The organism is uncultured Phycicoccus sp. (assembly GCF_947495705.1).
In the GTDB taxonomy this organism is placed as follows: Bacteria; Actinomycetota; Actinomycetes; order Actinomycetales; family Dermatophilaceae; genus Phycicoccus.
This window is the reverse complement of the sequence record NZ_CANLZR010000010.1, coordinates 112,040-158,453: the sequence shown is the minus strand read 5'-3', so window position 1 is coordinate 158,453 and position 46,414 is coordinate 112,040. Positions and strand designations below refer to the sequence as shown.

Here is a 46,414-nt window from a genome sequence, read left to right as displayed (position 1 = left end):
GGGGGGTGTTTTTTGGGGGGGGGGGGGGGGGTGGGGGGGTGGGGGGGGGGGGGGCGGGGGGGGGGGGGGGGCCGGCCCGGGGGGGGGGGGGGGGGGGGGGGGGGGGGGGGGGGGCGGCCCCCCCCCACGCCGAGGGTGTCAGTAGCTGATGCCCCGGAAGGTCTCCCACGTGCAGTCGTCCGGGTCGTACCACGGCTGCTTCTCACAGATCATGATGCCCGCGCGTGCCGAGTCGGCGGTGCCACTCAGGGCCTTGGCGACCCAGACCGACCCGTAGTCCACGGTCGTGGGGCTCGAGGTGCTTCCGGCGCCGTACCACCCCGACCCGCACCCGACCGATCCTTCCCCCGACGGGTAGCAGTACGTCCCGTTGAAGTACCAGTTGGCCTTCGTGTAGATCGGGTTGCCGTTGGCCTTGAGGTCCTTCTGGGTCGAGGTGACCTTGAGGGCGTCACCGCCGTTGACGACCGCCTTGTACGCCGAGCCGTAACCCGACCCCAGGTTGGTCGACCCGTTCTTGAGGTAGACCGTGCCCCAGGAGATGGCCTGGGCCGCCTGGCCCATGAGCCCGAGGGCGAGTGTGAGGACCACGGTCCCCACCAGTCGCGTTCTGCGCATTGCCTGTCCTTCCACCGTCGCCAGCCCGGGCTGTCACCCGGACCCGCTAGGCTCGCGCCGGATGTCTCCTGACCGGGATCGATGTCCCGCCCGGAGCCCCACGACGGGGCTCCGGGCGACTTCCGGGACGGGCGGGTCCGTCGCTCACGCTAGGGCGCGCGGGCACGGTCCGATGCGGCCTCGGCCGTCACCAACTCACGCTGACCGGTTGCGGACAGCCTTCCCGCGACATCGCGCTCGGACGGGGAGACGCTCGGGCGGGCTCAGGCGGAGTGCTTGGCGACCGGCACGAGCTCGAGGTCGCGGGCCGCGACCTCGTCGCCCTCGGCGTAGTCGAGGGCGCCGGTGAGCCGGCCCGCGGCCCGCAGGTCGGCCTCGCCGGCCCGCACGTGCTCCAGGGTCGCGGCGGGCCCCACGATCGTCGCGGTGGGCACCTCGGCCCGCATGCCGACCTTGGCCTCGGACTTCGCCTTCCGGACGACGGCGAGGGCGGCCCCGACGGCCGCCAGGACGGCCGGGTCGCCGCCCTCGGGCAGCTCGCTGACGGTCGGCCACGCGGCGCGGTGGACGGACCCCTCGTGGGTCCAGCTCCAGACCTCCTCGGTGACGTACGGGAGCACCGGGGCGAACAGCCGCAGGACCACGTCGAGGGCGAGCCGGAGCGTCGCCCGGGCCGAGGCGGCGGCCTCGTCACCGCGGGAGCCGTAGGCCCGGTCCTTGACGAGCTCGAGGTAGTCGTCGCAGAAGGTCCAGAAGAAGGACTCGGTGGCCTCGAGGCTGCGGGTGTAGTCCCAGGCCTCGAACCCGGACGTCGCCTTCTCGACGACCTCGCGCAGCGCCGCGAGCACCGACCGGTCGAGCGGGTCGGTGATCTGGGGCGCGAGCTCGCCCTCGACCGCGCCGAAGGACAGCGCGAACTTGCTCGCGTTGAGGACCTTGATCGCGAGGCGTCGCCCGACCTTGATCTGGCCGACGTCGTACGCGGCGTCGGCGCCGAGCCGGCCACTGGCGGCCCAGTAGCGCACCGCGTCGGCCGAGTGCTCCTTGAGCAGGTCCTCGGGAGTCACGACGTTGCCGCGGGACTTGCTCATCTTCTTGCGGTCGGGGTCGAGGATCCAGCCCGAGATGGCGGCGTTGGTCCACGGGACGGAGCCGTGCTCGAAGTGCGCCCGCACGACCGTGGAGAAGAGCCAGGTCCGGATGATGTCGTGGCCCTGCGGCCGCACGTCCATCGGGAACACCTTCTCGAACAGCGGGTCCGGTGCGGCACCGCCGGCCCCCCGCCACCCGCCGGCGATCTGCGGGCTCAGGGACGACGTGGCCCAGGTGTCGAGGATGTCCGGGTCCCCGACGAAGCCGCCCGGCACGCCCCGCTGGTCCTCGGTGTACCCGGCCGGGGGGTTCGCCGCGGGGTCGACCGGCAGCTCGGACTCGTCGGGGAGGATCGGGTGGTCGTGGTCGGGCTCGCCGTCGGCGTCGACCGGGTACCAGACCGGGATCGGGACGCCGAAGAAGCGCTGCCGGGAGACGAGCCAGTCGCCGTTGAGGCCCTGGACCCAGTTGGCGTAGCGGCTGCGCATGAACGAGGGATGGAAGTCGACCTCCTCGCCGCGGGCGACGAGGGCGGCGTTGAGGTCGGCCTCGCGACCGCCGTTGCGGATGTACCACTGCCGGGTGGTGACGATCTCGAGCGGCTTCTCGCCCCGCTCGTAGAAGTTGGCCTTGCGCTGGGTCGGGGTCGGCTCGCCGTCGAGGTCGCCGGACTCGCGCAGCGCCGCGACGACCGCCTCGCGCGCGCTGAAGGCCGTCCGGCCGCCCAGGTGCTCGGCGTACAGGTCGGCGCCCGGGGTGCCCTCGAGCCACGCCGGGACCTCGGTCTGGAGCCGGCCGGTGCGGGTGACCACCGAGCGGGTGGGCAGGCGCAGCTCGCGCCACCACACGACGTCGGTGAGGTCGCCGAAGGTGCAGCACATGGCGATGCCGGCGCCCTTGTCCATCTCGGCCAGCGGGTGCGCGACGACAGGGACCTCGACGTCGAACAGGGGGGTCCGCACGGTCGTCCCGAACAGCGGCTGGTAGCGCTCGTCGTCGGGGTGGGCGATGAGGGCCACACAGCTGGGGATGAGCTCGGGGCGGGTCGTCTCGATGTGGACGTCCCCCGCGGCGCCGTGGAAGGCCACCCGGTGGTAGGCGCCGGGGTAGTCCCGGGCCTCGAGCTCGGCCTGGGCCACCGCGGTCTGGAACGTCACGTCCCACAGCCCGGGCGCCTCGGACTGGTACGCCTCGCCCCGGCGGACGTTGCGCAGGAACGCCTGCTGGGATGTCGCGCGGGAGTGGTCGTCGATGGTCCGGTAGCCGATGGACCAGTCGTAGCTGTGCCCGATCCGGCGGAAGAGGGACTCGAACGCCTCCTCGTCCTTGACCGTCAGCTCGTCGCAGAGCTCGATGAAGTTCTGCCGCGAGATCGGCATCTCGTCGGCGGCCTTCATGCTCTTGGCGTCACCGCGGAACGGCGGCTGGAACTGCGGGTCGTAGGGCAGGGAGGCGTCGCCGCGCACCCCGTAGTAGTTCTGCACCCGCTTCTCGGTCGGCAGGCCGTTGTCGTCCCAGCCGATCGGGTAGAAGACGTTGAACCCGGCCATCCGCTTGTAGCGCGCCATGCAGTCGGTGTGGGTGTAGCTGAAGACGTGCCCCATGTGCAGCGACCCGCTGGCCGTGGGCGGCGGGGTGTCGATCGAGAAGACGTCCGCCCGGGACCCGGCGAGGGCGGCCTCCCGGTCGAACGCGTAGGTGTCCTGCTCGCGCCATACCTCGCCCCACTTGTCCTCCAGACCGTCCAGGGACGGCCGGTCCGGGATGGAGGCAGCGAGGGATGGGGAGAGGTGCTCGGTCATGCGGGCCATTCTCACAGACCGCACGCGCCCGGATCACCCGGGTTCAGGCGGTCCCCCGGCGTCGGGCGAGCCGGACCAGGGCGAGGGCGAGCAGCAGGCTCGCCGTCGCGACGGCCACCCACAGCACCTGCCGCCGGTCCGCGGCGCGCGGGTCGGCGACGGCCGCGATCTCCAGCCGGCGCTCCGGCACCGACGCGGTGGGGCGGGGGGTCGCCCCGGGCGGCAGCGGGCCGGCGAGGCCGGCGTCCAGGACCGAGGTCAGCGCCTCGACGGGCTGGACGACGCCCCAGCCGAGGGCGTCGCCCCGGGCGTCGCGCCGCTCGCGGGCGGCCGTCGCCTCGAGGCGGTGGGCCCACCCGGCCGGGCCCTCGTCGGGGAAGCGCTGGGCGACCAGGGCCGCGGCGGCCGAGACGTAGGCCGTCGCGTAGCTCGTGGACCCGTCGGGGCTCAGGTAGCAGTCGCCCCAGGCGCCGAACGTCGTGAGCACCTCGACCCCAGGGGCGGCGAGGTCCACGTGGTCCCCGCGCACCGAGGTGTCGGTGACGACGTCCTCGGCGTCGGTGGCCGCCACCCCGAGCACCCCGGGGTAGGCGGCGGGGTACCGCAGTCCGGTGCGCGGGTCGTCCTCGGCGCGGGTCCCGGCCGAGGCGACGACGAGGGCGCCGCGCCGCCGGGCCTCGGCCACGGCCGCCTCCAGCCGGGGGTCGTCCCGCGGCGTGCTGAGCGAGACGTTGATGACGCTCGCCCCCTGCCGGGCCGCCCACTCGATGCCCTCGGCGAGCGTCCCGGCGTCGGCGTCCGGGCCCTGCCCGGGGTCGTCCGGGACGACCTTGACGGGCAGGATGCGGGCGCCCCGGGCGAGCCCCTGCACGCCCGAGCGGGGTGCGAGCGGGCGGGCGGCGATGATGCCCGCGATCGCGGTGCCGTGGAGGCGACGGTCGACGGACGCCGAGCCCCCGACGAAGCTGCGGCCCTCGAGGACCACGCCGTCGGGGAAGTGCGCGTTGGTCGAGGCGACCCCGCTGTCGACGACCGCGACCGTCACCCCGGAGCCGGTCGCGAGGGGCCAGGCCCGGGTGGCGGCGAGCCGGATGAGGCCGGCGGGGGTGTCGGGGACGTACTGGGTCCGGCCCTCCTCGCAGTCGGCGGCCGCGGCGGCGGGGGCCGCCGTCAGGGCGAGGAGCACCCCGGGCAGGCAGGCGAGGAGCAGCCGACGGCCCCGGCTCATGACCCGCCCGAGACGACCGTCCGGGCCGCCGCCGTCCCGAGCGAGGGCCCGGAGCGAAACAGCTCGGTCCAGGCCTGCGGCACCGGGACGACGTCGTCGGGCTCGTAGCCGAGGCGCGCGAGGACCTCGGTGTCGGCACCGTCGACGGCGTACGCGGTGGCGGTCTGGTCGACGGCGAGCACGGGGCCCTTGCCGAGGACCTGCCCGCTGACGGCACGCACGAGCGCCCCGTAGCCGGTGTCGACGGTCGTGCGGCCCCGCTCGGCCGCCGGGGGGTCGTCGGTGACGGTGGTCAGGCCGACCTCCGGCGGGGCGCCGGCAGCCGCCGTGAGCGTCGCGCAGGGCGTGGTCTCGAGCCCGGTGGGCAGGCGGTCGGGCCACTCGGGGGGAGCGATCCGCTGGGGGCGGACCTCGAGCCGGGCGATCTGGGCCGCCTCGACGGGGATCTCGCTCGAGGACGCGCCCGAGCCGAGGCGGTACATCGACAACGCCACGTCGGGGAGCGGCTCGAGGTCACCGCGCGGGGTGACGAGGTAGTGGCGCCCGTCGGACTCCAGGCGCAGGACCGACCCGACCGTCGCCCCGGCGGGCAGGCCCGCGGCGGGCGTGCCGAGGTCGTCGACGACCAGCGGGGCGAGCGCCGGGCCCTCGGGGAACAGGTTCAGCCACGAGGCGGGGGCCGGGAGGGCGGGGCGGCCGTCGAGACGCAGCGCCACCGAGACGGCCGAGAGGTCGCGCGCCGCCACCGGGTAGCGCAGCCCGCCGGCGACGACGAAGGTGGCGTCGCCGCTGCGGACGAGGACCGCGGACCCGTCGGCGGGCCGGCCGGTGCGGCCCGGGCCGATGGCGGTGGAGACCTGCTCCCCGGCGGACAGGCACGACAGCCACCCGGTGTCGACGAGCCGGTCGCGAGGCGCGAGCGAGTCCGGGGCACCGACGATGCCCAGGGTCGGGCCCCGGTCGATGTCGGTGAGCTCGTCGTCGGGGACCGCGACGACCTTGAACTGGGCCGAGGGGATGAGCAGACGGGCGCTCACCGTGTTGACGACGGGGTGCAGGACCCCCTCGACCGACACGTACCGGGCCCCGCTGTCTTCGGCGATGACGAGCCGCTCGTTCTGCCAGTCGTCCGGCAGCGCCGAGCGGAGCCAGCCGAAGGCCAGGCTGCCGAGGACGAGGACGACCGACAGGGCCAGGCCCCCCACCACGGCCCGCAGCGGACGGTCCGGCTCGACCTCGCGGCCGCCGGGTGCGCCGCTGACGAACGCGGTGGTGAGGCGCCGGCGGCTGAACGACTGCGCCTCGACGAGGTCCTTCTTGGTCGCCACGGTCAGAGGATCCCGACGGTGGCCGCGACGAGCGGGACGAGCGCGACGAGCGCCACGCCGTCGAGGGTGTCGGCGACCCGTCCGAGGCGCACCCGGGTGCGCGGCGCGAGGACGGCGAGCGCGACGACGACCGCCCCGGTGGTGCCGAGCAGGACGGCGAGCGCCGGACGCCAGTCGGGGTGGACGACGGCGGCGACGACGGCGGCGAGCGCGAGCCCGACGATGCCCGTGCCCATCGCGAGGACGACCGCGGTGCGGGTCCGGCTGTGCCGGGTGCGGAGCAGCGTCGCGACGCACCCGGCGGCGACGAGGAGGGTGCCCCAGAGCCCGGAGGCGGCGAGCTGCGGGGTGGCGAGGAGCGCCGCGCCGCCGGTGGCCAGGGCGGTGGCGACCATGACGTCGTGGCCACGGGCGACCTGATGGCGGACGCGCCCGCGGTCGACCTCAGGGACGGTGCCCTCGATCTCGGCCTCGGTGCGCGGTGCGTGGCCCGACAGGCGGCTCGTCGCGAGCCCGAGCCGGGGGAGGACGTTGCCGACGACGACCGCGACGCCGAACAGCAGGGCCGCGGCGGTCGTCATCGCGACCCCCAGCACGCCGCCGGCGACACCGAGGACCGCCACGGCGAGCCCGACGACCGACCCGGCGGCCAGGACGAGCCGGTGCCGGGCGACGGCGAGCGCGCCGGCGAGACCGGCGACGGCGACGAACAGGCCGACCCAGACGAGACCGCGGCCCCAGAGGTCGTCGTCGGGGGCGACGGCGCTGCCGGCGGTCGCCGCGAAGGGGAGCGAGGTGAGGGCCAGGGCCAGGGCTCCGGCGGGCTGGGCGCGGGTGTGCAGGACGGCCGCGGCCCCGACGAGCAGCAGTGCCGCGGAGCCGGCGACGGCGGTGACGAGCAGCCCGGCGTCGCGGGCCGTGAACAGGGCCCAGGCGGCGCAGAGGAAGAAGACGACCGCCGCGCCGACCGCGGTGCCGGCGCTGTGCCGGGCCGTCCAGGGCGGGAAGGCCGTCTCGACGACGTCCGAGACCGCCTCGACGACGTCGTCGTACACCTTCTCGGTGCTCGGGTCGACGACCTCGAGCGCGAGCATCGTGCCGTCGGCGATGCCCTGGGCGGCGAGGCTGCGGTCGGGGTCGAGGACGGTGCCGCCGCCGACGACGAGCCGGAAGCCGTGCGAGACGTGCTCGGGGTCGAGCACGCCGAGCTCGCGGGCGAGCTCGGGGACGATCTCGACGACCGGGATGCCTCCGGGCACGCCGAGGTCGGCGCGCCGGGTCCCCGACGAGACCGAGACGCGCACGAGTGACGCGGCGGTCGCGCTGGTCTGGCTCACCCTTCAGCTCCCCTCCGACGGCACCACCGAACGGCGGTGCGGGTCCGACGGCCCCCGAGCATAGACGCGCGTCCTTCGGGGAGTTCTCCCCATCGACCCGATTCGCATGGGACCGTAGGGTCGAGGGCAGGACCAGGGGGCCACCCGGCCGGGGTCCACAGCACGTCGCCCTCCAGGGGGTCAGTGATCACGGCGGCGGCCCGAGCGGGGCGTCGCACCAGGGAAGGACACATCATGGGTGACCAGTTCAGGGCAGGCGCAGGGGTCGTCAAGGCCAGTGCCGACATCGTCTCGCAGGCGCGGGGGGACCTGCGCAAGCAGGTGAACGACCTCCGGACCCAGATGGAGGCGGTCAAGGCGCACTGGGAGGGCCAGGGGGCGCAGAGCTTCCACCAGGTCAGCGAGGCGTGGAAGGTCCAGACCCAGGACATCGTCCAGGTGCTCGACACCTTCGAGGCCAACCTCACCGGCACGCAGCGGCAGTACGACGCCGACGACGCGGCCGCCGCCTCCAAGCTCGGCAAGTACACCAGCATGCTCGGCAACGGCTGAGCGGAAGGACTGAACACTCATGGGTGACGGAATCAAGGTCGGCGGCGCCGGCATCGACAACCTGGTCCAGGACATGAAGACCGGGCTCGGTGCTCTCGAGCAGCGGCTGGCCGACATGAAGAAGGACCTCGGCCCGTACGTCGAGCAGTGGGACGGCTCGGCGCGGGCGGCGTACCGCCAGGCCCAGCTCGACTGGGACAAGCAGATCGACGAGTGCCGTGCGCTCCTGGAGGACGTCCGCCTCGCGGTCGTGCAGTCCAAGGAGGACTACCTCGCAGGGGAGCAGCGCAACACCAGCATGTGGGGCTGACCGCCCCACGCGTCGACGCCGCGTGCCGGCACCCGGGGGTCGGGTGCCGGCACGAGCGGCGTCGCCCGGGGAGCGGCGTGCTCCCCTCGACCGACGACGTGAGTGAGGACGTGTCATGGCCCGTGCCGACGGCGCCGGTGGCGGACAGCCCATCCGCTACCCCTCGATCCTGAGCACGCTCGGGGCCGACTACCAGCAGCAGTGGGCGGACTCCACGCACGACGAGATCAAGCGCGTGCAGGGGTCGATCGCCCAGCCCCGGCACTTCGGCGAGATCCCGGCAGCGCAGCAGTTCGCGGCGGTCTACCAGGCCGCCGTCCACGTCTACGAAGCCACCCTCAAGGGGATCAAGACCGACCTCGAGGCGGCCGGCGAGGCCCTCGCCCGGGCCGGCCAGGAGATCCGCGCGCGCGACGAGGTCAGCGCGGACGCCTTCCAGCAGCTGCGCTCGCAGTGGAGCACCGAGGGCGGGTTCACCAGTACCCAGCAGCACGAGGCGGCCTCGCAGCACCAGCAGGTGCGCGATGGGGTGCAGGCGAAGGTCACCCTGGAGCAGGCCGCGGCCCGGGCCGAGCAGGGCGGCGCCGCGGACGACGCGCAGGCCGGCCCCGACGACGCCGCCGACGGCGGGATGGACACCGGCGGTGAGACGCCCGCCCATGGCTGAGCCCTGCCGAGGACGGGCCGTCGTGGCCGGGGTGCTGTGCGCCGTCGGCCTCGCCGCCCTGTCCGGCGGGGGTGCCGCCGCCTCGGCGCCCGGCTCCGTCCCGCCCCTGCCGGGGGAGTGGTGGTGGGATGCCATGGGCGTCGACGAGCTGCACGACCTGGGCCGGGGGGAGGGCGTGACCGTGGCCGTCGTCGACGGGCCGATCGAGTCCGACGTCCCCGACCTGCAGGGCGTCGTCGTCTCGAGCGAGACGATGTGCCTCGACCCGGCCCGCACGTCCGACCCGCGCCCCCGGTCGCCGCGGGGGACCGGCACCGAGGCCGAGCACGCGACGTCGATGGCCGCGCTCATCGCCGGCACCGGCCGGGGCACCGGCCCCGGCGGGCGCGGCATCCGGGGGATCGCCCCGGAGGCCACGGTCCGGCACTACGCGGTGCTCTACGACGACCCGCAGCACCCCGACGACCTCACCTGCGGCATCGACTTCCCCGACGGGGACGACGTCGACCGTGCGGTCGGTCTCGCCATCGCCGAGGCCGCGCGGGACGGCGCCGACGTCATCAACCTCAGCCTCGTCACCGGCTACAGCCGGGAGATCGAGGACGGCCTGCTCACGGCGTACCGCGAGGGCGCCGTCGTCGTCGCGGGCACCGGCAACGCCGCGAGCCGGGTCGAGTGGCCGGGCCTGGGCAACGGCGTCGTCCTCGTCAACCCGGTCGGCCAGGACGGCCGCACGACGGACTTCGCGGTCACGGGCTCGGACGCCATCGGGCTCGCCGCTCCCGGCGAGGACGTGATGGCGGGCCGGGACGACGGGTCGGGATGGCGCTCCACGACCCTCGGCTCCGGTGCGTCCATCGCGACGGCCCTGGTGAGCGGCGGCATCGCCGCCCTGTGGTCCGCCCACCCCGATGCAACGGCCGGCCAGGTGCTCCAGGCCGCGCGGCAGAACGTGGGGCTCCGGGCGAAGGACGACGGGTCCGGGTACCGCACCTGGTTCCGGCGCGTCGGCGCCGACCTGCCGCAGGTCCAATCCAGGAACGCCGCCTACGGCTGGGGCATCTTCGCCCCCGCCGACGCCGTCCGGGTCGACCCCACCGCCCTCGAGCGCACCAACCCCTTCGTCCGCGACGACGACACGATCAACGGGCCGGACCCGGCCGCGATCGCCGCCGCCACCGCTGCCGGGGGTACCCCCGAGCCGGCCGCGTCGCCCTCCGCCGCCGGCTCCGGCGAGCCGGCGGGCGAGGCCGCCGCCTCGGCATCCCCGCCCGAGGGCACGGCCCGGCCCTGGTGGCCTCTCGGGGCCGCCGCCCTCGCCCTCACCGCCGTGGCGGGAGCCGTCGGGTACGCCCGCCGCCACGCCACCACCGACCAGGCCCGTACGACGACGGACGGGACGCGCCACGGCGCGGCCCCCGCCGAGGGGAGGAACCACGAATGCTGATCCGGGACGAGGGTGCGGGAGTTCCGCCGTTGCCGGGTGACGCCGGCCCGTTCGAGCGGATGCTCCACGACATCTACGGCTTCTCGACGCCGCTGGTGCGCATGTCCGCCGAGGACTGGCGCAAGGTGTCCGACGCCGTGACGACCCTGTCGGCCGAGGTCCGCTCCGTCGTCGCGGCGCTGCAGGGTGCGGACGAGCCGTGGGAGGGGCCGGCCGCCGACAGCGCCTACGCCACCCTGCACGCCCTGGCCACCGCCCTCGACGCGCGGGCCACCGAGATCGCGGATGTGCGCACGGGGCTCGAGCACGCCGCCGCCGCCGCCGACTCCGCGCGGCTGCGGTACGCGACCGACGTGCGGAGCGTCTCCACCGACGTCGACCCCGAGGCGTACCGGCCCGCGGGTGGGGGCCCGTTCAACGTCACCGGCTACGAGGCCGCGATCGAGGGCCGACGCGAGCAGCGCGAGGCCAAGGCCAAGGCCGTCCTCGACGACTTCAGCACCGACATGGGGCAGGCCGCCAAGCAGCTGCCCGTCGAGGCCCGGGACGACAGCGTGACGATCACCCCGACGTCGGGTCGCCCGCGGTCCGGCGGCGGGCACACCCCCGGGTCGGCGAACGGCGCTGCGTACCAGCCGCCCTCGGGCGGCGTCCGGTACAGCGGGAGCCAGACCGGGTTCGCCCTCGGACCCGGTGCCGACGGTGGCTCGGGAGGCGGGGCGGGCGGCGGCCCAGGCGGTGGCGGGACGACGGGCGGCGACGGCTCCGACCCCGGCCACGGCGTCCAGCTCGACGGACCCACCGGTGGGACCACCGCGCCGACGACCGGCGGGAGCACGGGCTGGGCCGGGACCTCGGCGCAGGGTCCGGCGACCGGGGGGTCCGGGCTCGGCGGTGCCGGTGCGGCGGGAGCCGGGGGACTCCTCTCCGGTGGCGCGGCCATGCTCGGCCGCGGCGCGTTCGGGCGCGGGGGTCCGCTCGGCGGGGCGGGCCGGCCGGGGCCGGTCATCGCCGGCAGCACCGGCGCCGCGGCGCGGGGCTCGGCCGCCGGGGGCGGTGCCCGATCGGGCACCGCAGGCGCCGCCCGCCCGGTCGTCGCCCCGGGCAGCCAGGGGGCCGTGCGCGGCGGCCAGGGCGCCGGCGGGGTCAAGGGCGCCCGCACCGGCGGCCGCTACGGCGTTCCCCGGCTCGGCGAGTCCGGGTCGGGCCGCGGCGCGGTGGTGGCCGGGTCGGCGGCCGGTGGCCGGGGCCGTGGTGCCAAGGACACGGACGCCGCCCGGGACGTCGACTCGCTCACCCACGAGGACGAGGAGACCTGGTTCGAGGGCGAGGACGACGCCACGCCGCCGGTCTGGGGCTGAGGCGCCCGCGGCGTCGTCAGCCGGAGGTGAGTCGCCGCAGGGCCTCCACGGCCCCGGCAGCGAGCACCCCGAAGGGCAGCGCCGTGACGACGGCGAGCGACTCGAGCCGGTCGGCCATCCGCGACATCCGGGTCGAGGCCCAGCCGCCGGCCAGCGCGACCGCCGCGAGCACGGCGACGACGCCGAGCACCAGCGCCGAGCCGACGAGGAGCCAGAACCATCCGGCGTCCCAGCCCACGACGGCCACGCTCGCGCTCGCCGTGAGCGACGCGGCCGCCGCGAGCATCGAGAACCGGGCGAGCCGGTCGCGGACGTGCCGCGACTGGTAGCCGAGCGCCAGCGCCGCCACGAGCAGCACCACCCACCGGGACCACGGAGCCAGGCTGGAACGCGCCGGGCTGAGGGCCAGGAGCCAGCCCGCACCGGAGGCGAGCACGGCGAGGTAGGCGGTCCCGACCGACACGACGGAACGGGCCTGCGCGACCCGCTCACGCACGTCGAGCCCGGTGACGCGGCGCCGCCGGCTGGCGTGCCGCTCCCGAACGGACCACACCGTGCTCGAGAGCCGGTCGGTGTCGAGGAGCTGGGTCGGGTCGACGTCCAGGCTCGCGCTGGGCAGGGCCCGGACGAGGACCGGGGCGAGCCCCACGACGACCGCCGCGGCGGCCGCCAGCGGCTGGCCCCACAGGATCGACGCCGCGACGACGACGGCCAGCCCGCCGAGGCACGCGGTGGCCGTGCGCTCGGCCCGGTCGGCGGCGGAGCCGTCGGACCACGCGAGAGCGGTCACCACCGCGGCGAGCGCCGCACCGAGCACGAGGTTGACGCCGACCCGGGCCGGGGACGCGGCGAGCGGGACGACGAGGCCCGCGGTCGCCGCCAGCACCGGAGCGCCGACGAGGCGGACCACCGCCGAGCCCGGGACGTGCCGCGGGGTGAGCAGGGTCGCGACAACGGCTGCGGCGAGCAGGACCACGGCGGCGCCCCAGCGGGCGGCGGCCGACCCGAGCGTCCCCCCGTCGGCGGCCGGGGGCGTCAGGACGGCGAGCGCACCGGCGACGACGCTGACGGCCGCGAACCCCACGACCAGGGCCGGCAGCGTGTCGAGACCGGCGGCCCGCGGCCGGGCCCGCGGCACCCGACCGCCCGGCCGGCGCCGCCCGGCGTGCAGGGCGGCCCGGCTCACCGTCGCGTCGTCGTCGACGTCGTCGACGTCGTCACGGCGACGGGTCGCGTCGTCGACGAGGGAGACCCCGGCGTCGGCGGAGGCGGCCGGCGAGCGCGATCCCCCCGCCCACGAGGGCCCGGCCACCCGGGCTCCCGGAGCCGCCGAGGAGCGGTCGAGGCTCACGACGCCCCGGTGCAGCCGGTGGGTCGTCGTGCGCACCACGGTGAGGACACTGCCGGCCGGCAGGGCCTCGTCGATCCGGTCCTGTGGGCCGTACACGAACCCCGCCGCCGTGGCGACCGAGCTCGGGGTGGCGCTGGAGGAGATGCCGAGCACGGCGAGCATCTCGGTGACGCGGGTGCCCACGGGGACGACGAGGTCGTAGCGGCGCTCGTCGGCCACCAGCGTGAGCTGCTGCGTCGGTCCGTCCATCGTCCCTCCCTCGGTCGGGCCGGGGCACACCTCGACCACCGTCCGCGGTGAACAGTATCCACGGGATACCGTGGCCCCGACCGCCAGCAGGACACGGGAGGGGACCGACGATGACGGTGGCTGCGCGAGCCGGCGCCCGGGAGCAGGCACCCGAGGTGCCCACCGGGCGGCTGGTGCTCCAGCCGCCTCCGGAGATCACCCCCTCCGAGGGGGCCAGCGGCCTGCTCATGCAGGCCGTGCCGATGCTCGGCTCGCTCGGGTCCATCGGGTTCGTGGCGCTGTCCCAGACCGGTCCCCGCGCGTGGTTCACCGCGGGCATGTTCCTCGTCGCCAGCGTCGGCTTCGTCCTCGCCAGCGGGGTACGGCAGCGCCAGCAGCACGCCGCCGGGGTCCTGGCCGCCCGTCGCGAGTACCTGGCCTACCTCGCGGAGGTCCGGGGGACGATCCGCGACGCCGCGGCCCGCCAGCGCCGGGCCGCGCTGTGGGACTACCCCGACCCCGCCGCGCTCCCGGTCATCGCGGCCGAGGGCAGCAGGGTCTGGGAACGCACACCCTCCGACCCCGACTTCCTCCAGGTGCGGATGGGGACGACGGCCCAGCCGCTGTGCCTCGAGCTCGAGCCGCCCGAGACCCCGCCCCTGGCCCAGCTCGACCCCGTCGCCGCGTCCGCGCTGCACCGGCTGCTCTCCACGCACCGGGTCCAGCCCGGGCTGCCGGCCTCCGCGGCGCTTCGGGCCTGGCCGCACATCGAGGTCACCGGCGACGCCGAGCCGGCCCGCGCCCTGGCCCGTTCGGTGGTCCTGGCCGCGGCGATGCAGCACGCCCCCGAGGACCTGGTCGTCGCCGCCCTCGTCTCGCGGGAGTCGCGCGCCGAGTGGGAGTGGCTCAAGTGGCTGCCGCACGCCCTGAGCCCGCGCGAGCGCGACGCCGTCGGGCCGGTGCGCCTCGTCGGCGAGTCCGTCCACGACCTCCTCCCGCTCCTGCCCCAGGAGATCGTCGAGCGCCCGCGGTTCGGGCCCTCCGACCGGCCGGCGCTGCCGCACGTGCTGCTCGTCGTCGACGGGGGGCACGTGCCGCCCGGCAACCCGGTGGTCACCGACGACGGCGTGCTCGGGGTCACCGTTCTCGACCTGCCGGAGCAGTGGGGCGAGCTCGCGTCGCCCACGACCCTGCGCCTGGCCGTGGGTCCGGCGACCCGCAGCGGGCCCCGGGCCGGCAGCGCGCCCCTCGAGATCATCAGCCTCGCGCGCGGGGTGGCGCACGGGGTCGCCGACCAGGTCTCGACCACCCGCGCCGAGGCCGCGGCGCGGCGCCTCGCGCCCCGCTACACGGCCGACGAGCCCGAGGCGCGCGACGCGCTGTCCGCGTCCACCGAGCTCGTCGACCTGCTCGGCACCGGCGACGTGCGCGACTTCGACGTCGCCACGGCCTGGCGTCCCCGGCTCCAGCGCGACCGGCTCCGCGTCCCGATCGGGGTCGACGAGGCGGGCCGGCCCGTGGCGCTCGACATCAAGGAGTCCGCCCAGCAGGGCATGGGCCCGCACGGCCTCGTCATCGGCGCCACCGGGTCCGGCAAGTCCGAGCTGCTCCGCACCCTCGTCCTCGCGCTGGCGATGACCCACTCGTCCGAGGCGCTCAACTTCGTCCTCGTCGACTTCAAGGGCGGTGCCACCTTCGCGGGGATGGCCGAGATGCCGCACGTGTCGGCCGTCATCACCAACCTCGGCCAGGAGCTGAGCCTCGTCGAGCGCATGCAGGACGCGCTGCAGGGCGAGATGACCCGCCGCCAGGAGCTGCTGCGTGCGGCCGGCAACTTCGCGAACGTCACCGACTACGAGCGGGCCCGGGCCGGGGGCGCCGACCTCGAGCCGCTGCCGGCGCTACTCATCGTCGCCGACGAGTTCTCCGAGCTGTTGTCCGCCAAGCCGGAGTTCGCCGACCTGTTCGTCGCCATCGGGCGCCTCGGCCGGTCCCTGTCGATGCACCTGCTCCTGTCGTCCCAGCGCCTCGAGGAAGGCCGGCTGCGCGGGCTCGAGTCGCACCTGTCGTACCGGATCGGCCTGCGGACGTTCTCGGCCGGGGAGTCGCGCACCGTCATCGGCGTGCCGGACGCCTACGAGCTGCCGCCGGTGCCCGGGCTGGGCTACCTCAAGCCGGACCAGACGACGCTGACGAAGTTCAAGGCCGCGTACGTGTCCGGTCCGCCGAAGGGCCGCCGACGTCGCGGTGGGGTCGGCGACGCGGGCCCGTCGACCGGCGGCGAGATCCTGCCGTACACGCTCGCCCCGGTGAGCGCCGGCCGGCGCCCGGCCGACACCCCGGCCGCTGTCAGCGCGCCCGAGCCCGTCGAGGAGCGGGCCGTCTTCGACATCGCCGTGTCGCGGATGCGCGGCCACGGCCGGCCGGCCCACCAGGTCTGGCTCCCGCCGCTCGACGTCCCGAGCTCAATGGACCAGCTCCTCGGCGACCTCGCGCCCGACCCCGGGCTGGGGCTCGTGAGCCGGGCCTGGCGCGAGCGCGGCGACTACGTCCTGCCGGTCGGCATCGTCGACCGGCCGCTCGAGCAGCGCCGCGAGCTCATGGTGCTGACGCTCGGCGGCGCGGCCGGGCACGTCGGCATCGTCGGCGGCCCCCGCTCGGGCCGCAGCACCTTCGCCCGCACCGTCGTCGCGGCGATCGCGCTCACGACGACGCCGTTGGAGAGCCAGGTCTACGTCCTGGACTTCGGCGGCGGCACGTTCACCCCGCTGGCGGGCCTCGCGCACGTCGCCGGCGTCGCCAACCGCAGCGAGCCGGAGGTCGTGCGGCGCCTCGTCGCCGAGATCCGCGGCATCGTCGACGCGCGTGAGACGTACTTCCGCTCCCACGGCGTCGACTCCATCGAGACCTACCGCCGGTGGCGCGCCGCGGGCCGGGTCGACGACGGCTACGGCGACGTGTTCCTCGTCGTCGACGGCTGGCCCACCGTGCGGGCCGAGTTCGACGAGCTCGAGCAGCAGATCATGGAGCTCGCCGGGCGCGGGCTCACCTTCGGCGTCCACGTCGTCATCACCTCCTCGCGCTGGATGGACTTCCGCAACCAGGTCCGCGACGTCCTCGGCACCCGCGTCGAGCTCCGCCTCGGTGACCCCACCGACTCCGAGGTCGACCGCCGGGTCGCCGCGAACGTGCCCAAGGGCCGGCCCGGCCGGGGCCTGTCGATGACCAAGCACCACGTGCTCGGCGCGGTGCCGCGCATCGACGGCAGCGGCGCGGTCGAGGACCTCGGCGACGGCGTCGAGGACCTCGTCGCGAAGGTCAACGCGGCCTGGACCGGCCCGCGCGGCCCCAAGCTGCGCCTGCTGCCCGATCAGATCACCCTCGAGGCGGTGCGGGCGCAGGCCGGGACCGACGACCGGCGCCTGCTGCTCGGGGTCGACGAGGCGAACCTCGCGCCGCTGGGGCTCGACCTCGCGGAGGAGCCGCACGTCTACCTCCTCGGTGACGGCGACAGCGGCAAGACCGGGTTCCTGCGCACCGTCGCCCACGAGGTGGCGCGCCTGCACACCCCCGACGAGGCCAAGCTGTTCGTCGTCGACTACCGGCGCGGGCTGCTCGGTGAGCTGCCCGACGAGCACGTCGGCGAGTACCTCACCACCGAGGACCAGACCGTCGAGGCCGTCGAGGGCATCGCCGCGTTCCTCCGCACCCGGCTCCCGGGCCCCGACGTGACGCCCGAGCAGCTCCGGGCCCGCTCGTGGTGGTCCGGCGCCGAGGTGTTCTTCCTCGTCGACGACTACGACCTCGTCGTCACCTCCGCCGGCTCACCGCTGCGGCCGCTCGTGCCGCTGCTCGCACAGGCCGGCGACGTCGGGCTGCACCTCGTCCTCACCCGTCGCGTCGGGGGCGCCTCCCGCGGGATGTTCGAGCCGGTCATGCAGACGATCCGGGACCTCGGCGCGCCGGGCATCCTGCTGTCCGGCAGCCCCGACGAGGGGATGCTCATCGGGCGGGTCAAGCCGTCGGTCCAGCCGCCCGGCCGGGCGCGCATCGTCTCACGTGAGCTCGGGGACCAGGTCTTCCAGACGGCGTGGCACCCCCCGCGCCTCGCCTAGGGTGTGCTCATGGAGCTCGTGTACCGGCCCGTCATCGCCGCGGTCAAGACGCTGTTCTTCCTCGAGGGCACCCGCTTCACCATCACCGGTCAGGAGCACGTCCCGCGCGAGGGTGGGGCCATCATGGCCATCAACCACACGTCGTACTTCGACTTCATGTACGCCGGGCTGCCGGCGTGGCCGCACCGCCGCTACGTGCGGTTCATGGCGAAGAAGTCGATCTTCCAGCACCGGCTGTCGGGGCCGCTCATGCGCGGCATGAAGCACATCCCGGTCGACCGGGCCAGCGGCGGGCAGGCCTTCAAGGACGCGATCGCCGCCCTGAAGTCCGGGGAGATCGTCGGGGTCTTCCCCGAGGCGACGATGTCGCGCTCCTTCGAGCTCAAGGACTTCAAGCCGGGCACCGTCAAGATGGCCCAGCTCGCGGGCGTGCCGATCCTGCCCACGACGATCTGGGGCGGGCACCGGGTGTGGACCAAGGAGCTGCCGAAGAACCGCGGGTTCGCGCGCATCCCGGTCTTCATCTCGGTGGGGGAGCCGATCACCGTCGAGCGCCGGGAGGACGTGATGGCGGCGACCGCCCGGGTCAAGGCCGCGATGCAGGCCCTGCTCGACGAGCAGCAGGCCGCCTACCCCGAGCTCACCGGCGACGACCTGCGCTGGCAGCCCGCGCGCCTCGGCGGGCTCGCCCCCACCCTCGAACAGGCCCACGCCAAGGACGAGCACGACATGCACCGCACCCGCGACGAGTTCACCGGCTGACCCGGGTCAGACGGGGTGGCCGAGGTGGGCGAGGGCCTGCCGGAGCAGGACGCCGTGGCCGCGCTCCATCTCGGCCTGCACTCCGGGGTCGAGTGCCTGGGCCGGGGTGAGCCAGGTGAGGTCGAGGGCGTCGTTCTGGGGGGCGCAGTCACCGGCGACCGGCACGACGAAGGCCAGCGACACGGCGTGCTGCCGGGGGTCGTGGAACGGGGTGACGCCCGGGGTCGGGAAGTACTCGGCCACGGTGAAGGGCTGCGGCGCGACGGGGACCCGCGGCAGGGCGACCGGCCCCAGGTCCTTCTCGATGTGCCGCAGCAGGGCGTCACGGATCCGCTCGTGGTGCAGCACCCGCCCCGACACGAGCTCGCGGCACACCCGGCCGTCGCCGTCGAGCCGGAGCAGCACCCCGAGCGCCAGCACCTCGCCGCGCTCGTCGACCCGCACCGGCACGGCGTCGACGTAGAGGATGGGCAGCTTCTCGCGGGCCGAGTCCAGCTCCTCACGGCTCAGCCAGGCGGGGTCGCGGTCCAGCTCGATGGGGCTCATGGGGGCGATTGTGCCAAGGGCGGCCGGAGCCGGTCCCGGGGGCTCGCCGCATCCCCTGCCACGGTCTCGGCCCCGACGGCGTGCTCGAAGCGGACCGGGGCGTCGAAGGCCGCCCGGCGGGCCGCGCGCCGCAGCGCGCCGAGGACCGGCCGGGCGGTGACCGAGATGAGGACGACGTTGGTCAGGGCGCGGCCGAGGTCCCAGCCGAGGCTCGTCGCCAGGCTGAAGACGACGAACCGGTGCAGGTTCTCGGTCAGCGGCGCCCCGGCGACGAACGACAGCCCGGTCGCCCCGCCCGTCGAGAACGGCCAGAACGAGAGGTTGAGGAGCATCCCGTAGGCGAGCCCGGCGAGCGCGCCGTAGCCGGCGAGCAGCGCCACCTCGCGCCGGCCCCGCGCCCGCGGCAGGAGCCCGGCGCCCCATCCGACCCAGGCGGCACCGAGCATCTGGAAGGGCAGCCACGGCCCGACGCCGCCGGTGATGAGCGCCGACGCGAACAGGGTCACCGCGCCCTGGACGAACCCGAAGCCGGGGCCGAACACCCGCCCGCCCAGCACGAGGAGGAAGAACACCGTCTCGAGCCCGGCGGTACCGGCCCCCAGCGGGCGCAGCGCCGCCCCGACCGCCGAGAGCACGCCGAGCATCGCGACGGCCTTGACGTCGAGGCCGCCCTCGGCGATCTCGGCGAGGACGACCGCCAGCAGCAGCGGCAGGACCAGCGCGAAGACGAGCGGCGCATCGGTGCTGTGGGCCAGGCCCGACTCGGGGCTGACGAGCAGCGGCCAGCCGAACGCGACAACTCCCGCGAGGCTCACGAGCGCGACGGCGACCGTGGACCGCGGCCGCAGCCGGATCGCGGCGACCCGGCGCCCGGCGTCCTCGGTGGCGGTCATCGCGGGGCCTCCGCGAGCGCGGCGACCGCGGCGCGCACGTCGGCCACGGTGAGCCACGGCCCCGGGGCGAGCACCTTGGCCACCTGGGGAGCGAACGCGGGGGACGAGACGACGACGTCGGCCGTCGTGCCGTCGGCCACCACCTCGCCGGTCGCCAGGACGACGACCCGGTCGGCGCACTCGGCGACGAACTCCACGTCGTGCGTCGACACGACGACCGACCGCCCGCGGGCCGCGAGGTCGCGCAGGGTCGCCGCCAGCGTGGCCTTGGCGGAGGGGTCGAGGCCGCGGGTCGGCTCGTCCAGGAGCAGCACCGGGGGGTCGGCGGTCAGCTGCACGGCGAGGACGAGCGCGAGCCGCTGCCCCTCGGACAGGTCCCGGGGGTGGCGCGGGCCGGGGATGCCGGGGGCCAGGCGCGCGAGGGTCCGGGCGCACGTCCCCTCGGGCGCCCCGCTCTCCTTGTCGGCCTGGGCGCACTCGCCGGCCACGGTGTCGAGGTACAGCAGGTCGGTCGCGGTCTGGGGCACGAGCCCGACCCGGCGCCGTCGAGGGCCCGGAGCCAGGGCGGCGGGGTCGACCGGCGCCCCGTCGGCCCCGGTGACCTCGACCGTCCCGGCGGCGAGCCGGCCGCTGCCCTGCAGGACCCACAGCAGGGACGACTTGCCCGAGCCGTTGCGCCCCATGAGCGCCGTCACCTGGCCGGGCCGCAGCTCGAGGTCGACCCCGGCCACCGCGAGGACGTCGCCCGGGTGACGGACCACCGCGCTGCGGGCGCGCAGCACGGGCGCGGCGCCCGCGGCCGTGGCACGCGGCACGGGTCGGTTCGCGTCCGGGCGGAGGTGCGCCCGCAGGGGACCGGCGGCCCGGCGGGCGTCACGCACCGACAGCGGCAGCGGCGACCAGCCGGCCCAGCGGCCGAGCTCGACGACCGGGGAGGCGATGTCGCTCGTCCGCATCACCTCGGCCGGCAGCCCCGCGTGGACGGTGCCGCCCGGGGCGACGTGCACGACGCGGTCGGCGTGGTGCAGGACCCGCTCGACCCGGTGCTCGGCGACGACGACGGTGACCCCCAGGTCGTGGACGAGGCGGGTGATCGTCGCGAGGACCTCCTCGGCCCCGGTGGGGTCCAGAGCCGACGTCGGCTCGTCGAGGAGGATGACGCTGGGGTGGGCCGTGAGCACCGACCCGATGGCGACCCGCTGCTGCTGCCCCCCCGACAGCTCACGCAGGGGGACCCCGCGCAGCTCCGGGATGCCGAGCAGGTCGAGGGTCTCCTCGACCCGCTTGCGCATCGTCGCGGCCGGCAGCCCGAGCTGCTCCATCGCGTAGGCGAGCTCCTCCTCGACGGTGTCGGTGACGAAGCCCGCGAGGGGGTCCTGGCCGACGACCCCGACGACGTCGGCGAGGTCGCGCGGGCGGTGCGTGCGGGTGTCGCGGCCGTGGACGAGCACCCGCCCGTGCAGCGTGCCCCCGGTGAAGTGCGGGACCCGCCCGCACATCGCGCCGAGCAGCGTCGACTTGCCCGAGCCGGTGCGCCCGACGACGAGCGCCAGCTCACCCTCCTCGACGACGAGGTCGACGTCGCGCAGGACCGGCTCGGCCCCCTCGGGCGGGACGACGCTGACGTGCTCCAGGACGATCGCCGGCTCAGCCATGGGCGACCACCTCCCGCGCGCCCCGGACCGGCCGGCGGGACACCGGGCGCGGCGGCTCCGGGGTGAGCACCGCGGGCAGCCCGGCGACGAGCAGCCCGGCGACGGCCGGCAACGGCAGCGCGGGCACGCCGAGCGGGAAGGCCGGCATCGCCAGCGCCTCGGGGGCGGTGCGGGCCAGGACGAGGAAGGCCGCGGCGGCCAGCACTCCGCTGCCGGCCGTGACCCACTCGGCGGTGCGCCACGGGTCCGGCCGGTACGTCGACCGGGTGACGTGCCGGCCGCCGAGCCACAGCCCGGCACCGGCCAGCGCCAGCCCGAGCACGAGGGTCGGGGAGCCCATGACCGCCGGGGTCGTGGCGTCGAGCACCCCGTACAGCCCGACGGCGCAGGCGAGGAGACCGCCGAGGGTCAGCAGCCCGGTGCCGAGCCGGTGCCCCGGCGGCACCTGCGGGGTGCGGCCGTACCCGCGGGAGTCCATCGCGGAGGCGAGCAGCAGCGAGTGCTCGAGGGTGTCCTCGAGCACCGGGAGCGCGACGGCCGGGACCGCCCGCAGGCCCCGTGTGGCGTCCCCCCGCAGCTGCCGGGCACGCCGCACCCGCTGGACGGACTCCGCGAGCTGCGGGGCGACCGAGACCGAGACGACGACGGCCGCCCCGATCTCGTGGAGCGCGTTCGGCAGGGTCCGCAGCAGTCGCTTGGGGTTGGCGAGGGCGTTGGCGGCGCCGACGCAGGCGATGATGACGGCGAGCCGCAGCCCGAGCACGGCCGCCGCGAGCAGCCCCTCGAGGTACAGGTCGCCCCCGAGCTGGATGCCGGCCGCCCAGGCGGGCAGGGTCGCCTCCGGCAGCCGCACGAGCAGGATCGTCCCGATCTTGAGACCGACGAGGACGTGCAGCACGACGCGCAGGACGATGATCGCGAGCCCGAGGTACAGGTACAGCCGGAACGCCCGCGCCCACGGCGAGGAGCCCCGACGGGACGCGACGACGAACGCGGCGACGGCCAGGGCGAGCAGCAGCAGCACCGGGTTGCTCGTCGTGCTCACGGCCACGGCGAGCCCGAGCGCCCACACCCACCACGCCGCCGGATGGACGGCGCGGGGGACGGCGCGGCTCACCGTGTCACCATCTCAGGCCGCTCGTCGCCGCCAGGCGGCCCAGGCCGCCCCCGCCCCGACGAGGGCGACGAGCCCGCCGCCGGCGACGAGGGTGCCGACGCCGCCACCGGAGTCGTCACGGGTGACGGGTTGCAGTGCTGACGTCGTCGGGCCGTCGGACGGGTCCGGGGTGCCGGACGGCAGTCCGGTCGCCGACGGGTCCGGGGTCGGCGTGGCAGACCCGCTCGGGTCCGCCGAGGGCGACCCGCTCGGCGTGGTCCCGGGCGAGCCGGCCGCTGCCGTCGGGCTCGTCCGCGGTGTCGAGCCCGGGGAGGTCGTGCGCGGAGCCGCGGTCGTGGCCTTCGGCGCCGTCGTCGTCCGTGGCTTGGACGTGGTCTTCGGCGTGGTCTTCGGCGTGGAGGTCGTCGTCTTCGGGGTCGAGGTCGCGGTGGGGGCCGGGGGAGCGGTGCCGGGCTGACCGCCCGAGCCGAACGACCAGCCCTCGACGGTGCCCGGCTTCGGGTTGCGGCTGCCCGCGCCGACGCTGCTGTAGGTCCACGACCCGCCCCGCTCGGCATGCCAGTACGACCAGTAGGCGCTGCTCGGCGGGGTGTTGCGGCACGGGTCGCTGCCGGGGAAGCCGTCGATGCGGCACACGAAGCCGGGCTGGGTCTGGACGTAGGTGATGGCGAAGCCCGCCTTGCCGAGCGCGTCGAGCCCGGACGACGGGTCGCCCGGTGCGCAGCGCACCTGCGTCGACCCACCGAAGTCGACGACGACGGTGACGCCCGAGGTGCCGGAGCACGCCGCGGCCTGGGCGGGGACCGCCGCCGCGACGAGCCCGGCACCTGCCAGGCCCGCCGCTGCGGCGGCTCCCGTGATCCGCTGGACGAGACGCCGCATCAGGCGTGCGCTCCCCGGCGCCGGGACGCGTACACGGCGAGCGCGCCGGCCGCGAGCAGCACCAGCCCGACGAGGACGGGGAGCAGCGGCGACGCGCCCGTCTGGGCCAACGCGCCGGCGGGCGCCGCTGCGGCGACGACCGGGGCGACCGTGCTGCCGGTGCCGGACCCGGCGCCGGTCGTCGCCCCGCCGGTGCTCGTCGGGGTCCCGGTGCTCGTCGGGGTGGACGTGGGCGTCCGCGTGGCGCACGCCAGCGCGGGGGCCTCGGCAGCCGACCCCGAGGCGGTCACCGCGCCGAGCGGCACCCCGGCCAGGGCCAGCAGGGCCTGCGAGGTCGAGCGCCGGTCCTGGTCGCTCGGCGCCGCCGCATCGCCCGCAGTCACCTGCGCGTCGTAGGCCGCCCGGTCGTAGGCGATGCCGCCGCGGAGTGCGGCCGGGAGGTCACAGCCGTACTGGAGGCTCCCGAGGTACTGCTGGGCGGCCCGCGCCTGGGCGGTGCGCCCGCCGGCGAGGAAGGCCTGGCCGGCGAGGCCGGTGCTGTTCGCGTTGGGAGAGGCCGTGGGGCCCGCACCGCCGACGGCGCCGTCGCTGTTCTGGAGCGCGGCGAGGTAGTCGAGGCCGGCGCCGGCCTCGGTCGCGGCCCCGCCGACGGCGAGGAGGGCCTGGACGGCCATCGCGGTGGCGTCGGGGTCGGCGTTGGCGTCGTCGGAGCAGCCCGCATCGCTCATCTCGAGGGCGAACCCGCCGCCCGGGCACTGCTGGGCGAGCAGGTAGGCGCGGGCGTTCGCGCTGACCGGGGCACCGGCGCGCTGCAGGCCGAGAAGGGCGAAGGACTGCCCGAAGGTGTTCGAGTAGTCGGCCCACGTCGTCTGGTCGACGAAGCGGCCCTGCGGGTTCTCGCGGTCCTGCAGCGTCGCGACGAGGTCCCAGCCGCCGAACGCCGTGGGGTCGACCCCCTGGGCGGTCGCGACGGTGAGCAGCTTGGCGACCGAGCCGGCGTAGATGTCGTCGACGGTCGTGGGGTCGCCGTCGTCGTAGCTCGCGTAGCTGCCGACGTTGTCGGCGAGGAAGGCGGTGGCCAGCGTCGCCTCGTCCTGCCCGGTCCCGGCGGCCGCCAGGGCGAGCACGGCGTCGGCGGTGACGCCGTAGTCGGGGTAGGCGACCCCGCCGAACTCGACGGAGAAGTGGTGGCCACCGGCCCGCAGCTGCTCCTCGAGGTAGTCGGCGCCGACGAGGACCGGGTCGCTCGAGGTGGCGGGGCCGGCGGCGGCCGCGACGCCGTAGGCGCGAGCGTCGCCACCGCGCACGAACGGCTGCGCGTCGGCTGCCGGCTCGGACGGGGTGGGGTCCGCGGTGGCCGTCGGGGACGGGTCGGCCGTGGCCGTGGCCGAGGCGGTCGGCGTCGGCTCCTCGGTCGTCGCGGTCGGCGACGGCTCCTCGGTCGTCGTGGGCGTCGCCGTGGCCGTGGCCGTGGCGGTCGCCGACGGCTCGGGGGTCGGGTCGGCGGACGCGACGGACGGTGCGCCCACGAGGGCGGCGGAGACGAGCAGGGCACCGAGCGCGCGAGCGCCCGGGCGGATCAGGGTGGTGGGCATTGGGGCCTTCCTCAGCGGTTCAAGACGTGATGCCCGAAACCGCCGGAGGCCCGGCCTGCTCGGGCTCCGTCCCGCATTCCTCGACGGTGTTGTGGAGCCGCTCGCACCCGGCGGGCATTCCGACTCACCACGACGAGCGTGGCCTACGGCTGCGGGACAGTGCCGGACTTCGACCGGCTTCCCCCGACAGGTGCGTGTGGGTGTCACCCTCTCGGGCAACGCCGCGATGCTACTCCTTCGGGAGCGCGGTCGGAACCACGCGCCCACCGGCGCTAGACTCCGGGGCACAGGCGTTCGAGCCGTCATCAGCGGTGAGCCTCCGGAAGAACGGGACCCGGCCCTCGGTCGAGTCCTCACTAGACCCGGACGTCGGGGTCACGTCACGACCTGGCACAAGAGCGGCCGCCCCCCGGCGGCAAGCGAGGTGGTACCGCGGTGGTGCCCGGCGAGCGAGCCGGCCCGTCGTCCTCGTCCCGACGAGTCGACGACCCGCAGGAGCAGCACCGCCATGACCTACCCCAAGGTGTCCACCACCGGCGAGCACACCGGCGCCGCCTTCGGCGTGCCCGCCAGCCCGCGCCTGCCGCAGGTGGAGGAGGCCGTCCTCGCGCACTGGGAGGCCGACGGCACCTTCGAGGCGTCGGTGCAGAACCGGCCCGCCGGCGAGCGCGGCGAGAACGAGTTCGTCTTCTACGACGGCCCGCCCTTCGCCAACGGGCTGCCGCACTACGGGCACCTGCTCACCGGCTACGTCAAGGACGTCGTGCCGCGCTACCAGACGATGCGCGGGCGCCGGGTCGAGCGGCGCTTCGGCTGGGACACCCACGGCCTGCCCGCCGAGCTCGAGGCCATGCGGCTGAACGGGATCAAGACGACCGACGAGATCCTCGAGCTGGGCATCGAGAAGTTCAACGAGGCGTGCCGCGACTCGGTGATGAAGTACACCGGCGAGTGGCGCGAGTACGTGACCCGCCAGGCGCGCTGGGTCGACTTCGACCACGACTACCGGACGATGAACGCCGACTACATGGAGTCGGTCATGTGGGCGTTCAAGTCCCTCTTCGACAAGGGCTACGTCTACGAGGGCTTCCGCGTCCTGCCGTACTGCTGGAACGACGAGACGCCGCTGTCGAACCACGAGCTGCGGATGGACGACGAGGTCTACCAGAACCGGCAGGACCCGGCCGTCACCGTCGGGTACCTCCTCGACGACGCCGGCACCGACCCCGTCCTCGACGGTGCGCACGTCCTGGTCTGGACGACGACGCCGTGGACGCTGCCGGCGAACCTCGCCGTCATGGTGGGCTCGGACATCGACTACGTCGTCGTCGAGGCTCCGGTGCCGGGTACGGACCGCACCGCCCGCTACCTGCTGGCCGAGGCGCGGCTGCCCGCCTACGCGCGCGAGCTCGCGGGGGAGGACGGCGAGTTCGCGGTCGTGGGTCGCTACCGCGGCGCCGACCTGGTGGGCCGCGGCTACACCCCGCCGTTCTCGTACTACCTCGGCCACCCGGGTGCCTTCCGGGTCGTCGCGGCCGACGACGCCGTGACGACCACCGACGGCACGGGCGTGGTCCACACCGCCGGCGCGTTCGGCGAGGTCGACAAGGAGGTCGTCGACCGTGAGGGGATCGAGGCGGTCATGCCGGTCGGCAAGGACGGCCGCTTCACCGCGCCCGTCGGCGACTACGAGGGTGTCCAGGTCTTCGACGCCAACCCGCTCGTCATCGACCACCTCAAGGCCACGACGCGGGGTGAGGGCCCGACCGGGTCGGTGACGCCCGGCACGGTCCTGCTCCGCCGCGAGTCCTACGACCACGCGTACCCGCACTGCTGGCGCTGCCGCGAGCCCCTCATCTACAAGGGCGTCGAGTCCTGGTTCGTCGAGGTCACGGCGATCAAGCAGCGGATGCTCGAGCTCAACGAGCAGATCACCTGGGTGCCCGAGCACGTCAAGCACGGCCAGTTCGGCAAGTGGCTCGAGAACGCCCGCGACTGGTCGATCACCCGGAACCGGTTCTGGGGCAGCCCGGTCCCGGTGTGGAAGTCCGACGACCCGGCGTACCCCCGCGTCGACGTCTACGGCTCGTTCGAGCAGATGCAGCGCGACTTCGGCGACCTGCCGCGCGACCGGGCCGGCAACCCCGACCTGCACCGCCCGTTCGTCGACGAGCTGACCCGCCCCAACCCCGACGACCCCACCGGCCGCTCGACGATGCGCCGGGTCGAGGACGTCCTCGACGTGTGGTTCGACTCCGGCTCGATGTCGTACGCCCAGGTGCACTACCCGTTCGAGAACGCCGAGTGGTTCAGCGGCACCGACAGCCAGGACGCGCACTTCCCGGCCGACTTCATCGTCGAGTACATCGGGCAGACCCGGGGCTGGTTCTACACCCTGCACATCCTTGCCACGGCGCTCTTCGACCGGCCGGCGTTCGAGAACTGCATGAGCCACGGCATCGTCCTCGGCAACGACGGCCAGAAGATGAGCAAGTCGCTGCGCAACTACCCCGACGTCAGCGACGTCTTCGACCGGGACGGCGCCGACGCGATGCGCTGGTTCCTCATGGCCTCACCCATCCTGCGCGGCGGCAACCTCGTCGTCACCGAGGAGGGCATCCGCGAGGGCGTGCGCCAGGTGCTGCTGCCGCTGTGGTCGTCCTGGTACTTCTTCTCCCTGTACGCCAACGCGATGCACGACGGCGCCGGCTACGAGGCACGCTGGTCGACGGCGTCCCGGGACCCGCTGGACCGCTACCTCCTCGCCAAGCTGCGCGACCTCGTCGCGGCGACCACCACCCAGATGGACGCGTACGACGTGCCCGGCGCCTGCGAGTCGGTGCGCGGCTTCGCCGACGTGCTCACCAACTGGTACATCCGGCGCTCGCGGGAGCGGTTCTGGGACACCGGGTCCGGCGACTCGTCCGCGGCGGAGGCGGCCTTCGACACGCTGTACACGACGCTCGAGGTGCTGACGCGGCTCGCCGCCCCGCTGCTGCCGCTCGTCACCGAGGAGGTGTGGCGCGGGCTCACCGGCGGTCGGTCGGTGCACCTGACCGACTGGCCGGTGGCCGAGGACCTGCCCGCCGACGAGGCGCTCGTCGCGGCGATGGACCAGGTGCGCGCCGTGTGCTCCACCGGGTCCTCGCTGCGCAAGGCCGAGGGGCTCCGGGTCCGGCTGCCGCTGCGGGAGCTGACCGTCGTGACGACCGACCCCGAGGCGCTGCGGCCGTTCACCGGGATCGTCCGCGACGAGCTCAACGTCAAGACGGTGTCGGTCCTGGACGTGTCCGAGAGCGCGGAGTCCGACTTCGGCATCAGCCAGCGCCTCACCGTCAACGCCCGCGCCGCGGGTCCGCGGCTCGGCCGTGACGTGCAGACCGCCATCAAGGGCTCCAAGACCGGCGACTGGTCGGTGGCCGACGACGGCACCGTCACCTCCGGTGGCCTGGCGCTCGTCGAGGGCGAGTACACCCTCGAGGCGGTCGTCGAGACGACGCACGGGTCGCACGCCACGGCGATGCTCCCCGGCGGCGGGTTCGTCGTCCTCGACACCGGCGTCACGCCCGAGCTCGCGCGCGAGGGCCTGGCGCGTGACCTCGTCCGGGCCGTGCAGCAGGCGCGCAAGGACGGCGGGCTCGAGGTCTCGGACCGGATCACCCTGGCCGTCGGCGGTGACGACGAGGTGGCCGCCGCCGTCGAGGCGCACCGCGACCTCGTGGCCGGCGAGACCCTGGCCGAGGAGGTCGAGGCGCTGGAGTCGCCCGACGGCAACGGCGTGGCGGTGGTCACGGTCGGCGACGGGCACAAGGCGCACCTGCGCGTCACCCGCCGCTGACGACACCCGCAGGACCCGGGGTGGGTGCGTCGACCCGACCGGCGGCGGTGCGGGAGGATGGGCCCATGCCTGCCCCCGATGCCGCCCAGCGCGAGGCCGCGCACGCCCTCGAGGTCCGCAAGCGGATGCGCGAGGTCGAGGAGTCGATCCTCTCCCGGGCCCCCGAGCACGACCTCCAGCCCTCGCTCGACCGGATCCGCGCCGTCATGGTGCTGATGGGCGACCCGCAGCGCACCTTCCCCGTCATCCACGTCACCGGCACCAACGGCAAGACGAGCACCGCACGCATCATCGAGTCGGTCCTGCGCGAGATGGGCCTGAAGACCGGCCGGTTCACGAGCCCGCACCTGCACTCGATGCTCGAGCGCATCGCGGTCGGCGGGCGGCCCGTCGACGCCGAACGGTTCCTCGCCGCCTACGACGACGTGATCCCGTTCATCGAGATCGTCGACGCCCGCTCCACCGCCGAGGGCGGGCCGCGGATGACGTACTTCGAGGTCCTCGTCGCCGTCGCCTACGCCGCCTTCGCCGACCTGCCCGTCGACGTGGCCGTCGTCGAGGTGGGGATGGGCGGCTCGTGGGACGCGACGAACGTCGTCGACGCCCCGGTGTCGGTGGTCACCCCGATCGACGTCGACCACCGGCACTTCCTCGGCGACACCCCCGCGGAGATCGCCGAGGAGAAGGCCGGGATCATCAAGGCCGACGCCATCACCATCGCGGCGGTGCAGGGCGACCGCGACGCCGCCGAGGTGCTGGCGGACCGCGCCACGGAGGTCGGCGCGCGGATCCTGTTCGAGAGCAACGACTTCGGCGTCACCGCCCACGACGTCGCGCTGGGCGGCCAGCAGATCTCGCTGCGCGGGCTCGCCTCCGGCTACGAGGACCTGTTCCTGCCGCTGCACGGTGCCCACCAGGCCCAGAACGCGGCCGTGGCCGTCGCCGCGGTCGAGGCCTTCGTCGGTGGTGGGGCGCAGCCTCTCGACCTCGACGTGCTGCGCGCCGGGCTCGCCGCGGTCGAGTCGCCCGGGCGGCTCGAGATCGTCCGCCGCAGCCCCACCGTGCTCGTCGACGCGGCGCACAACCCGGCCGGGGCGCGGGTCCTGCGCGACGCGCTGGGCGAGGCCTTCACCTTCGTCAAGCTCGTCGGCGTCGTCGCCGTCATGAAGGACAAGGACGCCGTCGAGATCCTCGAGATCCTCGAGTCCGCGCTCGACGAGATCGTCGTCACCCGCAACTCCTCGCCCCGCTCGATGCGCGCCCCCGAGCTCGGCCAGATCGCGGCCGACATCTTCGGGGAGCACCGCGTCACGATCGTGCCGGACCTGCCCGATGCGCTCGACCGGGCGGCGGGCATGGCCGACGAGGGCGGGGTCGGCGGGGGAGTGCTGGCCACCGGGTCGGTCGTCACCGCGGCCGACGTGCGGCTGCTGTTGGGCACCACCGACGTCTGACTGTCGACGACGTACTCGGCCTGGTCGAGGCCCGGTCGTCCGGTGTGGGGCCCGCGCTAGCGTTGTCCTTCGTGGTGGCACAACGCGTTCGGGTCGACTCCGGCACCTCCTACGAGATGCTCCTCGAGCTCATGTGCGTCGCCGACCGGCGGTTCCGCTCCGTGATCACCGGGGCCCCGCACATCGAGCACTCGTTGGAGGCCGCCGGAGCCGGCGACGTGGTCGCGGATGCCCGCACGGCCGGGCGGTACGCATGGGCGAACCTCCTGCCGCTCGCCGGCGTCGGACGGCGGGCCCGGACGAGCGAGGCCCTCCGCGACGCCGTCGCCGCGACGAGCGCGCAGGAGCTGCATCGCTGGGTGCTCGGGGGCCGGCGGCGACAGCTGCTGGAGCTCGTGGGTGACGACATCCTCGACGGCGTGCTCACCGGGGACCGCGCCGCCCGTTCGGTCCTGCGTCGGACCCTCGGCTCCGACACGACGGTTCTGGAGGCCACTCCTTGGCTGCTCTCCGCCCCCTCGGAAGAGGTTCACGCTCTGGTACTGCGCGCGCTCGAGGGGTGGGCGGTGGCGCGGGGTCCGGTGGGTGAGGCCACCCTGCGCCAGGAGCTTCGCGGATCCGCGAGGCGGCTTCGGGCAGTGGTCACCGGCCTCGATCCGCGCGAGGCCATCGCCGTGGCCGCGCCGGGGCTGGACTACACCTCGGAGCGGATGCCCGCCGAGGTGGTGCTCGTGTCCTCGGCGGCCGTGGCACCCATCGTCGTGTTCGTCGACGACGTCCGTCGGACGGTGCTGGCGACGCCGGCGGGAATGGCCCCGCGCCCTGAGTCGACGGAGCATGACCGGCTGATCGCCGGGGCCCGGGCGGTGGGCGACGTCGTGCGCGTGCGGGTGCTCGACGTGCTCCGCGACGGCCCGGCGGCCGCCCGGGAGCTGTCCGAGGCACTCGGCCAGCCGCGGACCTCGCTCCTGCATCACCTGGCGCTCCTGCGGTCAGCCGGTCTCGTGACGACCGCCGTGGGCCCCGACGAGCGGACCGTGTACCGGCTCGACGCGTCGGCCGTCGACGCGCTCGCCTCGACCATGCGACGGCGGTACGGCACGATGCGGTGACAGGTTGTCGATATATCTCGACACCGCGGTCCTGAGGGGGGTACCGTCCGACCATGCTCAGGGTCAGCCGGCTCCTCGTCGTGACGGGCACCATCGGGGTCCTGGCCGTGGGCGGCTGCGGCGGGGGAGCCGAGGTCGGCGCGCCGCCCGGTGGCGAGAGCGCGATGTCGACGGCCACCCCGTCGTCCGACGCGGCTCCCCGGGGCGAGCTGCCGGCCGCCGACGGCCGGACGACCACAGCCGTCCACCGGGTCGAGGTCGGCGGGTCTCCGTGCGGCGTGGCCGTCGGGTTCGGCGCGGTGTGGGTGAGCGTCACCGACGATGCCGAGCTGGTGCGGCTCGACCCGGCGACCGGCGGCGAGACCGGCCGGTTGGCGCTGAGCGCCAAGCCGTGTGAGATCACGGTCACTGCGGACTCGCTGTGGGTCGTGACGCAGAGTGGCGTCGTCGACCGGGTCGATCCCGAGACGCTGCGGCTGCGGTCGTCGGTCGAGACCGGGTTCGCGTCGTACCAGGCGGCCGAGGCGTTCGGCGCCGTGTGGGTGAGCAACCGCGGAAGCCAGAGCCTGACCCGGATCGACCCCGACACCGAGCAGGCGACCACCGTGGAGCTCCCCGGGATCAATGCCGGAGGCCTCGTCGCGGCCGGCGGCGCCCTGTGGGTCGGCGACGACACCACCGGGTCCGGCGTCGTCGTGCGCGTCGACCCGGAGTCGTCGCAGATCCGCGAGATCGAGGTGGGGGGCGACCGGCCGGCCTACCTCACGGCCACCGGGGACACGGTGTGGGTGTCACGAGTCCGGTCGGGGACCGTGAGCGCGCTCGATGCCAGGACCGGTCAGCCGGTGGGGGAGCCGGTGCCGGCCGGGAGCTCCCCGGTCAACCTCCACGCGAGCCCGGACGGTCGTTGGGTCTGGGTGCCCGACGACCGGGGCGACCTGCTGACCCGTATCGACGCCGAGACCGGAGCCGCCGTGGAGCGACTGCGGGTGGGGTCCGGGCCCGCCGTCGTCGCCCCGACCGACGACGGGGTGTGGGTGACGAACTTCGGCGACGGCACGGTCTGGTACCTGCGCACCGACCCCGCCTGATCGTCGGCCTGCGCGATCGGTACCTCGGGCTGACCTAGGCTGCAGGCATGTGGCTGGTGCGACTTCTCCTCATCGTGGCCGTCATCGTCGCCGTCTGGTACGTCGTGCGGGCGGTGCGGGCCGGTGGGATGCCGACGTTGGGGTCCCACGTCCGCTTCGTCCCGGTCGAGGAGCTGCCCGAGGCGCACCGTCAGGCGATCGAGGTCCAGCTCGCGCAGGACCAGACGATCTCGGCGATCAAGCTGTACCGCGAGGCGACGGGCGCCGGGCTCAAGGAGGCCAAGACGGCCGTCGAGACCTACCGCTGGAAGCACGGCGGGGACTCCCGGTGACCCGGCTGCCGCTCTACGGGCGGCAGGGCCGGCTGACGTTCCGCCTGCTCGCGCTCGCCCTGGTCGGGCAGGCCGTGCTCCTGTCCTTCTTCGCCCTCGTGGCCCGGGCCCTGGCTATCGCCGACGGTCGGGCCGCCGACGGCACCCGCCTGCTCTGGGTGGGCCTCGGACTCGCCCTGCTCGCACTCGTGGGGTCCGGGCTCATGCGGAGCCCGCTCGGCATCACCGTCGGCTGGGTGGTCCAGGTGCTGACCTGGCTCAGCGCGTTGCTCGTGCCCGCCATGGTGGGGGTCGCCGTCGTCTTCACGGCGTTGTGGGTGCTGCTCCTCATCCAGGGCCTCAAGGCGGACGCCCTCGTCGCCCGGCGCGAGTCGGAGGAGGCCGCCGGTGCCGACTAGGGTGGCCGGGTGACCATCGAACGCTCGCTCGTCCTCGTCAAGCCCGACGGCTACGCCCGCGGCCTCACCGGCGAGGTGCTGCGCCGGATCGAGTCCAAGGGGTACCGCCTCGTCGCCCTCAAGGTGACGAGCGCCGACACCGACATGCTGCACCGGCACTACGCCGAGCACGAGGGCAAGCCGTTCTTCGAGCCGCTCGTCGCCTTCATGTCCTCGGGGCCGGTGGCCGCGGTCGTCATCGAGGGGGAGCGGTGCATCGAGGGCTTCCGGGCTCTGGCGGGCGCCACCGACCCGACGGCCGCTGCCCCCGGGTCCATACGCGGCGACCTCGGCCGCGACTGGGGCGAGAAGGTCCAGAAGAACATCGTCCACGGCTCGGACTCCCCGGAGTCGGCCGCGCGCGAGATCGCGATCTGGTTCCCCGAGCTCTGACCGGGCCGCGACCCCTGGCCGGCATTGCGGCCGGCCGGCCAAGAAGTATTGTCGCGCGTCCTCTCATCTGACCCACCATCCGGGGCAACCGACAGCCGTTCGCCCCGCCACGTGGGGCAACCGACAGTCGTTCGCCCCCGGGCTGTCGTTCGCCCCGCCACGTGGGGCAACCGACAGCCGTTCGCCCCAGGACTGTCGTTCGCCCCGGGATCGGGGGCGAATGACAGCAGCGGGGTGATGGTGTGTGGGGCGGCTCGGGACCCGGGACGGGCCGGGCGGACCGGCCACCTCATGCGTCCCGGGAGTCGCAGGGGTATCAGGAGTCACAGATGTTTCACCGCGGCCGTACCGATGCCCGCGGCACCCGGAGTGGCACCACGACCGGCCCCCCGCACCGGCCTAGCCTGCGGGGCATGAGCGGCTGGTCAGCGGGATGGGTCCGCGGCAGGGACCTCGCCATCGACCTCGGGACCGCCAACACCGTCGTCTACGAACGGGGCCGCGGCGTCGTCCTCGACGAGCCCTCCGTCGTCGCCGTCCGCACCGGGACGAGCCAGCTCGTCGCCGCCGGCCGCCGCGCCAAGGACATGGTCGGCCGCACCCCCGAGACCGTCACCGCCGTCCGGCCGCTGCGCGACGGCGTCATCTCCGACGCCGACGTGACGGAGCGGATGATCCGGTGGTTCGTCGACCAGGTGGCGCCGTCCCGGCTCGTCCGCCCCCGCGTCGTCGTCTGCGTCCCGAGCGACATCACGAGCGTCGAGCGCCGCGCCCTCGAGGACGCCACCCTGCGCTCCGGCGCCCGCCGGGTGTTCGTCGTCGAGGAGACGATGGCCGCCGCCATCGGGGCCGGCCTGCCCGTCGAGGAGACCCAGGCCTCGATGGTCGTCGACGTCGGGGGCGGGACCACCGATGTCGGGGTCATCAGCCTCGGCGGGCTCGTCACGTCGCGCACGGTGCGGATCGGCGGCGACGAGATCGACGAGGCCATCGTCAGCCACGTGAAGGCCGAGTACTCGCTGCTGCTCGGCGAGTCCAGCGCCGAGCAGCTGAAGATCGCCGCCGGCTCGGCCTTCCCCCTCACCGAGGAGATCTCCGAACGGGTCCGCGGGCGTGACCTCGTCACCGGTCTGCCGAAGACCGTGACGATCGGCTCGGCCGAGGTCCGACGCGCCATCGAGGCCCCCGTCGTCCAGATCGTCGAGCTCGTCCGCGCCGTCCTCGACGTCTGCCCGCCCGAGCTGGCCGGCGACATCGTCGACCGGGGCATCGCGCTCACCGGGGGCGGTGCCCTGCTCCGCGGCCTCGACGAGCGCCTCTCGCACGAGCTCGGGGTCCCCGTCCGCGCCGCCGAGGACCCGCTGCGGGCCGTCGTCCGGGGAGCCGGGCGATGCGTCGAGGAGTTCCGCACGCTGGAGCGCGTCCTCGTCGACACCCGCCGGTCATGAGGCGGCGGCTGCTGCTCACCGCGCTCGCGGTCACCAGCCTCGTCGTCCTCGTCGACCTCTCCGGCGCCGTCGACCTCGGGCCGGTCCGGGCGTCCGCCGCCACCGTCCTCGGGCCCCTCGAGCGCCTCGTCGGCCCCGCCCGCGACGAGGGCCGCGCCGCCGAGCTGTCCGCGACCGTCGACGCGATGCTCGGCGAGCGGGGAGACGGCGGGCAGCTCGACGCCCTGCTCGCCGCCCCGGGCCTGGACGGCACCCCCGTCGTCATCGCCCAGGTCGTCGCCGTCGGCCGCTCCGGCCCGGCCGGGCCCGAGCGGGTGACCATCGACGCCGGCTCCCGCGACGGGATCGAGGTCGACCGCGCCGTCGTCGCCGCCGAGGGCCTCGTCGGCCGGGTCGTCAGCGTCGCCCCGTGGACGAGCGACGTGCTCCTCCTCGGCGGCCCGGACGTCGCGGTCGGGGTGCGCGTCGGGGCCGACGGGGTGCTCGGCGAGGTGTCCGGTTCGGCCGCCGCCGGCGCGCCCGCCCCCGAGCCGGGCAGCGTGTCCCTGGCTCTCGTCGAGCGCGGCGCGATGGCGCCCGGCGACGACGTCGTGACCCTCGGCAGCGTCGACGGCCGCCCCTACGTGCCCGGGGTCCGGATCGGGACGGTGAGCGACGTCGACCCCGGCGTGGGACGCCTCGCCGCGACGGGCCGGGTCGTGCCCGCCGTCGACCCGACCTCGCTCGACGTCGTCGCGGTCGTCCTGCCGCCGGCCCGGACCACACCACGGCCCGCGGTCACCCCCTCGGGGGCCGGCTGATGGGTGGGGTGGTGCTCGCCGCGCGCGGCCTCGCCCTCGTCGCGGCCGTGCTGCTCGCCGTCACCCTCGGGGCGCGGCACCTGGCGCCGGTGCCCGACCTCGTCGTCGTGCTCGTCGTCGCCTGGGCGCTGCTGCGGGGACCGTCGGCCGGGATGGTCGCGGGCCTCGCGGGCGGGTGGGTGGTCGACCTCGTCCCGCCCGGGGCCGAGCCGCTCGGGGCGCACGCCCTCACCTACGCCGCGGCGGGGCTGCTCGCCGGCCGGTTCCGACACGCGGGCCCGGTCGCCGCGCCCCGGGTGGCCGTCGTGACCCTCGGGGCCACCCTCGTCGTCCAGGGCGTCGACGTCGTGCGGGCCCTGGCGGTGTCGGCGCCCGTCGACCTCGTCGACGTCGCCGTGCGCTCGCTGCTCACGGCCACCGTCGGGGCCGTCGTCGTCCCGCTGGTCGTCGGCGCCGAGCGGGCGGTCGTCCGGAGGCGGTACGGGTGAGGCGCCGCCCCGGCCACCACGGCCGGATGCTGGCCGTCCTCGTCGCGGTGGTCCTCGCGTTCGGGGGGCTCGTCGGGCGGCTCGGACAGGTCCAGCTCGCCGGCGCTTCCGGGTTCGGCGACCGCGCGACGGCTGCCCTCGACACCCGCACCATCGTCGTGCCGGCCCTCCGTGGTCGCATCCTCGACCGGCACGGCCGCGCCCTGGCCGACAACCGGGTGAGCACCGTCGTCACCCTCGAGCGCCGGGTCATCGCCGACGACCGGGCGGCTGCCGAGGCCGAGGTCCGCGACGTCGCCGCCGTCCTCGGGCTCGACCCCGACGACCTGCTCGGGCGGACCTGGCTCTGCGGCGAGGACGGGGCGCCCGCCGCTCCGGCGTGCTGGGCCGGCTCGCCCCAGGTGCCGGTGCCCCTGGCCGACGACGTCGACGCCGCGACGGCTCTCACCCTCGTCGAGCAGCCTGCCCGGTTCCCCGGGATCGCCGTCGGCTCCCGCGCGGTCCGCGTCTACCCCCGGCCGAAGGGCGCCAGCGCGGCCCAGGTCGTGGGCTACCTGGGCCCCGTCACGGCCGAGGAGCTGACCGCCCCCGGCGACCTCGTCGCGGACGACCTCGTGGGACGCGCCGGCCTCGAGCAGCAGTACGACGCGGCCCTGCGAGGCACTCCCGGCCGGACGGTGGTCGCGGTCGACGCCCGCGGGCTCGTCACCGGGGTCGTCTCGCGGACCGACCCGGTGCCCGGCCAGGACCTCGTCACCTCCCTCGACGCCGCCGTCCAGGTTTCGGCCGAGAAGGCGCTGACCGCCGAGATCCGCAAGGCCCGCGCCCGCGGCCGGGCGGCCGATGCGGGCGCCGTCGTCGTCCTCGACCCCCGTGACGGCGCCGTCGCCGCGCTGGCGAGTGTCCCGACGTACGACCTCGACCTGTGGACCGGGGGTATCTCGAGCGCGGAGTACGCCACCCTGACCTCGCCTCGGGCGAACACCCCGCTGCTGTCGCGGGCGACGGATGCGGGCTTCGCCCCCGCGAGCACGTTCAAGCCGGCGTCGGTGGCGGCCGCGGTGCGCGCCGGCCGATCGCTCGACGGCCGCTACGACTGCCCGGCGAGCTACCGGATCGGCGACCGCGACTTCAAGAACCACGAGACCGTCCCGCGCGGACGCATCAGCCTGTCGCGGGCTCTGGAGATCTCCTGCGACACGGTCTTCTACGAGCTCGCGTACACGCAGTGGCAGCGGGAGGGCGGCCTCGACGTCCGCCCCGGCACGCCGGAGCCGTTCGCCGCGACGGCGCGCGGGTTCGGCCTCGGCAGCCGCACCGGCATCGACCTGCCCCAGGAGTCGCCGGGCCGCGTGCCCGACCGCACGTGGCGATGGGACACGTGGGAGCAGCAGAAGGGCGAGCTGTGCCGGCGCGCGCGCACCGGCTATCCCGAGGTGGCCGACGCCGACCGCCGGTCGTTCCTCGAGGCCGTCGCCGCGGAGAACTGCGAGTCGGGGTACCAGCTGCGCGGCGGCGACGCGGCGAACTTCTCCATCGGGCAGGGCGACCTGCTCGCGACCCCGCTGCAGATGGCCGTCATGTACGCGGCGATCGCGGACGACCGGACCGTGCGCACGCCGCGCGTCGGCGCGGCGCTCGTCGACCCGGTCACCGAGGTGCGGACGGCGATCGCGCCGGGCCGGACGCGCCGCGCCCCGGTGAGCGCGGCGACGAACCGGTACCTGCAGCGGGCGCTGCGCGCGGTCGTCACCTCCGGCACGGGCGCCGAGACGTTCCGGTCGATGCCCGCGGACTGGCCCGTGGCCGGCAAGACCGGGACCGGCGAGGTCACCGGGAGCCGGGACACCTCGTGGTTCGTCTCCTACGCGCCGTCCGACCGTCCGCGCTGGGTCGTGGCGGCCGTCGTGAGCCAGGGCGGGCACGGCAGCGAGACCGCGGCGCCCGTGGCCGAGGCCGTGCACCGCACGTTGCGGGCCCTGGGCTGATCCTGGCCGGCCGGGCCACGGCGGTCGGCGTGGATCTCCGCGAGCAGGACGGGGGAATCACCCCATCGGGGGCCCGATAGGGTGCCAGCATGACTGATTTCGACCTCGTGGTGCTCGGTGCTGGTCCTGGTGGGTACGTCGCGGCGATCCGCGCCTCCCAGCTCGGGAAGAAGGTCGCGGTCGTCGAGAAGCAGTACTGGGGCGGCGTCTGTCTCAACGTCGGGTGCATCCCCTCCAAGGCGCTCATCAAGAACGCCGAGCTCGCCCACACCCTCCAGCACGACAAGGAGCTGTTCGGGATCGAGGGCGAGGCGACGATGAAGTACGGCGTCACCCACGCCCGCTCGCGCAAGGTCTCGGCCGGCATCGTCAAGGGCGTCCACTTCCTCATGAAGAAGAACAAGATCGAGGAGATCGACGGCTGGGGCACGCTCACCGGCCCGAGCTCGATGGACGTCGCCCTCAACGACGGCGAGACGCGCACGCTCACCTTCGACAAGCTGATCATCGCCACCGGCGCCGTTACCCGGATGCTGCCGGGCGTCGAGGTGAGCGAGAACGTCGTCACCTACGAGGAGCAGATCCTCGACGAGAACCTCCCCGGCTCGATCATCATCGCCGGGTCCGGTGCCATCGGCGTCGAGTTCGCCTACGTCATGAAGAACTTCGGCGTCGACGTCACGATCGTGGAGTTCCTCGACCGGATGGTCCCGACCGAGGACGAGGAGGTCTCCAAGGAGCTCCTCAAGCACTACAAGAAGCTCGGCGTCACGGTCATGCTCGGCACCAAGGTCGAGGCGGTCGAGGACACCGGCTCGGGCGTCAAGGTCACGGTGGCTCCGGCCGCCGGCGGCGACCAGCAGGTGCTCGAGGCCGACAAGCTGCTCTCGGCCATCGGCTTCGCACCGCGCACCGAGGGGTACGGGCTCGAGAGCACCGGGGTCGAGCTCACCGAGCGCGGCGCCATCGCCATCGACGAGTACTGCCGCACGAACGTCGAGAACGTCTACGCCATCGGCGACGTCACCGCCAAGCTGATGCTCGCGCACGTCGCCGAGGCCATGGGCGTCGTCGCCGCCGAGCACATGTCCGGCGCCGACACGATGCCCGTCGAGTACGACTTCGTGCCGCGGGCCACCTACTGCCACCCGCAGATCGGCTCCTTCGGCTACTCCGAGGCCCAGGCCAAGGAGAAGGGGTACGACGTCAAGACCGCCAAGTTCCCGTTCAGCGCGAACGGCAAGGCGATGGGTCTGGGCGACCCCGTGGGCTTCGTCAAGGTCGTCGCCGACGCCGAGCACAACGAGATCCTCGGCGCGCACATGATCGGCCCCGACGTCACCGAGCTGCTGCCCGTGCTGACCCTGGCCCAGAAGTGGGACCTCACCGCCGACGAGGTGTCCCGCAACGTGTTCGCGCACCCGACGCTGTCGGAGTCGGTCAAGGAGGCCGTCGAGGGCATCGCCGGCCACATGATCAACCTCTGAGCACCGGGCCGGTCCTGGCGACGAGGGCCCGCGCGGGCACAATGACCGGCATGACCCCCGAGGAGTTCCGCGTCGCCGGCCATGCCCTCATCGACTGGATCGCCGACCACCGGGCCCGGGTCCCCGAGCTGCCCGTCGCTGCCCAGGTCCGCCCGGGCGAGGTCCGGGACGCGCTGCCGCGCGAGGCCCCGTCGGCCCCCGAGCCGTTCGCCGACGTCCTCGCCGACCTCGACCGCGTCGTCGTGCCGGGGGTCACCCAGACCCAGCACCCCGGCTTCTACGGGTGGTTCCCCAGCAACGCGAGCCTCGCCTCGGTTCTCGGGGACATCGCGTCCGGGGGAGTGGGCGCGCTCGGCATCACCTGGCAGTCGGCGCCGGCGCTCACCGAGGTCGAGCAGGTCGTCACCGACTGGCTGCGCGACCTGTGCGGGCTGTCCCCAGAGTGGCGGGGCGCCATCCAGGACACGGCGTCCACGTCCTGCCTCGTCGCGATGCTCGCGGCGCGCGAACGGGCCAGTGACGGCTCCGAGCACCGGGGTGGCCTGCAGTCCCTCGACGCGCCGCTCGTCGCGTACACCTCGCCGCACGCGCACTCCTCGGTGCCGAAGTCGGTCCTGCTCGCGGGCTACGGCGCCGACAACCTCCGGTCCGTCGACGTCGACCCGGTCACCTACGCGATGGACCCCGAGGCGCTGCGCCGCGAGATGGCCGCGGACGTCGCCGCCGGCCGGGTCCCCGCCGTCGTCGTCGCCGCCGTGGGCACGACCGGGACGACGGCCATGGACCCGGTCCGCGCCATCGTCGAGGTGGCCCGGGAGTACGGCGCCTGGGTGCACGTCGACGCCGCGATGGCCGGGTCGGCGATGCTGCTGCCCGAGTGCCGCCACCTCTTCGACGGCGTCGACGGCGCCGACTCGCTCTCGTGGAACCCGCACAAGTGGATGGGCACCATCCTCGACACCTCGCTGCTGTACGTCCGCGACGTCGACCACCTCGTGTCGGTGATGTCGACGACGCCCAGCTACCTTCGGGCGGCCACCGACGCCGAGGTCGTGCAGTACAAGGACTGGGGCATCCCCCTCGGCCGGCGCTTCCGCGCCCTCAAGCTGTGGTTCCACCTCCGGCTCGACGGGGTCGAGGCGATCCGGGCGCGGCTGCGCCGGGACCTCGAGAACGCCCGGTGGCTGGCGGCCCAGGTCGAGGCCGAGCCGGACTGGCGGGTGGTCGCACCGGTCGACCTCCAGACCGTGTGTCTCGTCCACGAGCCGGCGGGGCTCCGGGGCGACGCGCTGGACGCCCACACCCTCGCCTGGGTCGCCGCGGTCAACGCCACCGGGCGGGCCTTCCTCGGGGCCAGCGAGCTCGACGGCCGCTGGATGGTGCGCGTCTCCATCGGCGCCGAGGCCACCGAGCGCGCGGATGTCGAGGCGCTCTGGGCGCTGATCCGCGAGGTCGCCGCCGACGCCGCCACCGTCTGACATCGCGGCGGAGGTCCGCAGCCCCAGGGCACGCGGGCCGGGTAGTTTCGCCACGGACGTGTCCCCGATCCGGAGGAGAAGACCGTGACCCACGACGCCACCACCGACCGGACGAGCCACGGGTCCGACGACGTCCGGAAGTACCTGAGGTTCGGCGCGATGATCCTCACGTCGTCGGCCGTGATGTACGTCGTCATGTACCTCAACACCTACGAGCTCGCGCACGTGCGCTGGAGCTGGACGCGCTTCTTCGTGACGATGATGTCGGCCGCGACGATGACGGCGATCATGCTCGCGTTCATGCTGGGGATGTACCGCAACCGCCGGGTCAACGTGGCGATCGTCGCCGCGGCCGCCCTGGTGTTCACCAGCGGCCTGTGGCTGGTCCGGAGCCAGCAGACGGTCGGCGACGTGGCGTGGATGAAGGCGATGATCCCGCACCACTCCATCGCCATCCTCACCAGCGAGCGCGCCCAGATCGAGGACCCGCGCGTCCGCCGGCTCGCCGACGAGATCATCGAGGCCCAGCGCGCGGAGATCGCCGAGATGGAGGCCTACATCGAGGACCTCGAGGGCGGGTCCTGAGCCGCCCGGGGGTCCGCCGTTCGGACCCGATCCGCCCGCCGGAGGAGCGCGCCGCCCGGCCCAGCGGTTAGCGTGCGGCCATGGCCCACCCCACCATGTCTGTTCGTCGTGCCCTGCCGGCTCTCGCCGGAGTCGTCGCCGTCGGGCTCGGCGGCTGTTCGGGTGCCGGCGGCGGCCCCGTGGCCACCTACGACTCCGGTGGTGCCGGGATGGACGCGATGCTCAGCGGCACCCTGTCGATCACCGAGGACTGCGTCACCGTCGACGGTGGCGACCAGGTGACCGTGCCCGCGTTCGACGGTGGCGTCGAGCTGGCCGACGGGGTGCTGCGCTTCCGCGGGGTCGACTACACGGACGGCGCGAAGATCGAGCTCGGCGGCGGGGAGACGACCGCCCTCGGCGGGGTCCGGCTGCCCTCCGGCTGCCCCACGGACCACGTCTTCCTCGTCGCGCCTGGCTGACCCGCGGGCGCTGCTCAGGCGGCGAGGGGCCCCGGCAGGGGCTCGGCGTGGACGACCGTGAGCCCGGACACCGCGCGGGTCAGGACGACGTAGAGCCGCCGCAGCCCGGTGCGCTCGTCCGGCTCGGCGGCCGCGATGGCGGCCGGCTCGACGACCACCACCCGGTCGAACTCCAGTCCCTTGGCGATCGTCGCGGGGACGAGCTCGACCTGGCGGTCCTCGTCGTCGCCGTGGTCGGCGTCGAGCCGGCCGTGGGCGATCCCGGCCGCCGTGAGGGCGCCGCTCACGGCGTCGACGAAGGCGTCCGGCGCGATGACGCCGACCGACCCGGGCTCGGTGGTGGCGCGACGCACGGCGTCGACGACGGCCGCGGAGCGCCGCGCCGGGTCGGCCGCGACGACGTCGAGGTGCCCGGGGTCGTCCCGGACCGACCGGGGCGCGCCGAGCCCGGGAGCCATGTGCGGCAGCAGCCGTGCGGCGAACTCGAGAACGAGCCCCGGCACCCGGAATCCGCGGTCGAGGGTGACGAGCTCGTGGTCGGGCCGGCCCAGGTGGCCCATGGCGTCCTGCCACGACGAGGTCGCCCACGGCGTCGTCCCCTGGGCGATGTCGCCGAGCACGGTGAGAGACCCGGTGGAGGCGCGCCGCCCGACCGCCCGCAGCTGCATCGGGGAGAGGTCCTGGGCCTCGTCGAGGACGACGTGGCCCAGGCTCGGCGTCCGCTCGAGCAGGTCGGTGAGCTCGTCGAGGAGGGCCAGGTCGGCCCGGGTCCACCGGGCGGCGCCCTTGGTGCGGGGCGGGCTCGGCCAGCTCAGCCGCTGCTGCTCGTCCTCGGTCAGCACGCCGTCCGCGGCTGCCGCGAGCGCGGCGGGATCCGAGAAGAGGCGGAACAGGACGGCGGGGGCGTCGACCGGGGGCCAGATGTCCCTGGCGTACCGCGTGACGGGGGTCGACCTCGCGATCGCGTCCTGGGCGCGGTCGCCGGGGAAGTCCCCGGACCGCTCGATGCGGAGCATCACGAGGTGGGCGAGGCGCTGCGGCAGCAGGTCGCGTGCCGCGGAGTACCGGACCCCGCGCCGGACGAGCGCGTCGACCTCGTCCTGGATCTCGTCGGCAGGCACCCGCCACCTGCGCGACCCGCGGGGGACGACCATGGCCTCCTCGGCCCGCCTCGGGTGTGACCAGACGGCGGCCCGCAGCACGTGGGCAATCCGGGCGTCGCCCTTGAGGACGGCGACGTCGGGAGGGTCGGCGGCCCGCACCCGGCCGCCGTGCTCGAGGAGGGTGTCGATCGTCGCGTGCCGCACCCGGACCTCCCCGAGCGAGGGGAGCACGGCGCCGATGTGGTCGAGGAACGCGCGGTTGGGCCCGACGACGAGGACCCCGGAGCGCTCGAGGCGGCTGCGGAACGAGTAGAGCAGCCAGGCGGCCCGGTGCAGGCCGACCGCCGTCTTGCCGGTGCCGGGGGCACCCTGGACGCAGATGCTCGTCGCGAGGTCGGAGCGCACGATCTCGTCCTGCTCGGGCTGGATCGTCGAGACGATGTCGCGCATCGGGCCGGAGCGGGGGCGCTCGATCTCGGCCGCGAGGATGGCGCTGTGGTCGCTGGTGTCGCCGCTCGTGAGCCGCTCGTCCTCGTACGCCGTGAGGCGGCCGTGGTCGACGCCGAACCGGCGCCGCAGCTCGACCCCCATCGGCTCGGCGGGGGAGGCCCGGTAGAACGCCGTCGAGATGGGCGCCCGCCAGTCGACGACGACGGGGTCGCCACGGTCGTCCGAGACGTGCCGGCGCCCGACGTGGAAGGTCTCCGCGCCGTGCTCGGTCCGGCAGTCGATCCGGCCGAAGAACAGCGTCGTGCGGGGGTCGTCCTGCAACGAGGCGACGCGGCGGGCCAGGACGAGGTCGAGGTAGGCGGCGTTGAAGGCGTCCGTGGCCGTCGACGCGTCGAGGTTCTCGGCCGTCTCGCGCATCCGGCGAAGCTCCAGCCGGGCCGTGTCGAGGTGGGCCTGCTCTTGGGCCAGGACGTCGTCGGTCGCGGCGGCCGGGAGGGCGGCGGTCGACGTGGGCATGACGGGACCGCCTCCCTCCTCGTGTGGGTCGCATGCGCGCGGACCGGCGAGGCTACACCGCGCGCGCCGCCCTGCTCACCCGGTGGGCATCCCGCACTCGATGTTGAGGATGTTGCCGTCGGGGTCGGTGAACCAGGCGCTGCGGAGCTGGCCGCCGTCCATGCTCGCGACGCCGTCGGCCCACTCCAGACCCGGGGCGTCGAAGGTCTGGAAGGTGACCCCCTTCTCGCGCAGGGCGGCGACCTCGGCGTCGAAGGCCTCGTCGGGGAGCATGAAGGACATCGCGGTCGCCTTGTTGCTGCCCGCGTACTCCGAGCGGTAGACGAAGAAGTCGCCCGACCCGGCGGTGTAGAGGATGCCCTCGTCGTTCTCGGTCTTCGGGGTCGCGCCGAGCGTGGTCTCGTAGAAGGCGCGGGCGGTCTCGAGGTCCTTGACGGCGATGGTCGCTGTGGGGGAGTGGTCGCTGAGCATGGTATCTCCACGGCGGACCGGGCGACCGTCGTCCGGTCGGCCGCCTTCGAGCGTAGAACCGTCGCGGCGGCACGGTCCATGAGCCGATGGGGCTAGGCGGCCGCGAGGAAGGCGTCGATCTGGTCGATGGCCGCCCGCGAGCCCTCCTCGACCCCCATGTCGAGCACCTGCTGGAGCGCCTCGGCGCTCGCGTAGGTGGAGGTGAAGACCGCGCGGGTGCCACCGTCGGTGCGCTCGAAGGTGAAGTCGTTGCTCGACACGGGCAGGTCGGTGTTGGGCGTCAGGTCCTCGTGGGCGAACCCGTCCTCGAAGGTGAACCGGTGCGGCGCCTCGACCCCGGTGATGTCCCAGAAGCCGGCGAACTTCTCGCCCTCCGGGCCGGTCATGTAGTACGTGGACCGCGTCCCCGGCCGCAGTTCGTGGTCGACGAAGGTCGCCGGGTAGTCCGGCGGTCCCCACACCTGCTCGAGCTGGCGCGGGTCCTCGTACAGGGCCCAGACGCGCTCGACCGGCGCGGCGAAGTCCGCGGTGATGGTCAGGGTCCGGGCGTCGACGTCCTTGGTGATGTCGGTGACGGGCATGTCAGTTCTCCTCCGTGAGTAGGTGGTCGATCCGGGCGACGCGCCCGCGCCAGATGCCCTCGAGCTCGTCGAGCATCGAGGCCACCGACCGGACGGCCTCCACGTCGCCGCTGGCCAGCTGCTCGCGGCCGGAGCGCCGCTTCGTCAGCAGGCCGGCCCTCTCGAGGACGGCGACGTGCTTCTGGACGGCGGCGAAGCTCATGTCGTAGCTCGCCGCCAGGGCCGTGACCGAGTGCTCCCCGGCGAGGACGCGGCGCAGGATGTCGCGCCGGGTCCGGTCCGAGAGCGCGTGGAACAGCGCATCGGTCCGGTCCTCGTCGGGCTCGCTCACAGGGACAACATACAACCAACTGGTTGTATGTTGTCAAGCGTGGGCCGTCAGGAGGAGTCGCCGGTCGCCCGGTCCTCCTCGCGGAGGCGGGGCTCGGTGCGGCGCTCGGGGTGGATGCCCCGCTTGTCCCGGTAGAAGGCGCGGACGAGGTCCATGTCCGCGACGACGTCGGGGGTCGCCGTGATGGTGGGGCCGAACCCGGTGGTGCGGCTCGGGCCGTCGATGAACGCGAGGGCGATCGGCAGCTTCGCCGACCGGGCGATGCGCCAGAAGCCCGACTTCCAGTACTCGCCCTGGGTGCGGGTGCCCTCGGCGGCGAGGATGAGGAGGAAGGGCTCGCCACTGCGGGCCTCGCGGACCAGCTCGCGGACGACCTGGCCCGGGTTGTTCCGGTCGAGCGGGATGCCGCCGAGCCGCCGCAGCAGCCAGCCGAGGGGGCCCCGGAACAGCTCCTTCTTGATGAGCACCCGGGGCGTCACGTCGCCCCGCCACATGACGAGGAGCATCATCACGAAGTCCCAGTTGGACGTGTGCGGAGCGCCGACGAGGATGCCGGTGCGCGGCACGTCGCCGACCGCCGTCCACCCGGAGGCACGGAGCACGGCATTGGCGAGGGCGACCCTCATGGCAGTTCCTCTCCGCGATGTGGGCCCAGGGTCCCGCCGCGGGGAGCCACGCTACGGG

Annotated in this window: 39 protein-coding genes and 1 riboswitch; of the genes, 22 read left to right on the top strand and 17 right to left on the bottom strand. The window is 74.8% G+C overall.

The features are described 5' to 3' along the window. Nucleotides 1-138: 138 nt before the first annotated feature. The 5 genes from Q0963_RS14135 to eccD form a co-directional block, all read right to left on the bottom strand. The gene (locus tag Q0963_RS14135) at nucleotides 139-618 is read right to left on the bottom strand and encodes a hypothetical protein (RefSeq protein WP_299447188.1); all 480 of its coding nucleotides are present in this window, start codon (nucleotides 616-618) and stop codon (nucleotides 139-141) included. A gap of 263 nt (nucleotides 619-881) precedes the next feature. Next, nucleotides 882-3,512, bottom strand: a complete 2,631-nt coding sequence (gene valS, locus Q0963_RS14130) for a valine--tRNA ligase (protein ID WP_299447186.1) — start codon at nucleotides 3,510-3,512, stop codon at nucleotides 882-884. Nucleotides 3,513-3,555: 43 nt separating this feature from the next. Further along, nucleotides 3,556-4,740 carry a S8 family serine peptidase gene (locus Q0963_RS14125; RefSeq protein ID WP_299447183.1) on the bottom strand — a complete coding sequence of 395 codons (1,185 nt, stop codon included), beginning with the start codon at nucleotides 4,738-4,740 and terminating at the stop codon, nucleotides 3,556-3,558. After that, nucleotides 4,737-6,068, bottom strand: a complete 1,332-nt coding sequence (eccB, locus tag Q0963_RS14120; RefSeq protein ID WP_299447180.1) for a type VII secretion protein EccB — start codon at nucleotides 6,066-6,068, stop codon at nucleotides 4,737-4,739. The genes Q0963_RS14125 and eccB overlap by 4 nt, the downstream gene beginning before the upstream one ends. A 2-nt stretch (nucleotides 6,069-6,070) precedes the next feature. After that, nucleotides 6,071-7,405, bottom strand: coding sequence for a type VII secretion integral membrane protein EccD (gene eccD, locus Q0963_RS14115; protein ID WP_299447177.1), 1,335 nt, complete (start codon nucleotides 7,403-7,405; stop codon nucleotides 6,071-6,073). A gap of 234 nt (nucleotides 7,406-7,639) precedes the next feature. Here eccD and Q0963_RS14110 point away from each other — a divergent pair, with 234 nt between their 5' ends. The 5 genes from Q0963_RS14110 (at nucleotide 7,640) to Q0963_RS14090 (ending at nucleotide 11,742) form a co-directional block, all read left to right on the top strand. Then, nucleotides 7,640-7,957, top strand: coding sequence for a WXG100 family type VII secretion target (locus Q0963_RS14110; RefSeq protein ID WP_299447174.1), 318 nt, complete (start codon nucleotides 7,640-7,642; stop codon nucleotides 7,955-7,957). Nucleotides 7,958-7,976: 19 nt separating this feature from the next. Next, a complete protein-coding gene (locus Q0963_RS14105; RefSeq protein WP_299447171.1) occupies nucleotides 7,977-8,267 on the top strand; it encodes a WXG100 family type VII secretion target in 291 nt (96 codons plus the stop codon). A 115-nt stretch (nucleotides 8,268-8,382) separates the two neighbouring features. Further along, entirely contained in the window at nucleotides 8,383-8,934 is a 552-nt protein-coding gene (locus Q0963_RS14100; protein WP_299447168.1) for a hypothetical protein, read from the top strand. Beyond that, nucleotides 8,927-10,381 (top strand): S8 family serine peptidase, encoded by a 1,455-nt coding sequence (locus Q0963_RS14095; RefSeq protein ID WP_299447165.1) that lies wholly within the window; start codon nucleotides 8,927-8,929, stop codon nucleotides 10,379-10,381. The genes Q0963_RS14100 and Q0963_RS14095 overlap by 8 nt, the downstream gene beginning before the upstream one ends. Continuing rightward, the gene (locus tag Q0963_RS14090; RefSeq protein WP_299447162.1) at nucleotides 10,375-11,742 is read left to right on the top strand and encodes a hypothetical protein; all 1,368 of its coding nucleotides are present in this window, start codon (nucleotides 10,375-10,377) and stop codon (nucleotides 11,740-11,742) included. Before Q0963_RS14095 ends, Q0963_RS14090 begins: the two co-directional genes overlap by 7 nt. Before the next feature lie 16 nt (nucleotides 11,743-11,758). Here the strand turns inward: Q0963_RS14090 and Q0963_RS14085 are convergent, their stop codons facing one another. Continuing rightward, nucleotides 11,759-13,342: a hypothetical protein gene (locus Q0963_RS14085; RefSeq protein WP_299447158.1), complete on the bottom strand. Its 1,584-nt coding sequence runs from the start codon at nucleotides 13,340-13,342 to the stop codon at nucleotides 11,759-11,761. A 110-nt stretch (nucleotides 13,343-13,452) separates the two neighbouring features. Here Q0963_RS14085 and eccCa point away from each other — a divergent pair, with 110 nt between their 5' ends. Both eccCa and Q0963_RS14075 read left to right on the top strand, forming a co-directional pair. After that, nucleotides 13,453-17,436, top strand: coding sequence for a type VII secretion protein EccCa (eccCa, locus tag Q0963_RS14080; protein ID WP_299447155.1), 3,984 nt, complete (start codon nucleotides 13,453-13,455; stop codon nucleotides 17,434-17,436). 9 nt (nucleotides 17,437-17,445) lie between these two features. Further along, on the top strand, nucleotides 17,446-18,198 hold the full coding sequence (locus Q0963_RS14075; RefSeq protein WP_299447152.1) for a 1-acyl-sn-glycerol-3-phosphate acyltransferase: 753 nt from the start codon (nucleotides 17,446-17,448) through the stop codon (nucleotides 18,196-18,198). A gap of 6 nt (nucleotides 18,199-18,204) precedes the next feature. Here Q0963_RS14075 and Q0963_RS14070 read toward each other — a convergent pair whose 3' ends face one another. Genes Q0963_RS14070 through Q0963_RS14045 form a run of 6 tightly spaced genes read right to left on the bottom strand, consistent with a single transcriptional unit; the run spans nucleotide 18,205 to nucleotide 24,886 of the window. Continuing rightward, a complete protein-coding gene (locus tag Q0963_RS14070; protein WP_299447149.1) occupies nucleotides 18,205-18,744 on the bottom strand; it encodes an NUDIX hydrolase family protein in 540 nt (179 codons plus the stop codon). Then, nucleotides 18,741-19,637 carry an ECF transporter S component gene (locus tag Q0963_RS14065; RefSeq protein ID WP_299447146.1) on the bottom strand — a complete coding sequence of 299 codons (897 nt, stop codon included), beginning with the start codon at nucleotides 19,635-19,637 and terminating at the stop codon, nucleotides 18,741-18,743. Before Q0963_RS14065 ends, Q0963_RS14070 begins: the two co-directional genes overlap by 4 nt. Further along, nucleotides 19,634-21,292 (bottom strand): ABC transporter ATP-binding protein, encoded by a 1,659-nt coding sequence (locus Q0963_RS14060; protein WP_299447143.1) that lies wholly within the window; start codon nucleotides 21,290-21,292, stop codon nucleotides 19,634-19,636. The genes Q0963_RS14065 and Q0963_RS14060 overlap by 4 nt, the downstream gene beginning before the upstream one ends. Then, complete coding sequence (locus Q0963_RS14055) at nucleotides 21,285-22,409, bottom strand: energy-coupling factor transporter transmembrane component T (protein WP_299447140.1); 1,125 nt, start codon at nucleotides 22,407-22,409, stop codon at nucleotides 21,285-21,287. The genes Q0963_RS14060 and Q0963_RS14055 overlap by 8 nt, the downstream gene beginning before the upstream one ends. Before the next feature lie 12 nt (nucleotides 22,410-22,421). Beyond that, nucleotides 22,422-23,291, bottom strand: a complete 870-nt coding sequence (locus Q0963_RS14050; protein ID WP_299447137.1) for a hypothetical protein — start codon at nucleotides 23,289-23,291, stop codon at nucleotides 22,422-22,424. After that, nucleotides 23,291-24,886: an LPXTG cell wall anchor domain-containing protein gene (locus Q0963_RS14045; RefSeq protein ID WP_299447134.1), complete on the bottom strand. Its 1,596-nt coding sequence runs from the start codon at nucleotides 24,884-24,886 to the stop codon at nucleotides 23,291-23,293. Before Q0963_RS14045 ends, Q0963_RS14050 begins: the two co-directional genes overlap by 1 nt. Before the next feature lie 109 nt (nucleotides 24,887-24,995). After that, a riboswitch (cobalamin riboswitch) is annotated at nucleotides 24,996-25,094 on the bottom strand. 300 nt (nucleotides 25,095-25,394) lie between these two features. Between Q0963_RS14045 and ileS the strand changes: the two genes are divergently transcribed. The 15 genes from ileS (at nucleotide 25,395) to Q0963_RS13970 (ending at nucleotide 42,278) form a co-directional block, all read left to right on the top strand. After that, nucleotides 25,395-28,724 carry an isoleucine--tRNA ligase gene (gene ileS, locus Q0963_RS14040; RefSeq protein ID WP_299447131.1) on the top strand — a complete coding sequence of 1,110 codons (3,330 nt, stop codon included), beginning with the start codon at nucleotides 25,395-25,397 and terminating at the stop codon, nucleotides 28,722-28,724. Between the two features lie 65 nt (nucleotides 28,725-28,789). Further along, on the top strand, nucleotides 28,790-30,178 hold the full coding sequence (locus Q0963_RS14035) for a folylpolyglutamate synthase/dihydrofolate synthase family protein (RefSeq protein WP_299447128.1): 1,389 nt from the start codon (nucleotides 28,790-28,792) through the stop codon (nucleotides 30,176-30,178). Nucleotides 30,179-30,252: 74 nt separating this feature from the next. Next, nucleotides 30,253-31,290 carry a helix-turn-helix domain-containing protein gene (locus Q0963_RS14030; RefSeq protein ID WP_299447125.1) on the top strand — a complete coding sequence of 346 codons (1,038 nt, stop codon included), beginning with the start codon at nucleotides 30,253-30,255 and terminating at the stop codon, nucleotides 31,288-31,290. 53 nt (nucleotides 31,291-31,343) lie between these two features. Further along, entirely contained in the window at nucleotides 31,344-32,381 is a 1,038-nt protein-coding gene (locus Q0963_RS14025; RefSeq protein WP_299447123.1) for a PQQ-binding-like beta-propeller repeat protein, read from the top strand. 47 nt (nucleotides 32,382-32,428) lie between these two features. Then, nucleotides 32,429-32,713: a ribosomal protein L7/L12 gene (locus Q0963_RS14020; RefSeq protein WP_299447120.1), complete on the top strand. Its 285-nt coding sequence runs from the start codon at nucleotides 32,429-32,431 to the stop codon at nucleotides 32,711-32,713. Then, nucleotides 32,710-33,111 carry a DUF4233 domain-containing protein gene (locus Q0963_RS14015; RefSeq protein ID WP_299447117.1) on the top strand — a complete coding sequence of 134 codons (402 nt, stop codon included), beginning with the start codon at nucleotides 32,710-32,712 and terminating at the stop codon, nucleotides 33,109-33,111. Before Q0963_RS14020 ends, Q0963_RS14015 begins: the two co-directional genes overlap by 4 nt. A gap of 9 nt (nucleotides 33,112-33,120) precedes the next feature. Continuing rightward, nucleotides 33,121-33,543: a nucleoside-diphosphate kinase gene (ndk, locus tag Q0963_RS14010; RefSeq protein ID WP_299447114.1), complete on the top strand. Its 423-nt coding sequence runs from the start codon at nucleotides 33,121-33,123 to the stop codon at nucleotides 33,541-33,543. 413 nt (nucleotides 33,544-33,956) lie between these two features. Next, the gene (locus Q0963_RS14005) at nucleotides 33,957-34,991 is read left to right on the top strand and encodes a rod shape-determining protein (RefSeq protein ID WP_299447111.1); all 1,035 of its coding nucleotides are present in this window, start codon (nucleotides 33,957-33,959) and stop codon (nucleotides 34,989-34,991) included. Continuing rightward, entirely contained in the window at nucleotides 34,988-35,791 is an 804-nt protein-coding gene (gene mreC / locus Q0963_RS14000) for a rod shape-determining protein MreC (protein WP_299447107.1), read from the top strand. Before Q0963_RS14005 ends, mreC begins: the two co-directional genes overlap by 4 nt. Before the next feature lie 11 nt (nucleotides 35,792-35,802). Then, on the top strand, nucleotides 35,803-36,279 hold the full coding sequence (gene mreD / locus Q0963_RS13995; protein ID WP_299447104.1) for a rod shape-determining protein MreD: 477 nt from the start codon (nucleotides 35,803-35,805) through the stop codon (nucleotides 36,277-36,279). Continuing rightward, nucleotides 36,276-38,267, top strand: a complete 1,992-nt coding sequence (gene mrdA, locus Q0963_RS13990) for a penicillin-binding protein 2 (protein WP_299447101.1) — start codon at nucleotides 36,276-36,278, stop codon at nucleotides 38,265-38,267. Before mreD ends, mrdA begins: the two co-directional genes overlap by 4 nt. An 89-nt stretch (nucleotides 38,268-38,356) precedes the next feature. Beyond that, a complete protein-coding gene (lpdA, locus tag Q0963_RS13985; RefSeq protein WP_299447098.1) occupies nucleotides 38,357-39,754 on the top strand; it encodes a dihydrolipoyl dehydrogenase in 1,398 nt (465 codons plus the stop codon). A 50-nt stretch (nucleotides 39,755-39,804) separates the two neighbouring features. Next, the gene (locus tag Q0963_RS13980) at nucleotides 39,805-41,232 is read left to right on the top strand and encodes a pyridoxal-dependent decarboxylase (RefSeq protein WP_299447095.1); all 1,428 of its coding nucleotides are present in this window, start codon (nucleotides 39,805-39,807) and stop codon (nucleotides 41,230-41,232) included. A gap of 84 nt (nucleotides 41,233-41,316) precedes the next feature. Further along, entirely contained in the window at nucleotides 41,317-41,817 is a 501-nt protein-coding gene (locus tag Q0963_RS13975; protein WP_299447092.1) for a DUF305 domain-containing protein, read from the top strand. An 80-nt stretch (nucleotides 41,818-41,897) separates the two neighbouring features. Further along, nucleotides 41,898-42,278: a dihydrolipoamide dehydrogenase gene (locus Q0963_RS13970; RefSeq protein WP_299447089.1), complete on the top strand. Its 381-nt coding sequence runs from the start codon at nucleotides 41,898-41,900 to the stop codon at nucleotides 42,276-42,278. Nucleotides 42,279-42,292: 14 nt separating this feature from the next. Here Q0963_RS13970 and Q0963_RS13965 read toward each other — a convergent pair whose 3' ends face one another. From Q0963_RS13965 to Q0963_RS13945, 5 genes are all read right to left on the bottom strand, one after another. After that, nucleotides 42,293-44,347, bottom strand: coding sequence for an AAA family ATPase (locus tag Q0963_RS13965; protein WP_299447086.1), 2,055 nt, complete (start codon nucleotides 44,345-44,347; stop codon nucleotides 42,293-42,295). 75 nt (nucleotides 44,348-44,422) lie between these two features. After that, the gene (locus Q0963_RS13960; RefSeq protein WP_299447083.1) at nucleotides 44,423-44,818 is read right to left on the bottom strand and encodes a VOC family protein; all 396 of its coding nucleotides are present in this window, start codon (nucleotides 44,816-44,818) and stop codon (nucleotides 44,423-44,425) included. Nucleotides 44,819-44,910: 92 nt separating this feature from the next. Then, entirely contained in the window at nucleotides 44,911-45,399 is a 489-nt protein-coding gene (locus Q0963_RS13955; protein ID WP_299447080.1) for an SRPBCC domain-containing protein, read from the bottom strand. A gap of 1 nt (nucleotide 45,400) precedes the next feature. Continuing rightward, a complete protein-coding gene (locus tag Q0963_RS13950; protein ID WP_299447077.1) occupies nucleotides 45,401-45,730 on the bottom strand; it encodes a helix-turn-helix transcriptional regulator in 330 nt (109 codons plus the stop codon). A gap of 47 nt (nucleotides 45,731-45,777) precedes the next feature. Further along, nucleotides 45,778-46,356, bottom strand: coding sequence for a 1-acyl-sn-glycerol-3-phosphate acyltransferase (locus tag Q0963_RS13945; protein WP_299447074.1), 579 nt, complete (start codon nucleotides 46,354-46,356; stop codon nucleotides 45,778-45,780). Nucleotides 46,357-46,414: the final 58 nt, after the last annotated feature.

Excerpts from the sequence above, each read along its gene's own strand:
- Q0963_RS14110 (WP_299447174.1), top strand. The coding sequence starts at position 7,640 with ATGGGTGACCAGTTCAGGGCAGGCGCAGGGGTCGTCAAGGCCAGTGCC.
- Q0963_RS14020 (WP_299447120.1), top strand. The coding sequence starts at position 32,429 with ATGTGGCTGGTGCGACTTCTCCTCATCGTGGCCGTCATCGTCGCCGTC.
- Q0963_RS14045 (WP_299447134.1), bottom strand. The coding sequence starts at position 24,886 with ATGCCCACCACCCTGATCCGCCCGGGCGCTCGCGCGCTCGGTGCCCTG.
- Q0963_RS14070 (WP_299447149.1), bottom strand. The coding sequence starts at position 18,744 with ATGAGCCCCATCGAGCTGGACCGCGACCCCGCCTGGCTGAGCCGTGAG.
- eccCa (WP_299447155.1), top strand. The coding sequence starts at position 13,453 with ATGACGGTGGCTGCGCGAGCCGGCGCCCGGGAGCAGGCACCCGAGGTG.
- Q0963_RS13980 (WP_299447095.1), top strand. The coding sequence starts at position 39,805 with ATGACCCCCGAGGAGTTCCGCGTCGCCGGCCATGCCCTCATCGACTGG.
- mreC (WP_299447107.1), top strand. The coding sequence starts at position 34,988 with ATGAGGCGGCGGCTGCTGCTCACCGCGCTCGCGGTCACCAGCCTCGTC.
- Q0963_RS14035 (WP_299447128.1), top strand. The coding sequence starts at position 28,790 with ATGCCTGCCCCCGATGCCGCCCAGCGCGAGGCCGCGCACGCCCTCGAG.
- Q0963_RS14085 (WP_299447158.1), bottom strand. The coding sequence starts at position 13,342 with ATGGACGGACCGACGCAGCAGCTCACGCTGGTGGCCGACGAGCGCCGC.
- ileS (WP_299447131.1), top strand. The coding sequence starts at position 25,395 with ATGACCTACCCCAAGGTGTCCACCACCGGCGAGCACACCGGCGCCGCC.
- Q0963_RS14060 (WP_299447143.1), bottom strand. The coding sequence starts at position 21,292 with ATGGCTGAGCCGGCGATCGTCCTGGAGCACGTCAGCGTCGTCCCGCCC.
- Q0963_RS14075 (WP_299447152.1), top strand. The coding sequence starts at position 17,446 with ATGGAGCTCGTGTACCGGCCCGTCATCGCCGCGGTCAAGACGCTGTTC.
- Q0963_RS13960 (WP_299447083.1), bottom strand. The coding sequence starts at position 44,818 with ATGCTCAGCGACCACTCCCCCACAGCGACCATCGCCGTCAAGGACCTC.
- Q0963_RS14135 (WP_299447188.1), bottom strand. The coding sequence starts at position 618 with ATGCGCAGAACGCGACTGGTGGGGACCGTGGTCCTCACACTCGCCCTC.
- Q0963_RS14065 (WP_299447146.1), bottom strand. The coding sequence starts at position 19,637 with ATGACCGCCACCGAGGACGCCGGGCGCCGGGTCGCCGCGATCCGGCTG.
- Q0963_RS14100 (WP_299447168.1), top strand. The coding sequence starts at position 8,383 with ATGGCCCGTGCCGACGGCGCCGGTGGCGGACAGCCCATCCGCTACCCC.
- lpdA (WP_299447098.1), top strand. The coding sequence starts at position 38,357 with ATGACTGATTTCGACCTCGTGGTGCTCGGTGCTGGTCCTGGTGGGTAC.
- Q0963_RS13945 (WP_299447074.1), bottom strand. The coding sequence starts at position 46,356 with ATGAGGGTCGCCCTCGCCAATGCCGTGCTCCGTGCCTCCGGGTGGACG.
- Q0963_RS14105 (WP_299447171.1), top strand. The coding sequence starts at position 7,977 with ATGGGTGACGGAATCAAGGTCGGCGGCGCCGGCATCGACAACCTGGTC.
- Q0963_RS13970 (WP_299447089.1), top strand. The coding sequence starts at position 41,898 with ATGGCCCACCCCACCATGTCTGTTCGTCGTGCCCTGCCGGCTCTCGCC.
- Q0963_RS14090 (WP_299447162.1), top strand. The coding sequence starts at position 10,375 with ATGCTGATCCGGGACGAGGGTGCGGGAGTTCCGCCGTTGCCGGGTGAC.
- Q0963_RS14095 (WP_299447165.1), top strand. The coding sequence starts at position 8,927 with ATGGCTGAGCCCTGCCGAGGACGGGCCGTCGTGGCCGGGGTGCTGTGC.
- Q0963_RS14050 (WP_299447137.1), bottom strand. The coding sequence starts at position 23,291 with ATGCGGCGTCTCGTCCAGCGGATCACGGGAGCCGCCGCAGCGGCGGGC.
- Q0963_RS14005 (WP_299447111.1), top strand. The coding sequence starts at position 33,957 with ATGAGCGGCTGGTCAGCGGGATGGGTCCGCGGCAGGGACCTCGCCATC.
- Q0963_RS13965 (WP_299447086.1), bottom strand. The coding sequence starts at position 44,347 with ATGCCCACGTCGACCGCCGCCCTCCCGGCCGCCGCGACCGACGACGTC.
- valS (WP_299447186.1), bottom strand. The coding sequence starts at position 3,512 with ATGACCGAGCACCTCTCCCCATCCCTCGCTGCCTCCATCCCGGACCGG.
- Q0963_RS14125 (WP_299447183.1), bottom strand. The coding sequence starts at position 4,740 with ATGAGCCGGGGCCGTCGGCTGCTCCTCGCCTGCCTGCCCGGGGTGCTC.
- Q0963_RS13955 (WP_299447080.1), bottom strand. The coding sequence starts at position 45,399 with ATGCCCGTCACCGACATCACCAAGGACGTCGACGCCCGGACCCTGACC.
- Q0963_RS14025 (WP_299447123.1), top strand. The coding sequence starts at position 31,344 with ATGCTCAGGGTCAGCCGGCTCCTCGTCGTGACGGGCACCATCGGGGTC.